This window comes from Ruminococcus sp. 1001713B170207_170306_F1 (assembly GCF_015668065.1).
Lineage (GTDB): Bacteria > Bacillota > Clostridia > Lachnospirales > Lachnospiraceae > Blautia_A > Blautia_A faecis.
The window spans coordinates 1-57,671 of record NZ_JADPEX010000026.1 but is presented as its reverse complement, the minus strand read 5'-3'; the positions used below and the strand labels follow the sequence as shown (position 1 = coordinate 57,671).

General features: G+C 41.5%; 49 protein-coding genes, 1 tRNA gene, 1 rRNA gene, 3 pseudogenes and 1 riboswitch (1 of these 55 running past the window's edge). Of the genes and pseudogenes, 31 read left to right on the top strand and 23 right to left on the bottom strand.

Annotated features, from left to right (window positions below):
- From I4V84_RS15035 to I4V84_RS15025, 3 genes and pseudogenes are all read right to left on the bottom strand, one after another.
- Positions 1–474: the 5' portion of an amino acid ABC transporter permease gene (locus I4V84_RS15035; RefSeq protein ID WP_148463066.1), read on the bottom strand. 180 nt of this gene lie to the left of the window's left edge; the window shows 474 of its 654 coding nt (coding positions 1–474); it begins with the start codon at positions 472–474; the stop codon falls past the left edge of the window.
- 326 nt (positions 475–800) lie between these two features.
- Entirely contained in the window at positions 801–1,568 is a 768-nt protein-coding gene (locus tag I4V84_RS15030) for a transporter substrate-binding domain-containing protein (protein WP_148463065.1), read from the bottom strand.
- Positions 1,565–1,846, bottom strand: a pseudogene (locus tag I4V84_RS15025) (DUF6783 domain-containing protein); the annotation flags it as partial. The pseudogene I4V84_RS15025 and the gene I4V84_RS15030, both read right to left, overlap by 4 nt.
- Here I4V84_RS15025 and I4V84_RS20830 point away from each other — a divergent pair.
- Positions 1,784–1,921 carry a DUF6783 domain-containing protein gene (locus tag I4V84_RS20830; RefSeq protein WP_334286127.1) on the top strand — a complete coding sequence of 46 codons (138 nt, stop codon included), beginning with the start codon at positions 1,784–1,786 and terminating at the stop codon, positions 1,919–1,921. The pseudogene I4V84_RS15025 and the gene I4V84_RS20830 sit on opposite strands and share 63 nt — an antisense overlap.
- A 14-nt stretch (positions 1,922–1,935) precedes the next feature.
- Here the strand turns inward: I4V84_RS20830 and I4V84_RS15020 are convergent, their stop codons facing one another.
- The 5 genes from I4V84_RS15020 to I4V84_RS15000 all read right to left on the bottom strand — a co-directional run bounded on the left by I4V84_RS15020 (position 1,936) and on the right by I4V84_RS15000 (position 6,837).
- Positions 1,936–2,808 carry a DUF3881 family protein gene (locus I4V84_RS15020; RefSeq protein ID WP_195380101.1) on the bottom strand — a complete coding sequence of 291 codons (873 nt, stop codon included), beginning with the start codon at positions 2,806–2,808 and terminating at the stop codon, positions 1,936–1,938.
- Between the two features lie 190 nt (positions 2,809–2,998).
- Positions 2,999–4,291 carry a serine--tRNA ligase gene (gene serS / locus I4V84_RS15015; RefSeq protein ID WP_148463062.1) on the bottom strand — a complete coding sequence of 431 codons (1,293 nt, stop codon included), beginning with the start codon at positions 4,289–4,291 and terminating at the stop codon, positions 2,999–3,001.
- Positions 4,292–4,534: 243 nt separating this feature from the next.
- Positions 4,535–5,059 carry a DUF4446 family protein gene (locus I4V84_RS15010; RefSeq protein ID WP_118580781.1) on the bottom strand — a complete coding sequence of 175 codons (525 nt, stop codon included), beginning with the start codon at positions 5,057–5,059 and terminating at the stop codon, positions 4,535–4,537.
- Positions 5,060–5,068: 9 nt separating this feature from the next.
- Positions 5,069–6,070: a ParB/RepB/Spo0J family partition protein gene (locus tag I4V84_RS15005; RefSeq protein ID WP_173718484.1), complete on the bottom strand. Its 1,002-nt coding sequence runs from the start codon at positions 6,068–6,070 to the stop codon at positions 5,069–5,071.
- Positions 6,070–6,837, bottom strand: coding sequence for an AAA family ATPase (locus tag I4V84_RS15000; protein WP_148463060.1), 768 nt, complete (start codon positions 6,835–6,837; stop codon positions 6,070–6,072). Before I4V84_RS15000 ends, I4V84_RS15005 begins: the two co-directional genes overlap by 1 nt.
- A gap of 1,523 nt (positions 6,838–8,360) precedes the next feature.
- Between I4V84_RS15000 and I4V84_RS14995 the strand changes: the two genes are divergently transcribed.
- Positions 8,361–9,314 (top strand): alpha/beta fold hydrolase, encoded by a 954-nt coding sequence (locus I4V84_RS14995; RefSeq protein WP_173718485.1) that lies wholly within the window; start codon positions 8,361–8,363, stop codon positions 9,312–9,314.
- A 921-nt stretch (positions 9,315–10,235) separates the two neighbouring features.
- Here I4V84_RS14995 and I4V84_RS20825 read toward each other — a convergent pair.
- A pseudogene (locus I4V84_RS20825) lies at positions 10,236–10,355 on the bottom strand (DUF6783 domain-containing protein); the annotation flags it as partial.
- Here I4V84_RS20825 and I4V84_RS20820 point away from each other — a divergent pair.
- The gene (locus tag I4V84_RS20820; protein ID WP_319017299.1) at positions 10,302–10,448 is read left to right on the top strand and encodes a DUF6783 domain-containing protein; all 147 of its coding nucleotides are present in this window, start codon (positions 10,302–10,304) and stop codon (positions 10,446–10,448) included. The pseudogene I4V84_RS20825 and the gene I4V84_RS20820 overlap by 54 nt on opposite strands.
- A gap of 312 nt (positions 10,449–10,760) precedes the next feature.
- Here the strand turns inward: I4V84_RS20820 and I4V84_RS14990 are convergent, their stop codons facing one another.
- The 6 genes from I4V84_RS14990 to I4V84_RS20815 all read right to left on the bottom strand — a co-directional run bounded on the left by I4V84_RS14990 (position 10,761) and on the right by I4V84_RS20815 (position 18,036).
- Complete coding sequence (locus I4V84_RS14990) at positions 10,761–12,884, bottom strand: DUF4340 domain-containing protein (RefSeq protein WP_195992777.1); 2,124 nt, start codon at positions 12,882–12,884, stop codon at positions 10,761–10,763.
- Positions 12,884–14,422 carry a GldG family protein gene (locus tag I4V84_RS14985; RefSeq protein ID WP_195992775.1) on the bottom strand — a complete coding sequence of 513 codons (1,539 nt, stop codon included), beginning with the start codon at positions 14,420–14,422 and terminating at the stop codon, positions 12,884–12,886. The genes I4V84_RS14990 and I4V84_RS14985 overlap by 1 nt, the downstream gene beginning before the upstream one ends.
- Before the next feature lie 13 nt (positions 14,423–14,435).
- On the bottom strand, positions 14,436–15,299 hold the full coding sequence (locus I4V84_RS14980) for an ABC transporter permease (protein WP_173736363.1): 864 nt from the start codon (positions 15,297–15,299) through the stop codon (positions 14,436–14,438).
- A gap of 3 nt (positions 15,300–15,302) precedes the next feature.
- The gene (locus I4V84_RS14975) at positions 15,303–16,469 is read right to left on the bottom strand and encodes an ABC transporter ATP-binding protein (protein ID WP_173716649.1); all 1,167 of its coding nucleotides are present in this window, start codon (positions 16,467–16,469) and stop codon (positions 15,303–15,305) included.
- Positions 16,470–16,975: 506 nt separating this feature from the next.
- On the bottom strand, positions 16,976–17,710 hold the full coding sequence (rsmG, locus tag I4V84_RS14970) for a 16S rRNA (guanine(527)-N(7))-methyltransferase RsmG (protein ID WP_195992773.1): 735 nt from the start codon (positions 17,708–17,710) through the stop codon (positions 16,976–16,978).
- A gap of 182 nt (positions 17,711–17,892) precedes the next feature.
- On the bottom strand, positions 17,893–18,036 hold the full coding sequence (locus I4V84_RS20815) for a DUF6783 domain-containing protein (RefSeq protein ID WP_306797078.1): 144 nt from the start codon (positions 18,034–18,036) through the stop codon (positions 17,893–17,895).
- Here I4V84_RS20815 and I4V84_RS20810 point away from each other — a divergent pair.
- Positions 17,974–18,177, top strand: a pseudogene (locus I4V84_RS20810) (DUF6783 domain-containing protein); the annotation flags it as partial. The gene I4V84_RS20815 and the pseudogene I4V84_RS20810 sit on opposite strands and share 63 nt — an antisense overlap.
- Here the strand turns inward: I4V84_RS20810 and mnmG are convergent.
- The 8 genes from mnmG to I4V84_RS20185 form a co-directional block, all read right to left on the bottom strand.
- On the bottom strand, positions 18,115–20,001 hold the full coding sequence (gene mnmG / locus I4V84_RS14965; RefSeq protein ID WP_195992770.1) for a tRNA uridine-5-carboxymethylaminomethyl(34) synthesis enzyme MnmG: 1,887 nt from the start codon (positions 19,999–20,001) through the stop codon (positions 18,115–18,117). The pseudogene I4V84_RS20810 and the gene mnmG sit on opposite strands and share 63 nt — an antisense overlap.
- A 52-nt stretch (positions 20,002–20,053) precedes the next feature.
- Entirely contained in the window at positions 20,054–21,427 is a 1,374-nt protein-coding gene (gene mnmE / locus I4V84_RS14960; protein WP_173716652.1) for a tRNA uridine-5-carboxymethylaminomethyl(34) synthesis GTPase MnmE, read from the bottom strand.
- A 400-nt stretch (positions 21,428–21,827) separates the two neighbouring features.
- A complete protein-coding gene (gene jag, locus I4V84_RS14955) occupies positions 21,828–22,805 on the bottom strand; it encodes an RNA-binding cell elongation regulator Jag/EloR (protein WP_118580817.1) in 978 nt (325 codons plus the stop codon).
- A gap of 28 nt (positions 22,806–22,833) precedes the next feature.
- Positions 22,834–24,120, bottom strand: coding sequence for a membrane protein insertase YidC (gene yidC, locus I4V84_RS14950; RefSeq protein ID WP_195700067.1), 1,287 nt, complete (start codon positions 24,118–24,120; stop codon positions 22,834–22,836).
- A gap of 121 nt (positions 24,121–24,241) precedes the next feature.
- Positions 24,242–24,466 (bottom strand): membrane protein insertion efficiency factor YidD, encoded by a 225-nt coding sequence (gene yidD, locus I4V84_RS14945; RefSeq protein ID WP_118580820.1) that lies wholly within the window; start codon positions 24,464–24,466, stop codon positions 24,242–24,244.
- A 73-nt stretch (positions 24,467–24,539) separates the two neighbouring features.
- A complete protein-coding gene (gene rnpA, locus I4V84_RS14940) occupies positions 24,540–24,905 on the bottom strand; it encodes a ribonuclease P protein component (protein ID WP_148463049.1) in 366 nt (121 codons plus the stop codon).
- A 79-nt stretch (positions 24,906–24,984) separates the two neighbouring features.
- Positions 24,985–25,119, bottom strand: a complete 135-nt coding sequence (rpmH, locus tag I4V84_RS14935; RefSeq protein ID WP_005423866.1) for a 50S ribosomal protein L34 — start codon at positions 25,117–25,119, stop codon at positions 24,985–24,987.
- A gap of 432 nt (positions 25,120–25,551) precedes the next feature.
- The gene (locus tag I4V84_RS20185) at positions 25,552–25,680 is read right to left on the bottom strand and encodes a hypothetical protein (RefSeq protein WP_264294274.1); all 129 of its coding nucleotides are present in this window, start codon (positions 25,678–25,680) and stop codon (positions 25,552–25,554) included.
- Between the two features lie 315 nt (positions 25,681–25,995).
- Between I4V84_RS20185 and dnaA the strand changes: the two genes are divergently transcribed.
- From dnaA to I4V84_RS14795, 27 genes are all read left to right on the top strand, one after another.
- Positions 25,996–27,360, top strand: a complete 1,365-nt coding sequence (gene dnaA / locus I4V84_RS14930) for a chromosomal replication initiator protein DnaA (protein ID WP_173716653.1) — start codon at positions 25,996–25,998, stop codon at positions 27,358–27,360.
- Positions 27,361–27,638: 278 nt separating this feature from the next.
- Positions 27,639–28,754: a DNA polymerase III subunit beta gene (dnaN, locus tag I4V84_RS14925; protein WP_173771302.1), complete on the top strand. Its 1,116-nt coding sequence runs from the start codon at positions 27,639–27,641 to the stop codon at positions 28,752–28,754.
- Positions 28,755–28,887: 133 nt separating this feature from the next.
- Positions 28,888–29,103 (top strand): RNA-binding S4 domain-containing protein, encoded by a 216-nt coding sequence (locus tag I4V84_RS14920; protein WP_021924414.1) that lies wholly within the window; start codon positions 28,888–28,890, stop codon positions 29,101–29,103.
- 1 nt (position 29,104) lies between these two features.
- Positions 29,105–30,211 (top strand): DNA replication/repair protein RecF, encoded by a 1,107-nt coding sequence (gene recF / locus I4V84_RS14915; protein WP_195992769.1) that lies wholly within the window; start codon positions 29,105–29,107, stop codon positions 30,209–30,211.
- 52 nt (positions 30,212–30,263) lie between these two features.
- On the top strand, positions 30,264–32,924 hold the full coding sequence (locus I4V84_RS14910; RefSeq protein ID WP_272113494.1) for a hypothetical protein: 2,661 nt from the start codon (positions 30,264–30,266) through the stop codon (positions 32,922–32,924).
- Between the two features lie 84 nt (positions 32,925–33,008).
- Positions 33,009–33,884, top strand: coding sequence for a 16S rRNA (adenine(1518)-N(6)/adenine(1519)-N(6))-dimethyltransferase RsmA (rsmA, locus tag I4V84_RS14905; protein ID WP_195992765.1), 876 nt, complete (start codon positions 33,009–33,011; stop codon positions 33,882–33,884).
- Positions 33,885–34,570: 686 nt separating this feature from the next.
- Positions 34,571–35,020: a DUF1002 domain-containing protein gene (locus tag I4V84_RS14900; RefSeq protein WP_148463042.1), complete on the top strand. Its 450-nt coding sequence runs from the start codon at positions 34,571–34,573 to the stop codon at positions 35,018–35,020.
- Between the two features lie 527 nt (positions 35,021–35,547).
- A complete protein-coding gene (locus I4V84_RS14895) occupies positions 35,548–36,453 on the top strand; it encodes a S1 RNA-binding domain-containing protein (RefSeq protein ID WP_173771296.1) in 906 nt (301 codons plus the stop codon).
- Positions 36,454–36,602: 149 nt separating this feature from the next.
- Positions 36,603–38,270, top strand: a complete 1,668-nt coding sequence (locus I4V84_RS14890) for a putative manganese-dependent inorganic diphosphatase (RefSeq protein WP_148463040.1) — start codon at positions 36,603–36,605, stop codon at positions 38,268–38,270.
- 111 nt (positions 38,271–38,381) lie between these two features.
- Positions 38,382–38,996, top strand: a complete 615-nt coding sequence (locus I4V84_RS14885) for a flavin reductase family protein (RefSeq protein ID WP_195992763.1) — start codon at positions 38,382–38,384, stop codon at positions 38,994–38,996.
- A 60-nt stretch (positions 38,997–39,056) separates the two neighbouring features.
- Positions 39,057–39,572, top strand: coding sequence for a shikimate kinase (locus tag I4V84_RS14880; protein ID WP_330659856.1), 516 nt, complete (start codon positions 39,057–39,059; stop codon positions 39,570–39,572).
- Between the two features lie 143 nt (positions 39,573–39,715).
- Positions 39,716–41,008: a UDP-N-acetylglucosamine 1-carboxyvinyltransferase gene (locus tag I4V84_RS14875; protein ID WP_118580853.1), complete on the top strand. Its 1,293-nt coding sequence runs from the start codon at positions 39,716–39,718 to the stop codon at positions 41,006–41,008.
- 152 nt (positions 41,009–41,160) lie between these two features.
- Positions 41,161–41,262: riboswitch (SAM riboswitch) on the top strand.
- Between the two features lie 141 nt (positions 41,263–41,403).
- Positions 41,404–42,603 (top strand): methionine adenosyltransferase, encoded by a 1,200-nt coding sequence (gene metK / locus I4V84_RS14870; RefSeq protein WP_118580856.1) that lies wholly within the window; start codon positions 41,404–41,406, stop codon positions 42,601–42,603.
- A gap of 272 nt (positions 42,604–42,875) precedes the next feature.
- Positions 42,876–44,024: a HAMP domain-containing sensor histidine kinase gene (locus I4V84_RS14865; protein ID WP_173770013.1), complete on the top strand. Its 1,149-nt coding sequence runs from the start codon at positions 42,876–42,878 to the stop codon at positions 44,022–44,024.
- The gene (locus I4V84_RS14860) at positions 44,021–44,710 is read left to right on the top strand and encodes a response regulator transcription factor (protein WP_118580859.1); all 690 of its coding nucleotides are present in this window, start codon (positions 44,021–44,023) and stop codon (positions 44,708–44,710) included. Before I4V84_RS14865 ends, I4V84_RS14860 begins: the two co-directional genes overlap by 4 nt.
- A 27-nt stretch (positions 44,711–44,737) precedes the next feature.
- Positions 44,738–46,336 (top strand): aminotransferase class I/II-fold pyridoxal phosphate-dependent enzyme, encoded by a 1,599-nt coding sequence (locus I4V84_RS14855; RefSeq protein ID WP_226837755.1) that lies wholly within the window; start codon positions 44,738–44,740, stop codon positions 46,334–46,336.
- Between the two features lie 38 nt (positions 46,337–46,374).
- Positions 46,375–46,938, top strand: a complete 564-nt coding sequence (locus I4V84_RS14845) for a hypothetical protein (protein WP_330386369.1) — start codon at positions 46,375–46,377, stop codon at positions 46,936–46,938.
- Between the two features lie 217 nt (positions 46,939–47,155).
- Complete coding sequence (gene holB / locus I4V84_RS14840) at positions 47,156–48,145, top strand: DNA polymerase III subunit delta' (protein ID WP_118580865.1); 990 nt, start codon at positions 47,156–47,158, stop codon at positions 48,143–48,145.
- A gap of 1 nt (position 48,146) precedes the next feature.
- Positions 48,147–49,046, top strand: coding sequence for a stage 0 sporulation family protein (locus I4V84_RS14835; protein WP_118580868.1), 900 nt, complete (start codon positions 48,147–48,149; stop codon positions 49,044–49,046).
- Positions 49,039–49,779: a tRNA1(Val) (adenine(37)-N6)-methyltransferase gene (locus I4V84_RS14830; protein WP_195392124.1), complete on the top strand. Its 741-nt coding sequence runs from the start codon at positions 49,039–49,041 to the stop codon at positions 49,777–49,779. The genes I4V84_RS14835 and I4V84_RS14830 overlap by 8 nt, the downstream gene beginning before the upstream one ends.
- A 52-nt stretch (positions 49,780–49,831) precedes the next feature.
- Entirely contained in the window at positions 49,832–50,677 is an 846-nt protein-coding gene (gene rsmI, locus I4V84_RS14825) for a 16S rRNA (cytidine(1402)-2'-O)-methyltransferase (protein ID WP_195992761.1), read from the top strand.
- 255 nt (positions 50,678–50,932) lie between these two features.
- Complete coding sequence (gene gyrB / locus I4V84_RS14820) at positions 50,933–52,855, top strand: DNA topoisomerase (ATP-hydrolyzing) subunit B (protein ID WP_148463034.1); 1,923 nt, start codon at positions 50,933–50,935, stop codon at positions 52,853–52,855.
- Between the two features lie 15 nt (positions 52,856–52,870).
- The gene (gene gyrA / locus I4V84_RS14815) at positions 52,871–55,423 is read left to right on the top strand and encodes a DNA gyrase subunit A (protein ID WP_195992759.1); all 2,553 of its coding nucleotides are present in this window, start codon (positions 52,871–52,873) and stop codon (positions 55,421–55,423) included.
- A 15-nt stretch (positions 55,424–55,438) separates the two neighbouring features.
- The gene (locus tag I4V84_RS14810; RefSeq protein ID WP_173716664.1) at positions 55,439–55,996 is read left to right on the top strand and encodes a hypothetical protein; all 558 of its coding nucleotides are present in this window, start codon (positions 55,439–55,441) and stop codon (positions 55,994–55,996) included.
- Positions 55,997–56,120: 124 nt separating this feature from the next.
- The gene (locus I4V84_RS14805) at positions 56,121–56,837 is read left to right on the top strand and encodes a lysophospholipid acyltransferase family protein (RefSeq protein ID WP_195992757.1); all 717 of its coding nucleotides are present in this window, start codon (positions 56,121–56,123) and stop codon (positions 56,835–56,837) included.
- A gap of 111 nt (positions 56,838–56,948) precedes the next feature.
- Positions 56,949–57,036: transfer RNA gene (locus I4V84_RS14800), tRNA-Ser, on the top strand.
- Positions 57,037–57,379: 343 nt separating this feature from the next.
- A 16S ribosomal RNA gene (locus I4V84_RS14795) occupies positions 57,380–57,671 on the top strand; the annotation flags it as partial.

Sequence of the window (57,671 nt, the reverse complement as noted above, 5' to 3'; positions counted from 1 at the left end):
AGTATCTTTCAGGCTGCTGATAAACTGGTTCATAAGAGACGGGATCATAATTTTTACCGCCTGTGGAAGAACAATTTTTCTCATAGTCTGAAAATAGCTTAAACCAAGACTTCTCGCTGCTTCCATCTGACCATAATCAATGGCCTGAATACCTGCCCGGAAAATTTCTGCCATATATGCAGAAGCATTAATTCCCAAAATAATAATTGCAGCCAGCACCAGGGTCAGGGAGTTTTTAATTACGCCAAAATACAAAAAAAGCGCCAGAATCATAAGCGGAATACCTCTTATAATTGTGATATACACACTGGCAATCTTCTGTAAGATACGACTATTGCTGATAGAAAAAATACAAAGTATAATACCAAGCGCCACCGCCAGGAGAATACCAAAAATCGCTATTATAATTGTCAGTTTCAGACCTTCCATCAGCCGTGGAAAGTATTCAACAAAATTAGAAAAATAATCTGCCATATTGTACCTCTTTATTATCGGATTTCTTTTTGTTTCCCTTTAAAAAGTTCCTTTTATTGCTGTTTGCTCCATTCAGCCCAAATATTTTCCGCAACATTACCTGCAAACAGCATCCATTTTTCAATAAGTTTGTTTTCCTGTAAAAAGTGCAAGGGAGAACGCTTTTTATATGCGTTCTCCCTTGAATGCCTTTTTACGATTCAGTTTTACTTTTCAATGATTATTTCTTCTGCTCATAACATTTCAACACCTTACAGTTATGAGTAAAAATATATTTTCCGTTGACTTTAATATTGCTTTATTATGCAGCTTTCTGTCTGTCTTTTTTATTCATATTCAGCAATAATCTCATCATATTTGCCGTTATCTCTGATTTTCTGAAGTCCTTCGTTAAACATTTTAAGAAGATCAGCATTCTCGCCTTTCTTTACAGCAAATCCATTCTGAGGTGCTTCCTCGATTGCGTCAATGGCAACTTTCAGATCTTCCTGCTCACCAATCTTGATCTGATAGCTGATTACCGGATAATCCTCGATAAGGAAATCAGCCTGTTTGTTTGCAACTGCCATCATCATACTTACAGAATCCGGATAAACAGTTGTCTCAAATCCGTATTCATCAGCATGATCTTCACACCACAGCTGACCGGTAGTTCCTTCCTTGCATGCTGCAACTTTTCCCTTAAGATCATCAAAATCAGAAATGGAATCATCATCCTTATTTACAACCAGTGCAGAACCAGATTCATAATATCCATCAGAGAAATCAACGCTCTCTTTTCTCTCATCTGTGATATTCATTCCTGCAATAGAACCATCAATTGTTCCTGAAACCAGTGCCGGGATGATACCTGAGAAATCCATAGGAGTCAACTCATATTCGAATCCCTCTTCCTCTGCAATTGCAGCCAGAAGTTCTACATCAATTCCTTTATAACTTCCATCATCCTGCTGAATGGAAAATGGAGCATATGCCTGGTCACATGCGATCTTGTAAACTTTCTCATCATCTGCAAATACCTGAGTTGCACCAAGGCCAGTCATCAGTCCCATTGTAAGTACCAGTCCCATTGAAATTGTTTTGAATTTTTTCATAGTTGATTTCCTCCTCGTAAAAAGATTGTTTTTAAGCCTGGAAACAAAAAAGGCGCAGACACATTGAAGTGTTCTACGCCTTTGTAGTTTCGTTTGCTTTTTGATAGTTCTGCATTATAGGAGCTTTTTTCGAAGTTGTCAAGAGCTTTTTTATTAACTTTGAGATTGTTTTTATAACTTAAATTAGAGCGTGTTTGAAAAAGGCTTTCTACAAAATGTGCGTCACAATTTGTGAGAGATTTCGCTCGGATGAGGGCGTCGTAGCGGGCTGCGGCAACCGAATTCGGGTGAAATATACCGCAAAGTGGGGCATGCAGATTGCGGGAATGATTTTTCAAACACGCTCTAGATGAATCTAAAGATTCGTCTAAAAATGCAGCTGCCCCTGCAGCCAAATCAGCCCCTTAAATCTGCGTCCCACAGCCGGTTCTCCTAGCAGATCCGCACAGTTTATACACACATCGAACTGGATATCATTGCACTCGATGGTCATCTGGCACAATTTCTCACCAGTGAGAATGTTCTTAAAATTCACAAAATCCACGATCTCGCCCATCACACTATACTGGTCACATTCAATTCCATGAGGCATAAAACAGGTATCCACAATTGTCAGCACATCATCTGTAACAATACGCTCAGAAATCATGGAATACATATCCATATCTTCCATTGTAAGGTCTTCCATGGCTTCTTCATCACCATTTCTGGCAGCCGCGATCAGATTATTGCGGTTTTTTGTCAGCTCCCGCTCTACTTTTACAGCTTCTTTATCTTTCTGGACCGGAAAAAGGATCTTCCCTTCTCTTGCCAGTCCTGTAATCGTCAGTGGCTGTCCTTCACGCACATTCCCCTTATACTTCTCCAGCATATATTCTGCAGGATTCTGAAGATAAAAGATCAAAGTCACGCCAAGGCGCATGTCATCACACGCCCCTGCGTAAGACTCTTTTTCTGCGTGTCTCTCCACGACTACACTCTCCTGAGAGGTGATTCCTGTGCCGCGAAAAAATGGAAATGAATATTCTACGTGAAACTCATTGTCTTCATCATACTGTCCACAGACTGTTATTCCACAGTCACAGCCATAATTCTTGGAATATTGTACAAAAACTCCATCCGGATGATTCTCCACTGCAATTTTCTCATCGTAAGTATTTATCACATCCTGAATGATTTCCTGCATTTCTTTACGTGACTTTACCTTTGAAAAGCCAACAGTTCTTAAATAACTATGCACATTATCACCTCCCTGTTAAGCAGTCTTATTGCAAATCAAACAATTTTTCAGATATTCAGATATTCTCCGGATCATCTGATACCTTACTTTTGACTATTACTATTTTCAGATCATTTACTTTTAATCTATTACTGTTTCAGATCAAAGTCCCATTTTCGGTATTTTTATACTATTTTGTTTTTAAGTCCAATTATTTGGACTTTTTCTCAATTTTTGTCATTCCACCCATGTATGGCTGAAGGGCAACTGGAATATTTACGCTTCCATCTGCATTCAGGTTGTTCTCAAGGAACGCGATCAGCATTCTTGGCGGAGCAACAACTGTGTTATTAAGAGTATGAGCAAGATATTTCTTGCCATCTTTTCCGTTTACACGGATTTTCAGACGACGTGCCTGTGCATCACCAAGGTTGGAGCAGCTTCCTACCTCAAAGTATTTCTTCTGTCTTGGAGACCATGCTTCAACATCCAGGGATTTCACTTTCAGGTCTGCCAGGTCACCAGAGCAGCATTCCAGTGTACGAACCGGAATATCCAGGGAACGAAACAGATCAACAGTGTTCTGCCACAGTTTGTCAAACCACATCTTGCTGTCCTCTGGATTGCAAACTACGATCATCTCCTGCTTCTCAAACTGGTGGATACGGTAAACGCCTCTCTCTTCAAGTCCATGAGCACCTTTCTCTTTACGGAAGCATGGAGAATAACTTGTAAGAGTTTTTGGAAGCTCTTCTTCCGGAATGATCTGGTCAATAAATTTACCAATCATAGAATGCTCACTGGTTCCGATCAGGTACAGATCCTCACCTTCGATCTTGTACATCATGGCATCCATCTCAGCGAAGCTCATAACACCTGTAACAACGTTACTTCTGATCATGAACGGCGGTACACAGTATGTGAATCCTCTGTTAATCATGAAATCACGTGCATATGCAATAACTGCAGAATGAAGTCTTGCGATATCCCCCATCAGATAATAGAAACCATTACCAGCAACACGTCTTGCGCTATCAAGGTCGATTCCGTCAAAAGCTTCCATGATTTCTGTATGATACGGAACTTCGAAATCCGGAACAACAGGCTCACCAAATTTCTCAATCTCAACGTTCTCGCTGTCATCTTTACCAATCGGTACAGATGGGTCAATGATATTCGGGATTACCATCATATCCTTCAGAAGCTCTTCCTCAACTTCTTTCTCTCTCTTGGAAAGTTCCTCAATACGCTCACCGGAAGCTGCAACCTGTTTCTTAACTTCCTCTGCTTCATCCTTCTTTCCCTGGCCCATAAGAGCACCAATCTGTTTGGAAATTTTATTTCTCTCTGCACGAAGAGCTTCTACTTCCTGTTTGATCTCGCGGTTTTCCTTATCCAACTCCAGAACCTTGTCAACCAGCTCCAGTTTGCTGTCCTGGAATTTATTGCGGATGTTCTGCTTTACGATTTCCGGGTTCTCTCTCACAAATTTAATGTCTAACATGTCTTCCTCCTGTACTGATACTTTTTTTTTCATAGCAAATATCTGTTTTATTTTTCCATATCTCTTTTTGCAGCAAGTATCTGTTTTATTTTTTCATATCTCTTTTTATGGCAAGTATCTGTTTTGTTTTTCGTTTTATAACAATATTGTCATTATTATTTATTTTTTATAACAATTTTGTCATTTTTCGCTGTTTTTTTATGACTTATATTCATTTTTTACCAACTGTTCGCAGCAACCAATTTACTCATCTTTTTCAATATTTTCCAAGCCAAAATTTACAGCTTTTCTAAGGGCTTCAAGTTCTTCCTGGCTCAACATTACATAGGACTCTCCCTTTACAATTTCTTTCAGATAAAGGAAGCAATTGTCTCTGCTGTGTACTGCATTCAAAATTACTCCGGAATTATCCTGATCCAACAAAGCCAGTGCAAAACTGAGTTTTCCGCCTACATCATCGAACGCATCATACTTTTCAACTCCATATTTGCTGAACATAGATTCCAAATGATGTTTGATAAAGCTGATGTCGTGCTCATGATCCTCTTTTGCTTCATAAAGGCGGTCAATCTGGGCGAATTTTCGTACAAAAACTTTCTCAAGAGATTGTGCGTCACTGCCTTTCATGAACATTTTGTATTTACGTTCCAAACGGCTAAGCCTCATTTTGCTGCTGAATACATTCACCGCCAGAACGATGGTCAGAATCAGCAGTAAAATAATAATGATACCCGGGTCAATTCCCAGGCTGTCAAAAATACTGCTCATGCACTCTCCTTATCTTATTGATTCAAACAACTCAATGATTCTTTCCAGTTCATCTCTGGAATAATATTCAATTTCAATTTTACCTTTATTATTTTTCTTTCTGTGGATAAAAACCCGGGTTCCCATAATGCCCTTCATTTTCTCCTCGAGACTCTCGTAAATCGCATCTTCAGCTGTATTTACCGTCTTCTGAGTTTTCTTCGGTGGCTCCACAATATGTTTTACCAGTTTTTCAGTCTCTCGAACGCTTAATTTCTCATCAAAAACCTTCATTGCCACACTTGTCTGCTTATCCTTGTCTGTAATTGCAAGAATTGCACGAGCATGCCCAGCTGAAATCATCTCATCAATCAGCATCTGCTGAACTCTTTCATCCAATTTCAAAAGGCGAAGGGAATTAGTCACTGCAGTTCTGCTCTTAGAAACGCGTTCTGCAATATTATCCTGTTTCAGCTTAAATTCATCGATCAGGCGCTTATAGGCCATCGCTTCCTCTATTGGATTTAAGTCTTCCCGCTGAATATTTTCAATCAGGGAAATCTCAACTACCTGCTGATCATTAAATTCCTTAATGATTACCGGAACTTCTTTCAATCCGGCAAGTTTGGCTGCCCTCCATCTTCTCTCGCCCGCAATAATTTCATAGTAATCGCCTTTATTCGAAACCAGAAGTGGCTGTAAGATGCCAAACTGCTTAATTGATTCAGATAATTCCAATAAAGCATCCTCATCAAACTGCTTGCGTGGCTGAGTTCTGTTTGGCTCTACCTTTGAAATCTTCACAAGCATTTCAGATTTCTTCGGTTCTTCAACTACTGCAGCTTGTGCTGTATCTTTTGTTTCTGCAGCACTCTTCACTGCTGAAGCATTCAAAGAACCTTCTTCCTGCTGATGTAAGCTTTCATTTGTGGCAACTGGCTTTTGCTCCTGTTTTTTTTCAGCTGGCTTCACTGACTTCTCCGGGAAAAGAGCATCCAGACCTCTTCCAAGACCTTTCTTTTTAACTGCCATTACTCAACCTCCCTGTTTATCACTTCTTCCGCAAGAAGGCGATAAGCTTCTGCTCCTGTGGATCTCGGATCATAAAGAGTAATCGGCTGTCCGTAACTTGGAGCTTCTGCCAGTCTGACATTTCTCGGAATAATAGTCTTGTAAATATTCTGCTGAAGATTTTCCTTAACATTCTCTACTACCTGTAGCGATAAATTTGTACGGGCATCATACATAGTAAACACAACGCCCTCAATCTCAAGATCATTATTCAGCCTATCCTTTACCAGATCAATAGTATGTATCAGCTGTGATAGTCCTTCCAATGCATAGTACTCACACTGAATCGGAACCAAAACAGATGTCGCAGCAGTAAGTGCATTAATAGTAAGCATATTCAGAGATGGTGGACAATCAATAATGATATAATCATAATTATTCTTTATTTTGTCAGTAATCTCTTTCAATATGTATTCTTTATTATCAATACCAACAAGCTCAATCTCTGCGCCAGACAGATTTACATTTGATGGTATCAAATCTACATTTTCTACTACATCTTTGACAATCGTCTTCTCAACATCGGACTGTCCTACCAGAAGTTCATACAAGGTATCTTCTACTTCATTTTTATCAACACCTAATCCACTGGTAGTGTTTCCCTGAGGATCCATGTCAATTGTCAGAACCTTTTTTCCCTGTTCTGCCAGGCATGCAGAAAGATTAATGGCTGTGGTAGATTTGCCAACGCCGCCTTTCTGATTAGCAACCGCAATCGTTCTGCCCAATATCAACCCTCCCTTTCATATTATTTAGGTTACTGTTCACACAACATTTTTATAAAAAGCAACATGTTTAATTGTAAAAAAGAAGCCTGCTTGCAGGATTCTCCACCTACGGCGGGGCACCTCGAGCGCCATCTAACTTTCTGCCACAGTGTAATCCTACCTGGTAGGGCTTTTTATGCAATAGAAAATTTTAACAGAATTTCTTATTACATAAAAATGTTTCACGTGAAACATTTTGCAAATTTTAATTGCACACAATAACCAAAGTTTATAGATTACACCACCATCCTACAGGTTCTGCAATCTTATCATATAACTATTGCTATTATAACACTTTTAAATTTATCTCGCCACATAATGTTTCACGTGAAACATAGAAAATGGCATTTCTTTTCATAAAAATATTGTCTATTTTTATCTTCTTATTAATTATAACCCTAACTGTGGGATTTTAAACATTTTTTGGAATGTATTTGTTGGAAGTCAACATATAAAAAATTATTATTATTTTCTATTGCTATTTAGTTGATTAAAAGTTCTTCAATGCGGACGCATTTGGACAATGTGTATTACTCACTCGCCGGCGCAACGCTCCAGCAAACTAATCGCTAACTGCGACTAATGCGTTCGGGAGAGCCCTCACGCATAAGTCTACGTAAGCGCTGAATTTCGCTTACGCTAAGAGCGCGCCTGAAATGGCTCGCTGGAGTAATACACATTGCCCAAATGCTGTGTACTGGCTGAGACTTGCTGGTTGATAAGAACTTTTAATGAAGAGGGGAGGGGGAGTGATTGTTTTCCCTACACTTTCTTGGCAACGATAGATTTGCAAAAAACAATAAAGTTGCGGGATACCAATTACTTCCCCCACTCCCGTTGTTATCGTTACTGTTTCTTTCTTCCCTTTCCAGCATCAAGCAATTTTGCAATGTATATTCGCAAGCCGCGCATTTCAGGAGCGGTTTTAGTGGAGGTGAGATCCATGACTTACGGAGACTTAGGCGCGAAGGCTCTCCTGAGCGTCTTAGTCGCAGTTAGTCATTAGCTTGCCGGAACGTTGCGACGCGCGGCGGTGAATATACATTGTGAAATCGCGTCCGGGATAACGACCAACATATTAAATAAGTTATAGGTTTGGTAAAGCCAATAAAACCGCGAAATATCAACCATATCTAAACAGGTTATCAAAAGCAAATAATATGTCTTTTTTCGTGAAGCATGTTACTGGTCACGAAATGAGTAGCAATCAGTATTGTTGCTGTTCACCAGTGATGCTCCGCGAGGTGTTTTTTGTGAAAAAAATTCACAGAACCCCCGAGAATTAAGTTTGCGCAGCAAACGCTACTTCTTGTGCTTGTCACAAGAAGGTTCGTCTTCCTGTTCATCGCAAAGCGTGTTACTGTGAACGGAGTGAACAGCAGCCCAGTATTCTGTCAATTCCCATTTATATGCCAAAAAACATTGTAAAATCAGCCTCTTTGGCGTATAATATACATACAAACCCAAAGGAGGTCCTCTATAAAATGAAAGACACTAAACATAAAATTCTGACTCTGGCCGCGTTGACTACGATTGCCGCTGGTGTCATCCATCTCACCAATAGAGTGATTGTTGCCTCTTCCCAGTTAAAAGAAATGCTTGATTTTTCCAATCACAACTATTATAATTGGCGTTTCGGAAAAATTTATTATACCAAGAAGGGAAAAGGCTCTCCTCTTCTTCTTATTCATGATACAATGCCTGGAGCCAGTGGATACGAATGGTCTCGTGTTGAGGATCAACTTGCTCAAGAGCACACCGTATATACCCTTGATCTATTAGGTTGCGGACGTTCGGAAAAAGCTGGAATTACATATACAAATTTTCTTTTCGTACAAATCATCTGCGATTTTATAAAAAATGTAATTAAAGAGAAAACCGACATCATTGCAAGTGGTTTCTCATGTTCATTTGTTACTACTGCCGCTGCTTACGATAAAGAAAGCATTAATAAAATCATGTTTATTAATCCGGTAAGCATGATTTCTCTTGCCCAAACTACCACAAAAAAGGATAAATTATTCAAATTCTTTATCGAACTGCCTATATTTGGAACCTTTATCTACCATATAATTGTTTCACGTGAAACAATTAATGATTTCTTCCTTGATAAGCTTTATTATAATCCATTCCATGTAGACAAAGATGTCCTGGATGCATATTATGAAGCTGCGCACAAAGGTGGTTATTATGCAAAATGCCTATACTCCAGCCAAAGTGCTAAATATATGAATATCAACATTCGCCATGCTGTAGAATCAATTGATAACAGCATTTATATCGTAGAAGGTGAAGATGAGCCAAATGGTGCTGCAATTGTAGAAGCTTATCAGAAAGTAAATCCAGCAATTGAGTCAGCAACCATTCCATGTTCCAAGCATTTTCCACATATTGAGAATGTAGAAGCATTTCTTGAGCAAGTTGGTGCATTCTTTTAATTAAAATAAAGATATAGATATGCCTTCAAAGCAGAATAAAAAGCTTCGAGATTGTATAATATAATCCCGAAGTTTTTTTGTTTTTGTAATAATAATTTATTATGCTTTATGCTTTTCCTGTTCTTTCTATATTTCCAGAGCATATTAAAAAAGCTTTCTACAAGATGTACGTCACAATTTGTGGGACTTTGACCAGGATGAGGATGAGGTTGCCGTAGCGAATATGGCAGCCAAATTCAGGAATATATACCACAAAGTAAGGTGTGCGGATTGCGAAAATGTTTTTTGATACATCCCAGAGAGTGTTTGAAAAAGGCTTTCTGCAAGGTGCGCGCCACAATTTGCGGGAGATTTGGCCAGAATGAAGGTGCTGCAACGTGCTACGACACACCCAACTACGGGTAAAATATACTGCAAAGTGGGGGGGGGTGGATTGAGAAATGATTTTCAAATACATCTCAGAGCTCTTTTCGTATTGTTTTGTTGTTATTTTGTTATTTTTTCAATTATGCGCTGTTCCATTTTATCTTTATACAATCTTTTTGTTTTAATTAGAATTGTTTAAAAGTATATTTTTACATAACAATATATTTTTCAGAGGATTTTTACGATTCATTTGCCTGTTTTGTTGTTCAAAGTACATTAAATAGGTCTTTATTGTATCATCGTGTCGTTAAGTGTTATTTATTGGACTTTATTGTATGTTTTAGTAGGTTTTTATTTTATAAAAGTTATTATTACATTTTATATTTACCGTAATATTTCAGAAAGCAAAAGCAAAGTTTCTGTTTTCGGACTTTTTATATAGTCGGCTAATGTAAAACCATATGAGTAAAATTCAAAGATTTTTAAAATTTTATTTTCAAAAACAATGCATATAGAAATTCAAACAGACAAAATAGCCAACGTTAATTACATATTTCATACCATTTGAAATGTCAGCGGACCAGAGCGTGTTTGGAAAAGGCTTTCTGCAAGATGTGCGTCATAATTTGTAGGAGATTTTGCCCGGATGAGGGCGTCGTAACGAGCTGCGACAACCGAATTCGGACAAAATATACCACAAAATTTGGCACGCAGATTGCAGGAATGATTTTTAAATGCATGCCACAATTCACAGGAGCTTTAACTTAAATTCAGTTGCTGTAGTGAACCACAGCGACCGAATCCGAATAAGATATATAACAAAGCAAGGCGTGCAGATTGCAGGAATGATTTTTCAGACACGCTCGGGCGTAGCCCGCCACACATTTTTTCCATCCGCACCTTCAACTTCACGCATCCAGCTTGATTGATATCGTTATTTGCAAAACGATGTACGCGCATATTCATATCCAGTAGAATTCTTATGCAACAGGCAATTCAACAGTTTTTCCAAACAGCCAAAAAGATCCTTGTCCTGTTTTTTTCACAGGCAAGGATCTTTTTTAATCATTTTTTCAGCTACTACTCTTCAGCATCCTCTGAAGCCTCTGTCGTTTCTGTTTCAGCATTATCTGTAGAAGCATTTGTTTCAGGATCTGTTGTCTCAGCGTTTTCGTTTTCCTCTTTCTCACCAGTTACAGATTCAAATGCCTGAAACAGTTCTTTTACTGTCATTTTATTTACCAGATATACTTTTTTGTTTATAACAGCGGCATAGTAATTTGTATCATAGGAATAATACTCCACTTCCATTTCATTTCCATCTATATCTGTAAATTTCACAGTCATTTCCGGATCTGTATTGGACTTAAATTCATCAGTCAGACGTTTCTGCGCTGTCATGTTGATCAGCTTATTGTAGAACGTTGTAAATGTTGTGCTGTCCAGATCTTTTCCATTTAGTGTATAAGATAAGGTTACACTAGTTGAACTTGTGGTGCTTGCAGTAGAAGAACTGTCATCTGTATTTTCAGTATCTTCGCCGGTCAAATCACCTGATGAAGTGTTATCATCAGCAGCATTTCCCTCTACTTCGTTGCCGTCGGCAACATCACTGCTGGTACTATCTGTTGTATCTTCATCTTCCGTCTCATTATCCGATGTTTCTACGTTTTCATCCTCAGATGTTTCACGTGAAACATTTACGATATAATCTTCTCCTCCGTAGTTCACATCCAGAGTATCCAGATTATTTGCAGACAAATAGCTTACTGTCAAATCCCAGAAATCAGCATTTGTTTTTCCAAGGAAAGTATCAAGAGAATCCTCGGATATTGTATAAATTTCGTTGCTATCATTTACCCGAACATATCTTCCACCATCTGAAGATTGATCTCCAACCTGAATTACAAGTTCTCTGTCAACCATTTCAGTTTCCGGTTCTGAATCTTCTTCTGCATCTTCAGAACTTTCTGCGGATTCAGTATCTGCTGTTTCCACCCCAGCCTCGTCATCTGATTCAGTTACATCTGTATCTTCTGCTTCGACGTTGTCATCTGCTGTTTCATCTGTATTCTCATTTTCTACAGCTTCTGAATCTTCTGTGTCTGCCACATCCACATCTTCATCTAAGCTTTCGTTTCCATCTGTCTCAGAATCCGCATCTTCATCTGAGCTTTCGTTTCCATCTGTCTCAGAATCCGCATCTTCATCCAAGCTTTCGCTTCCATCTGTTTCAGAATCCGCATTTTCATCCAAGCTTTCGCTTCCATCTGTTTCAGAATCCGCATTTTCATCCGCCTGGTTCTCATCCCCAGATGTCTCTGAGACCTCCTCATCGCCATTTTCAGCCTCGTTTTCATCATCAGTGGACTCTTTCTCAACTTCTTCCTGATAATCCACTGCAATCTCTGCATACGGCTTATCTAATCCGTACTGAGAGAGCTCATCTTCTGCGCAGTTATAATTTACATAACTTGCATAAGCCACACTGGATAATGTACTGGCTAAGGAAGTTGCCTTCGCGGAATCTGCTTTCTCAGTCTCTCCATCACCAGTAATATTCCAGAAATTATTTTCATCTTTCTCTACAACATAGGAAGAATCTTTTCCATCTACAGAAATTTTGCTGACCGTAGAGGAATCCACAGTTGGGAAAACGCCGCTTTTTGCAAAGTCGTACAAAGTTCCCTCAAAAGAAGAAAACGTGGAATTGCTTACTACATAAACTGTAGAAGAATCCTTGTTCAAGTCAATGTATTCCTGACTTGTGGAATCATTCTCCATTCCAAGCTGGATTACTGTCGTTCCCCCATCTTCTGTGGTAACCGTGATCGTGTTATCCGGCTGATCCAGTTCATATTCTGATGCATCCTCCACATTTTCCAGTGTTCTTTCCGCTTTTATAGAATTCAGGGAGCTGACTAGTGTATCGATTTTATCCTGATCTACCGGGAAACCAGTTTCATCACTTTTCACCCAGGAATCTCCATCTTTTTCAAAGGTAACTTCTTTTTTATCAATTACAAATTTTATTGATTTCACATCAGCAGACGCTATGGAAATAATTTCCGGATTTTCTTCCTCCGCACTTTCAGTATCCGCGGCCTCCTGCTTGGCTACGTAGGTTTTTACGCCTACGTATGCGCCGCTGAGGACAACTAAAACGCCCACTGCTGTAATAAGATTTACTGATTTTTTCTTCATCAGGCTTTTCTCCTCTTTAACCAAATCATAAATCCAATCAACAGGAATGCTCCAGGAATCAGACCAATGGTACAGATTTTCCAGAAGCTTGCATCATATGCTGTCAAAGTCAGATAAGATACTTCCAGACTCTTTGATGGGATAGAAACTGTTGTACTGTCTTCTGTGTCTACCAGAGAACTTAAAGAAGCCATCACAAGTTTCTCATTTCCACCGGAAACCATCTGATTGATCTGGCTCTGCAGCAGGTTTGATGTGGAATAATAAATAATTTGAGTCTCTTTATCATCATCTACAGTCTCTGTAATGCTGACACCCAGGTCAAATGGGCCATCCACATCACCGTCTTCCTTTTCAAGAGAACCGCTGTTCAAATCTGTCTTTGAATATGCGCTGTCGGAAGTTGTAAGAAGGCTTTCAATATTCACAGTGTCTCTCACATCATCAGATTTCTGGATTCCCTGCGCATACGGCATCAGAATGTAATATCCGGAAGAAGCCACATCAGATGTAATATCTGTGCTGTTTACAGTTGGAACCAGGTAGTACGGCATCTGAGCGGCATAATGCTGTGCATTTCCTTCAAATACCAGGCCATCTACTCTGCTTACGCCGTAGTTTTCCAGCACTGCATCAAAGTTTTCCATTTTTTCTCCTGTGTAATCGGAGAAAATCATTGCTTTTCCACCATTTTCCAGATAATCGATCAATGCAGTCTTCTCATCCTCTGAGATATCTGTTGTAGGAGAATCAATCAGCAGACAGCTGGCATCCTCTGGAACGCTTCCCTCTGTAAGCAGATTCAGGGATTTGATTTCCATGTTTGCTTTCTCAATATCTTCCTTGATCGTAGAATCAAGCTCCTGCTCTCCATGTCCCTCTAATGTATACAATACCGGCAGGTTTTCACTGGTTACATATGCGATGGCACTTGTGATCTGACCTTCGCCGTCGAAGCCTGTTGTCTGATAACTGTATGTGTTGTAATCCATTGTAGATTCGTAAATATTGTTATAATTTACAACCTTATTTCTGTCTCCGCATACAACAATTAAGCTATTAGAGGAAAGGTTGTCACTGGTGTATTCACTGACAAATTTAGGATTGACCACTGGATCTTTCTGTTCCACCTTAATATGATCAGATTCATCTGCATATCTTTGAAGCAGATTACTGATAGTCTCATCCTCACTTCCGCTCTGGGCGATCTGATATATGGTTACATCCTTGTCCAGATCTTTCAGCATCGCTTTTGTCTCATCACCGATGGTGTAAAGTTTCTCGGAGCTGATATCCAGCTGCGTATACTTTGAAGGAAGATTTCCTACAATCATATTTATAACAATAATGATAGCAACGAAAACAACAATCATAACAGAACTGTAGCTTCCATTTTTCAAGTACTTTTTATTAATACTGTCTTTAAATTTTCGTTTTTCTTTTTTGTTATTATTGTTATTATTTTCGACGCTTTCGATATTAATTACGTTTTTATCGTTATTGTCAATATTGTTATCATTTTTCTTCTTAAAAAACATTTCCCCCACCTCCTTAATTCCAACGTCTCTTCAAAATTGTCTGCATGGTAAGGAATATACAAATGGCAATGACAGACAGGAAATAAAGAACTCCAGTCACATCAAAAATACTGTTTGTAAAGTTTTCAAAGTGTGAACTTAAGTTAAACACTTCAAGAACCTTCTGGATTCCTCCTTCAAACACGCTGGATTTTACAACGTAAACGATTACCAGTGCCACTTCTCCAATCACGCAGACAGCACCTGAGATCACTGCATTTTTAATCATACTGTAGATCATAAGGCTAAGCGCTATGATCAAAATGCCAAATGTCACACATGTAGACATTGCCGTCTCTGAGAAAAAGGAAGAAATTCCATTCATCATATAAAAAGCAAATAAAAATACAAAGGTAAGAACTGCTGCAATTACCTGGCTCTCAGTGATTGCTGAGAAAAATACGCCGATCGCAATGTTTGCACTTCCCAGAAGGAAAAATCCAAGGAGTGCTGTGTACGCAGAGCCAAATGCAACGGTTCCGAACTTTGACATGATCAGCGGATAGGTTGCCAGAACTGCAATAGGGATTGCATAAATAGTCACAAGTGCAAGATATTTTCCCATTACGATGCCGGATACAGATACTGGAGAAGTAAGCAGAAGCTGGTCTGTTTTCTGCTTTCTTTCCTCAGCAAGTACACGCATGGTCAGGATCGGCACTGCAATCAGAAACACAAAGGTCATGGCATTTAAAGTATATTCAAATTTCGGATAAGCAGCTGAAAGCTGGTACGCTGAAAAGTAAATACCTGCGATCAGCAACACAAAAAACATAAACAGGTAGCCGACCATGGAGGTCAGGTAGCTTTTCAGCTCTCTTTTATAAATAGCAAGCATGGTTTACTCTTCCCCCTTTTCTTCCTCAGATGCGGCAAAACTATCCTGTTTATCACCAGACAGTCCATTATCTGACACATCATTGGATACTTCGCCCGATTCATCAAACTCTTTTTCTTCAAGTCCATTATCAGGGACAGTATCTTCGTTTTTCTCATTCAAATACTTCTTAGCATCTGCTGCCGTCTTAAAGAAAGATTTTCCGGATTTTTTTCCTGACGCATCTTTATCTTTTTTCTCGCTCTCTGTAAGTTCAAGGAAGATCTCCTCCAGAGAAACTTTCTTAGACTGCATTTCAAGGATCGGACAGCTGGCATTTACCATACTGTAGAACACTTTTTCACGCACATCCATATTCTCTTCTGTTCCCACTGTAATGGCGTATACGCCTTCCTCCGGGCTTTTCTTTACCGTAACCTCTTTTACCCCTTCTACGGCCTCCAGAGCGGCTCTGATAGTGTCTTTCTGACCTTTTACAAGCAGATTCAGGTTGTTTGAGCCTGCTGCCAGTTTTCCCAGATTCTCAGGGGTATCGCTGGCTACCAGTTTTCCATGGGAAATGATCAGCACGTAGTCGCAAACGGCGCTGACTTCGGACAAAATATGGGAGCTAAGGATAACGGTGTGTTTCTGTTTCAGGCCTTTGATCAGATCGCGGATTTCGTTGATCTGTTTTGGGTCAAGACCGACAGTCGGCTCATCCAGAATAATAACCTCCGGGTAACCAAGCACAGCCTGCGCAATACCAACCCTCTGTCTGTAACCTTTAGAAAGGTTCTTGATCAGACGATTTTTCATGTCAGTAATCTTTACCATGTCCATGATTTCTTCGATCATAGTGGCTTTTTTATCTTTAGGAATTTTCTTCAGATCTGCTACGAATTTCAGATATTCCAGAACGGTCATATCAAAATAAAGGGGCGGCATTTCGGGTAGATATCCGATGCATTTTTTTGCCTCCTCAGGTTCTTCCAGAATATCATGACCGTCTATGACTACTGTTCCCTCGGTAGATGCAATATAGCCGGTTATCATATTCATGGTTGTGGATTTTCCGGCGCCGTTGGGGCCCAGGAAACCATAAATCTTGCCTTTCTCTATTTCAAAAGAAAGGTGGTCTACAGCGGTGTGATCGCCGTAGCGTTTTACCAGATTTTTTACTTCAATCAAGTTTCTTACCTCCTTCAAGTTGCAGATGCATGGCTTATCCCATGCATCTATCTATGATTATTTTATGTGCAACCTGTGAGGAAATTTAGATAATTATGTGAGAAATATGTGATTATTTTGTGTTAGAAATGTGTCCCAAAATAAAATACATTCCGCAAAGTGGGGCGTGCAGATTGCGGGAATGATTTTTCAAACACGCTCTAAGGCACGGGGATGTGGAATAGAAAAAATCAAAGACAGTTGCGAGGAAGCTGGAAATCCTATGCCAGAATATACGATTAAGTGTGAGGATATTATGGTTATGTTTAAGAGCTTGGTTAGTAGCTTGGTTAATCACACTAACCAAGCTACTAACCAAACTATTCCCAATGAAGACAATTCCTTTGAAAGTGATTGAGACAGAACCTATGTTATCTCAGAAAAAATCGCCGATATTATCGGAGAGAAATATAGTACGGATTTCTTCCTCTTTCAGGACTAAAGTTATCTTAATATTAACACATATTCTACGCCAGCGGCTCCTTCGCCGGCAAGCCAGCCTTCCTGGGGTACTTCTTGGCGGTCGGTTTCATCTTCTTGATCACCACAAAAGAACGATCCATATCCGTGTCCATAAGTGGAAATTTCACTACATCCTGAACTTTTCCACCAAGGATTTTCACAGCATTTTCTGCCTGCGCAAGCTCTTCATCAATCTTGCCGGATTTATAAGAAATAAAGCTGCCTCCTTCTTTTACGAAGGGGATACAATACTCGGAAAGGGTGCTTAGATTGGCTACTGCGCGGGAGACACAGAAGTCGTATTTTTCTCTGTGTTCCTTCTGTTTCGCATAGTCTTCAGCTCTTCCGTGGATGGCTGTTACGTCTTTTAATCCAAGCATTTCGATTACTTCATTAAGGAAATTCACCCTTTTATTCAAAGAATCCAGAAGGGTAATTTTAAGCTCTGGAAAAGCTATTTTCAGCGGAATTCCAGGGAAACCAGCGCCGGTTCCGATGTCGATCACGGACTTTCCCGTCAGCTTTTTCTGGTCAAAACTGCCAACTTTTACGATAGATAAACTGTCAAGAAAATGCTTTAAAATTACCTCTTTGTACTCGGTAATTGCAGTTAAATTCATTACCTTATTTTTCTCTACAAGGTACTCATAATAAGTGATAAACTGCTTCTTCTGCTCCTGGGGCAGAGCAATTCCAAGCTCTTCAAGTCCTTTCTCAAAGAGGGTTAAATCATATTCCATAAACTTCTCCTTATACCTCAAACTACTTATTTTTTTACTTTCCAGTTGCTAATACACAGCGTTTTTGCAAGTAATATTCTTTAGCAGGTCATTTCAGGTGCGTTTTTAACGAAGGTGAAATCCACTGGTCAGATCGACTTAGACGAGAGGTCTCTCCCAAGCGTCTTAGTCGTAGTTACCAGTTATTTCACCGTAGAGCGTGTTTGAAAAATCATTTCCGCAATCTGCACGCCCCACTTTGCGGGAGATTTTGCCCGAATTCGGTTGCCGTAGCCCGCTACGGCGCCCTTATCCGAACAAAATCTCCCACAAATTGTGACACACATCTTGCAGAAAGCCTTTTTCAAACACGCTCTAGTGCCCAACCGACCTGCGTGGAATATTACTTGCAGAAACGCGTCCGTTTAGTGACGCTCCTTCCCATACTGCTCCATATAAACCAGCAGCACCGAAATATCCGCCGGTGAAACACCGGAAATTCGGGATGCCTGTCCAATGGAAACAGGTCTGTAAAGTTCCAGTTTCTGCCGTGCCTCAATACGCAGGCTCTTTACTTTCTCATAGTCCAGATCCTCTGGAATTTTCTTGGCTTCCAGCTTCTTAAACTGCTCTACCTGCTTCATCTGGCGGCGGATATAGCCGTCGTATTTAATATTAATGTTTACCTGCTCCTGCACATCCCAGGCAAGTTCAGGGCGGTTCTTATCAATAGGAGCCACCTCTGCATAGGAAAGCTCCGGTCTGCGGATCAGCTCTGCAAGACTGATTCCTGACTTAAGTGGTGTGCTTCCTTTGCTTTCCAGAAGGCTCTGAACTGCCTCTGTCATACCCACATTTGTATCCTCCACACGCTGGATTTCTTCCGCTATCAAGCGTTCTTTTTCCACTACTTTTGCATAGGTTTCGTCATCTACAAGACCTACCTCCCAGCCCTTTTTACGAAGTCTCAGATCCGCATTATCCTGACGGAGAAGTAGACGGTACTCGGCACGGCTGGTCATCATACGGTATGGCTCATGGTTCTCTTTTGTAACCAGATCATCAATGAGAACACCGATATAAGCCTCAGAACGATCCAGGATCAGCTGCTCTTTTCCCAGCACTTCCATGGCTGCATTGATACCAGCGATCAGTCCCTGGGCTGCTGCCTCCTCGTAACCTGAACTTCCATTAAACTGTCCGCCACTGAAAAGACCTTTAATTTTCTTAAACTCCAGCGTTGGATAAAGCTGTCTTGGGTTAATGCAATCGTACTCAATAGCATAAGCATTCTTCACAATTTTTGCATGCTCAAGGCCTGGTACGCTGTGGTACATTTCCTCCTGCACATCTTCCGGCAAAGAGCTGGACATACCGCCAATGTACATCTCATTTGTGTACATTCCCTCTGGCTCAATAAACACCTGATGTCTTTTTTTATCTGCAAAACGAACTACTTTATCCTCAATAGACGGGCAATAACGTGGACCAGTTCCCTCGATCATACCAGAATACAACGGGGAACGATCCAGATTGGCACGGATAATATCATGGGTAGTCTCATTGGTATAAGTCAGCCAGCAGGATTTCTGCTCGATCTGCACATCCTCCGGATCTGTGGAAAAAGAAAATGGCACTACTCTCTCATCCCCAAACTGCTCTTCCATCTTGCTGTAGTCGATGGTATTTCCTGCAATTCGGGCAGGTGTTCCAGTCTTGAAACGGAACATTTCAATTCCCAATTCTTTCAGAGAATCAGTCAGATAATTGGCTGCCTGCAGTCCATTTGGACCTGTATAATTGCTTACATCACCGTAAATACAGCGTGCTTTCAGATAAGTTCCAGTACACAAAACTACCGCCTTACAATGGTAGACAGCGCCGGAATACGTCTTCACACCTGTGATCTTGCCATCCTCTACCAGAAGCTTGGTAACCTCTCCCTGGCGGATGGTCAGGTTCTCCTGATTCTCCAACGTCTTTCTCATTTCATTACTGTAAGCCTGCTTATCAGCCTGAGCACGAAGGGAATGCACTGCCGGACCCTTGGAACAGTTCAGCATCTTAGACTGAATAAAAGTCTTGTCAATATTTTTTCCCATCTCTCCACCAAGAGCATCCAACTCACGGACCAGATGTCCCTTTGAACTACCGCCTACATTTGGGTTACAAGGCATCAGCGCAATACTCTCTGCGCTTACCGTAAACATGATCGTATTCAATCCCAGTCTCGCCCCAGCCAGCGCAGCCTCACAGCCAGCATGTCCAGCACCGACCACTACTATGTCATAATTCTCCTCTAAATGTTTCATTTTTATCTCCTCTATAACACACTCATTCATATATTATCGCGTCCCTCTGCCACTACTTACCCATACAAAACTTACTAAATATCTCATTCACCAGATCTTCCCCAACTTCTTCCCCGGTAATTTTCCCCAAGCTTCCATAAGCAGCCATCAGATCAATGGAAAAGAAGTCTTCCGGCATGCCATCCTCAATACTCTGTTTTACCATTGCAAGACTCTCTTCTGCCTCTTCCAGTGCCTCTTTGTGACGGGCATTTGTAATATAAACCTCATCGTTAAAAGAAATTTTCCCACTGAAAAACATACTCTTAATGGTATCCGCCAGCTGGGCAATTCCAGTCTCCTCTTTCGCAGAAATCGGAATGAGAGGATGGTTGATTTTCTCCTTTAATGCCTCCATGCTCACAGCCGAAGCAAGATCTGTTTTATTGTACAGTACAATTGCTTTTCTGTCTTTCAGCATTTCAATGATTTCTTCATCATTTTCATCAAGCGGTGTAGAGCTGTCTACTACGTATAACACCAGATCTGCACCTTTTGCAACCTCCCGGGCTCTGGAAACACCGATTTTCTCCACCACATCCTCTGTCTCGCGGATGCCTGCCGTATCCACAATTTTCAGCGTAATTCCATGAAGAGTAATATACTCCTCCAGAATATCTCTTGTAGTACCCTCAATATCCGTTACAATGGCCTTATTTTCCCCTACAAGAAGGTTTAACAGGGAGGACTTACCTGCATTTGGCTTACCCACGATAACCGTCTCAATTCCTTCCCGGATGATCTTGCCATCTGTGGAGGTTTTCAACAACTCTTCAATGGATTTCTGCTCTTTTCCCACAATTCCATGTAATTTCTGTGGATATCCCTCCAGACTGATGTGCTCCGGATCATCCAGAGCAGACTCGATAAAAGCAATCTCGTAGATCAGGTCGCTTCGAATCTCCTTGATGGTCTTCTGTACAGAACCTTTCAGCTGACTCATGGAGCTTTTCAGCGCATATTCATTCTTCGCCTGAATCACATCCATAACTGCCTCTGCCTGGGAAAGATCCAGCCTGCCATTTAAGAAGGCTCTCTTGGTAAACTCCCCGGGACCAGCAATCTTGGCACCGTTTTTCAAAACCGTTTCCAGAACCCGGTTCATGGCATAGACACCGCCGTGACAATCAATCTCCACGGTATCTTCTCCTGTGAATGTTTTGGGTGCGCGCATGACCATGACCAGAACTTCATCCACAATTTCTTCCCCGTCATAGATATAACCATAATGAATGGTGTGGGTGGGCACTTCTTTAATTTTCTTTTTCCCGCCCTTGGAACGGTAAATGCGGGATATAACGTCCATGGCTTCCGGGCCGCTGATTCGGATGATTCCGATTCCCGAAGCACTCACAGCAGTAGATATCGCTGCAATCGTTGTATTCATGTGATTTCCTCCATGTAAATTACAATCCAAATTATAAACTTAACACATCTTATAATACCAGTGTCAAAAGGTCAAAAAGTCGTTCATGCTTGCACGAGGCGTTTGAACCTGGGACACGCCAAATATGAGAAAGCAGCGATTTACGTAATAAATCAGCGGATTTCGAATATTTGGAGGATTGTGGGAACAGCGTAGCTGGATCGCAATCCTGGGTATCAAATGAGTGGCAAAAGACTTTTTGACACTCCTATCATCTTATTTTATTATACAAAAAAAGTTACCCCAGGGAAAGATATTAAAACAAAAGCATAACGCTTCAGTTCTTCCATCTTTCACCTGGAATAACCTCTTATTCATTCTGCAAATCTTTTATAACACATTCAGATGTTTTATGCAAGATTTACCATCTTTTTAATTTTACAACCACATGACGATACGGCTCTTCGCCCTCGCTGACAGTCTCTACATACTTATTGCCCTGAAGTGCTGAGTGAATGATTCTTCTCTCATATGGGTTCATCGGCTCAAGTACAACTGGCTTTCTGGTCTTCTTAACCTTGTAGGCAATTCCTCTTGCAAGATTCTCCAGAGTCTCTTTACGACGTCTGCGGTAATCTTCTGTATCAAGCTTTACTCTGATATAGTTTGCTTTGCCCTTATTTACAACAAGGCTTGTAAGATACTGGAGGGAGTCAAGGGTCTGTCCTCTCTTACCGATGAGAATTCCCATATCCTCTCCTTCAAAAGCAACTTCCAGACAACCGTCATTTGTGTTGTATTTGGAAGTGATCTCCACTTCACCAAGATTCATAGATGCAAATACGTCGCGAAGGAAAACAATTGCTCTCTCTTCCACTTCTTTGATCTCTGCCGGATCTGTGATGATCTCAACAGGTTTGGACTGTTTCGGCTTCTCTTCTCTTGGCTCTTTCGGCATTTTTTCTTTTGCCGGTTTTTCTTTTACAGGACGCTCCTTAAAAGGTTTCTCCTTCGGCTGGCGCGGCTGTTTTTCTTTTGGCTCTTTAAAAGGCTTTGGCTCTTTCGCCTCTTTTACAGGTGCTTTTTCTTTCACCGGCTCACTCTTTGGTGCCGGTTTCTCAGCTTTTACAAAAGGTTTGGCAGGCTTTCTATTCTGCTCTTCCTTAATCGCATCCACTTTAACAGTATCAACGATTTCCTGTATCTCATCCTCTTCAGAAACTGTATTGATCTTGCGTGCTTTAATGATTGCCGGTTTGCTTCCGATGCCAAAAAATCCGGAACTACCTTCAGAAACCACTTCAATTTCCAGCTGATCACTGGAAACACCTAATTCGATGCACGCCTTGGTGATTGCTTCATTTTTCGTTTTTGCTGAAAACTGGATAAACTCCTCCATCTATGAAACCCTCCGTTCCCGACAACAATTACTTCTTCTTGTTTCTCTCGTCAAAATCCCTGACCATATTTGCTTTTGCTGTAATACTTCCAGGTTTTGCATTTCTTGCATTCTGGTAGGATTCCTCTACTTTTCTGGCTCTCTCTTCTGCGTTTGTGTTACTGGAACCTTTATCAATCTTGGTATTGATATTCTTAGTAGACTGGTTTGCCTGATTGGTGATCTTCTGCGGCGGAAGTCCTTCTTTCGTACGCTGTTTCTCCATCTTCTTCATGTTCTCGTTTACCAGATCATTGATATCCATCTTATCAAGATGACGATTGATAAACCACTGCTGAGCACTTCTTACAACCGCACTTGCGATCCAGTAAATACCAAGACCTACCGGGAATGTGAAACAGAATACTGCTGACATAAGCGGCATAACCGTATTCATAGTCTTCATGGAAGCCTGCATTGTATCAACAGCACCTTCAGCAGATGAAGTAGCCTGTGGCATAAGCTTATAGTTCAGTACCTGAGTCGCCCATGCAAGAATAGGAATCAGAAGTGCAGCGATTGCCAGTGCAATAGATGCTCCCTCAAAAGCAGCCTTAATGTAATTCAAAGGCTGATCTGCAATGTTTAATCCACAGAAATTCTGCATTTTGGAAATTTCTGCAGACGTGGTGTTAATGGTATCTGCAAATCCCTTAAACTGATCCATTGATGCAAGATCTTTCCACTGAGATGGAGATAATGCATAAAGGAAATCGATGACAGAATTACTGGTCGCTTTTCCGTTATCCAGCGCCAGCTGTACACGAGTCATCTTATTGTCTGTGATAAAGCTCTGGATCAGGTCTGTGTAGCCACTTACGCTTGTGATCTGATCAACAAGGCCTGTGAAAACATTCTTTACACTGCCAACATAACCAGGAATTTTGTAAATAACCTGCCATAATGCCATCAGGACAGGAAACTGGATCAACAGCTGCACACAGCTGCCGGTAGGTGAAACACCGTATTTCTGATATACAAGCTGAGTTTCTTCCTGCATTTTCTGCACGGACGCCTGGTCTTTTTTATCTTTGTATTTCTTCTGTATCTTCTGAAGCTCAGGCTGCATAACAGAGCTTAATTTAGAAAACTTCTGCTGTTTAACCTGCAATGGTGTCATCAGTGCATAAATAATAATACTGAAGATAATGATACAAAGACCCAGGTTCTGAATACCAACCAGATCAAGAACTCTGTAAATCCCGTCCATGATCCAGCCCATAATAGAAGCAACCTGTCCAATAATCGGGACACTGCTCTTCGTTAATAAAATCATATCCAAGTTTGTTTCCTCCTAGGCTTTTTCGGTGTAACTATTCAATTGTCAAAGTTTGAGTTTTTGTGCTGAAAATCAGTTTAAAGTGTCATTTATTGTACACTATCTGTTTCAGTACAGTTTATGGCACAGGATCGTATCCTCCATGTGAAAAAGGATTGCAGCGCAAAATTCTCCACACTGCAAGAAGCCCGCCCTTTAACGCACCATATTTTTGAATTGCTTCTAAACCATATTGAGAACATGTGGGAATATAAGGACATTTTGTTCTCTTCATCGGCGATATATATTTCTGATAGAGACGAATCATATGAATCATGATATTCCTTGGACTAAATCTGCTCATGATAATTTCTCCTGCAAATCTGTTTCAATATTGCCGCTCCTTTACCGAACCAACAATACTGCCCAAATACCGTTTAATCTTCCACATGAAGCTCAGCCTCACGGCGGATCTTCATTCTGCCTGCAAGATGCATAAGCGCACTCTCAATCTCCTGATAGGACTTGTCCTTTGCATTTGGTCTTGCGACCACTACAATGTCCAGTCCCTGACGGAAGGATCTTTCATTCAGGCGGTAGCTCTCTCGTATCAGTCTGGTGACTCTGTGGCGTACCACACTATTCCCAACTTTTTTACTTACAGATATTCCCAGACGATTCTCCATGTGCCTGTCATGGTTCTCAAGCACATACATCACCAGATACCGATTTGCCTGTGATGTTCCTTTTCGGTATACCCTTTGGAATTCGTTATTTTTCTTTAAGGAGTCTGAGTATTCCATCTGATTCTCCTTTATATGATATTGAAATAATTATTTCTGTATAGAAGAAAAGACCACAGTAACTGCGGTCTTAACGGTCTTAAGCAGATAACTGCTTTCTTCCTTTTAATCTTCTGGCAGCTAATACTTTACGTCCGCCTTTTGTGCTCATACGAGCTCTGAAGCCATGGACTTTCGCTCTAGATCTTTTTTTCGGCTGAAATGTCATTTTCATAGGTAAAGCACCTCCTTTATCTATATGGAATTTAAAATTATTAACCTAATCAGAACATCATTTCAATTATATTCATAAATGGCATTCTCGTCAAGTAAAAATTCTTGCTTTCCTAGAATTTTTTATATCCACAAAGTTTTCCACACTGTGCATAACCTGTCATTTTGAAAAGGTTTACGTAACATTATCCACATTTTGTGGATAACTTGTGGATAACCTGGGGATTATCAGCAAAAATATCCACTTTTGACTGTTGATTTTAACGCATATGTCACAAAAAACAGTATATTTCGAGGGGATTCGACAGTGGATAGAGTTATACACATAATTTTTCATTATTGAAACCCGTAAAACCATGTTATGGTAACCAGAATGGTTATCAACCTATTTATCCACATTTATCCACACACAAAATGTTGATAACTTTCCAGTTTATTCACAAGATATCCCCCATTTTTTTCCTTGAATTTTTTTATTATCCACTGCAATTTTTTTAATTGTGGATGTTTTGTGGACAATTCTATACTTTTCCCCATTTATTTTTCCTATTTTTAGCTTCAAAACAACATTTTCCTCCTCGTCCCCTCATTCTTTTAGGTAATCCACAGCAATCTTAATTCTTTCTCCGAATGTGCATAATTTTCCACATAAATTTCCTATATAAATAAGATTTTGTCGTTGCGAAAAGACAGGATTTATTATAATATATATAAGGATATTTATGTCCGTTTATCAAAATACCAGTAAAATTCCAGTATATTTAGCCTGGCACACCCTAATTTCCTGTTTCCAGCTGGTATTTTGATAAACGGACATGTCGCCGACGGACGGCATCATTTAATATAAGAAACAATCAGATGTGTACGGGAGGAAAAAATGAGCACAGTAATAGAAAAATGGGATGAAATCCTGGGAATTGTGAAAAAGGAGCACGATCTTTCCGATGTTCGATTCGACACATGGCTGAAACCCCTGAAGGTTTATGATGTCAGTGGAAATGTAGTTACCATCGTCGCTTCCGACCAGGTGCGATTAAGCTACATTAATAAGAATTACAAACTGCCTCTGCAGGTTACCATAAGCGAAGTTACCGGAATGACCGACTGCGAAGTGAAATTTATCCTTCCAGAAGACGTCCCGGCGAAGAAATCCATTTCCGACGCTGCACCTGATCAGGACAACCGTTTTAAGGCCAGATGTGAAGAAGCAAATCTGAACCCCAAATATACATTCAATACTTTTATCGTGGGCAGCAACAACAAACTGGCTCAGGCTGCAGCCCTGGCAGTAGCGGAATCTCCGGGAAATACGTACAATCCGCTGTTTATCTATGGTGGTGCAGGACTTGGCAAGACCCATCTTATGCATTCCATCGCCCACTTTATTATTGAAAATGATGATAACAGTAAGGTTCTCTATGTTACAAGTGAAGAATTTACCAATGAGCTGATCGAGACCATCCGTAATGGAAATAACACCGCCATGAGTAAATTCCGCGAGAAATACCGTAACATTGATGTCCTTCTCATTGATGATATTCAGTTTATTATAGGAAAGGAATCCACGCAGGAGGAATTTTTCCACACCTTCAACAGCCTTTACAGTGCAAACAAACAGATTATCATATCTTCCGATAAACCGCCGAAGGATATGGAAATTCTGGATGAGCGTTTCCGTTCCAGATTCGAATGGGGACTGATCGTGGATATTACTCTGCCGGATTACGAGACCAGGATGGCCATTCTTCATAAAAAAGAAGACATGGACGGCTACAATGTAAGCGAAGATGTTATCAAATATATTGCAAATAATATCAAATCCAACATCCGTGAGCTGGAAGGTGCCTTCAATAAGGTAGTTGCTTATGCAAAACTGGAGAAAAAAGAGGTTACCCTTGAACTTGCCGAGCAGGCTCTGAAGGATATCGTCGCACCGAATGAAAATAAACAGATTACTGCAGACTACATTATTTCTATGGTAGCAGAGCATTTTAATGTAAGTACTGCCGATCTTTGTGGAAATAAAAGAAGTTCCAAGATCGTGATGCCAAGACAGGTGGCAATGTATCTTTGCCGTGAAATTCTGGCGATCCCGCTGAAAAATGTAGGACAGTATCTTGGAAATCGCGACCACACTACCGTTATGCACGGAGTAGAAAAGATCGAAAAGGAGCTCCAGAACAACGAACAGCTCCAGAACACCATTGATACATTAAAGAAAAAAATTAATCCACAAACTTAACACATTTTTTCCACATTTCATGTGTATAAGATGTTGACATTATGTGTATTAATGTGAATAACTTTTGGCGACAAAATCGCTTATGTGGTTTTACACAGGTTATTCACACTCTAAACCAATGCTTTTACACGAAGTTATCCATACCCGAAACCCTTTTATTCACTGGGCGGAAGTGAGTTTTTCACATATTCACACCCCCTACGGCGGATACGGCGGATATCTTCTTAAATATATTTAATGAAAAACCCATTTTCTCCAGAAAGGAAGTTATACACATTATGAAAATCATTTGCTCCAAAAGTAACTTGTTGAAGAGCGTCAGCATTTCCTTAAAAGCTGTACCATCCAAAACAACTATGCCAATTCTGGAATGTATTCTGATTGATGCAACAACAAATCAGATCAAATTTACTACTAATGACATGGAACTTGGAATCGAAACCATTGTCGAAGGTACTATAGAAGAAAAAGGAATGGTTGCCCTGAATGCGAAAATCTTTTACGAGATCATCAGAAGACTTCCAGACAACGATGTTACCATTAAAACTGATGAAAAATTCGCTGCAACTATCACCTGTGAGAAAGCAAAATTTAATATTCCTGGAAAATCAGGAGAAGATTTCGCATATCTTCCTATGATTGAAAGAGATGAACCATTAACTATCTCTCAATATACATTAAAGAATATGATTTATCAGACAATATTCTCAATTGCAGTCAACGATAACAACAAATTAATGACTGGTGAGCTGTTTGAAATTAAGGATAATTGTCTGAAAATTGTCTCTCTGGATGGACACCGTATTGCGATCCGCAAAATGCCTCTGAAGAAAGACTATTCAGACCGCAAGGTTGTAGTTCCAGGCAAGACTCTGAATGAGATCAGTAAGATCTTATCCGGAGAAATGGATGATGTAGTCAGCATTTTCTTCACAAACAATCATATTTTATTTGAATTTGACCAGACTATGGTAGTTTCACGTCTGATCGAGGGGGAATATTTCCGTATTGACCAGATGCTTTCCAGCGATTATGAGACCAAACTTTCCATTAACAAAAAAGAATTCCTGGATTGTATCGACCGTGCCACACTCCTTGTAAGAGAAGGAGATAAGAAACCGATCATTATCCACATTACAGATGGCAGCATGGAGCTGAAGATTGATTCTGCAATGGGTTCCATGAACGAGGATATTGATATTGAGAAAGAGGGTAAAGATATTCTGATCGGATTTAATCCCAAGTTTCTGATCGATGCACTGAAGGTTATTGATGATGAGACCATCGACATTTACCTAGTGAATCCGAAAGCACCTTGCTTTATCAGAGATGAGGAAGAAACTTACACGTATCTGATTCTTCCGGTTAACATAAATCAGAACCAGGCAAGATAATGACACTTGTCACAGAGAGAAACGTAACAGACAATTGGAAGAGGAATGGAAGTGAACACGGGCTGCAAATAATGGCTGGAGACAGTCCGAAAACGAATTGCAGTCGTGATGCCAGAAGAGTGGAGGCAGAAAATTGGAAATCAGAATCAGAGATGAATTTATCAAACTTGGCCAGGCACTGAAACTTGCTGACCTTGTATCAGACGGCGTTGAGGCAAAATATGTGATCAACGACGGACTTGTAAAAGTAAATGGCGAAGTAGATACCAGAAGAGGCCGCAAGGTTTATGGCGGTGACGTTATTTCCTATAATGGCCAGGATGTGAAGGTTCTGTCCGGAAACGAGTAAAATGGCTTATATTGAATCCATAAAATTAAGCAATTTCAGAAATTACGAATCGCTGGAACTTTCTTTTGACAAAGGAACCAATATTTTTTATGGGGATAATGCCCAGGGAAAAACAAATATCCTGGAGTCTGTGTATCTGTGCGGAACCAGCAAATCCCATAAAGGAAGCAAAGACCGGGAGATTATCCGCTTTGAACAGGATGAAGCCCATATCCGCATGATGGTGGGAAAAGATTCCATGTCTTATAAGATTGACATGCACCTTCGGAAAAATAAGGCCAAGGGCGTGGCAATCAACGGGCTTCCCATAAAGAAGGCGAGAGAGCTTCTCGGTGTGGTGAATCTGGTTTTCTTTTCCCCGGAGGATCTGAATATTATCAAAAACGGTCCGGGAGAGCGACGAAGATTCATGGACGCGGAGCTTTGTCAGCTGGATAAACTATACCTCACAGATCTTGCCGGATACAATCATGTTCTGAATCAGAGAAATAAGCTGCTGAAGGATATGTATAAGCGACCGGATCTTGGAGCGACTCTGGATGTATGGGATATGCAGCTGGTAAATTATGGCCGTAAGATCATTGGCAAAAGAAGAGAATTTGTGGAGTCCCTTAATGAGATCATTAAGGAAATTCACAGAAATCTTACCGGCGGTATTGAGAATATAGAAGTGATATATGAACCAAGCGTGGAGAGTGAGGCTTTGGAAGAGAGCCTTTTCCGCAACAGAGACCGGGATCTTCGGATGAAAATGACTTCGTCCGGACCTCACAGGGATGACCTAATGGTGGCTGTGAACGGAATTGATATCCGCAAATATGGTTCGCAGGGGCAGCAGAGAACAGCAGCCCTTTCCCTGAAACTTTCGGAGATTTATCTGGTGGAGAAGATCATTCATGATAAACCAGTTCTGCTTCTGGACGATGTCCTTTCGGAGCTGGACAGCAGCCGTCAGAATTATCTTCTTGAGAGTATTCATGATATTCAGACCATGATCACCTGTACTGGTCTGGATGATTTTGTCAGTCATCAGTTTACGATCAATAAAGTGTTTCACGTTGTGGCAGGGCATGTGTATCAGCCGATGGGGGGTCCTGCAGATAAATAAGCTTGCGAAGTAGTATGCGATATGCTAAACTGGCATTAACTATGGAAAGTTGGTGAAAAATTTGGACAAAGAGGAATTTCGGGTTAAACTTGAAGAGATTAACCATTTAGTAGAACAGAAAGACTATAAGGGAGCCATGAATGTTGTAGACAGCATTGACTGGCGCCGTGTGAAAAATGTTCGTACCCTTTGTGTGGTTGGTGAAATCTATGCTGCCAATAAACGCTATGAGGACAGCAAGGAAATTTTCCTGCTGGCTTATCACAGAGCCTCCATTGGTAAGAACATTCTTTATCGTCTTGTAGAAGTTTCCCTGAAGCTGGGACAGGTTTCCGAGGCAGTGGAATTTTATCAGGAGTACAGGGAAGTTGCGCCAAATGATAATACGCAGTACATCCTGAAATACAAGATCCTGAAAGAAAAAAAGGCTCCTCTTGCAGAGCAGATCAAGGTTCTGGAGGATTATAAGGAGAAAGAATTTACCGAAAAATGGTCTTACGAGCTTGCCAAACTGTACTATCAGGATGGTGACAAAGAGAAATGTCTGGAGCTTTGCAACGAGATCATTCTCTGGTTCAACGAGGGTAACTACGTGATGAAGGCTATGGACCTGAAACAGCGTATGGGTGCTCTTACTGGCGCGGAGAAAGAGCGGTATGAACAGCAGTTTGTACCGAAGCTTCTGAAACCTGAGGAAGCAGATACCATCAAGGAAGAAGAGAAAGCACCGAAAGCTGAGAACCAGGGAAGCGAATCTATTGAAAGTATTCAGATCAAGAGCGAGGATCTGGATGGCGTAGAGAGTCTTCAGGATAAAATTTCCAAAGGACTTCGTGACATCTTTGGAAGCCGTAAGATGGATGAAATGGAAGACAGCATTGTTTCCACTGAGCAGACGAAAGAGGTTCAGGAAGAAATGCTTCGTGATCCGGCTTCTGAGAAAGAATATGAAAGTGTACCGGAGCTGGAGCCTGAAACTGGCAAGGTGAAAGTGGAGAATACCAAGGAGAATGTTGCTGAAGAATCTGTGAGTACAGCAGATGAGACTGCGGAGGAATCAGCAGAAGCAGTTTCCGAAGAGAATACAGAAGGTTTAGAGAATGCAGATCGTTCAGAGTCTGCAGAAGAGAAGAACGCATTTTCCACAGAAACAGAAACACCTGTTGAGAACCTGAAAATGCCTACACTGAATATTCCGGATTCTATGAAGAATATGGTACCGGAAGAGATTGAGGTTCCCAAGGCACCTGTACAGAATAACCTTTTCAGTGATGAGGCTGATGCTGCGGAGAAAATGAAAGACGAGAAACCTGCATTTGATTTTTCAAATTTCAATCTGGAGGATACGATTCTTGCTGCTGCTTCTGCACAGGGAATTGAAATTCCGGATGAGAAGGTAGATGAAGAGAAAGTTCAGGAAGAAAATAAAGAAATTGTAGAAGCTGCCCAAGAAATATCTACGAAACCTCAGAATGCTGTAAAAGAAGAAAAGGCAGAGGATATTTCAGAAGAAGAGGAAGTTATCACTGAGGACGAGGAAGAAATCGAGCCAGAACCAGAGCAGAAAAAGCCGGTTGTAGAGCTTGAGGAAGAGGAATTCCTTTCCGAAGAGGATCTTCAGGCTGCTGAGGATGAGTTTATGAATGGCCCGGCAGGTCATAAGGAGAAAGAAGAGCCTTCTGATGATTCCATGTCTGAGGATGAATTTATTGCCAAACTTCTCAGAGAGAGCATTGGCGAAGAAGAGGATGAGGATATGCCTCCAGCTGCAGATGATGTGGTTGAAACGGAAGATGCAGAGGAAGAACCGGAAGATTCTGAGGACGAAAACTTTGATTTTGATGAGGATGAAGAGGAAGAAGAGTCTTCTGAATCTCTTTCCGAGGAAGAGGAACTGGAACAGTTTATCGATTCTATTCAGCCAAAGGATAAGAGAAATCCATCTGACATTGTGCCAAGAGAGAAATCACTCACCGATGATGAGAAGAAGCTGTTTACATATTTTGTAAAGGTTCCGGGAATGCGGGAACAGCTGATCAGTGCACTTTGCGATGTGCAGATGGCGGCTGCTGATAAGACCTCCAAGACTGGAAACGTGATCGTCATGGGTGGGAAAGAAACTGGTAAGACAAGACTGATCGCAAGCTTGATTCCGGCAATCTGTAAAGAGCTGAATCTGCCGGCTTCCAAGGTGGCTTATGTATTTGCCGACCAGCTGAACGAGATGGATATTACGAAAGTGATCGGCAAGCTTAGCGGTGGTTTCCTTGTCATTGAGAATGCTAACCAGCTGACACAGGAAACAGTAGATATTCTGGATAAGGCTATGGAGTTCCGCACAGACGGACTTACTGTGATCATTGAGGATGAGAAGATCGGAATGCGTAAGCTGATTGCAAGATTCCCGAAATTCGCCAAGAAGTTTACATCCATGATCAACATTCCGGTATTTACCAATGATGAACTTGTAAACTTTGCAAGAGTTTACACCAAGGAAAATGGTTACAAGATCGACCAGATGGGAATGCTTGCATTGTATAATCTGATCGGTGTGAACCAGAAAGAAGACCAGCCTATGAACATTGGCGCAGTTAAGGAAATGCTTGACGCAGCAATGGCGAAATCCCAGGGCGGACTTCTGAAGTTTAATAAGAAAAAGAGAGTAGACCGTGATGGATTTACGGTTCTTTATGAGAAAGATTTTGCAAAATAAGTAATAGGGGAATTGCAGACAGCTGCCCAGATTGTGTGATTTGCAGATAATGATTAAATAATTTAAAAGAAAGAGGAAATTAATATGATCAGACCTTATTTAGGAAATCCGAAATATACCATTGAAGTTCTTCAAAAGTATAATTTTGCTTTCCAGAAAAGGTTTGGTCAGAATTTTCTTATCGATACCCATGTTCTGGAAAAAATAATCGAGGCTTCCAAGATCACCAAGGATGATTTTGTTCTGGAAATCGGACCGGGTATTGGAACCATGACCCAGTATCTGGCTGAGGCAGCCAGAGAAGTGGTGGCTGTAGAGATTGATAAGACATTGATCCCGATTCTGGAAAATGATACTTTGAAAGACTGGGATAATGTGACTGTGATCAACGAGGATATCCTGAAAGTTGATATTGCGGCGCTGGCACAGGAGAAAAATGGGGGCAAGCCTATCAAGGTGGTTGCCAATCTGCCTTATTATATTACCACACCAATCATCATGGGACTTTTTGAAAACCATGTTCCCATTTCTTCCATCACCATTATGGTACAGAAGGAAGTGGCAGACAGAATGCAGGTTGGTCCTGGAACAAAGGATTACGGTGCTTTGTCTCTGGCTGTTCAGTATTATGCCAGACCGCAGATCATTGCGAATGTTCCGCCGAACTGTTTTATGCCAAGACCGAAGGTGGGAAGTGCTGTTATCCAGCTTGTGAGATATGAAGAGCCGCCAGTGCAGGTGGACAATGAGAAGCTGATGTTCAGGCTGATCCGGGCATCTTTTAATCAGAGAAGAAAAACATTGGTAAATGGACTGAAGAACTCCCAGGAGCTTGATTTTTCAAAAGAGGAAATTGAGAAAGCTATGGCAGAGACCGGAATTCCGGTAAATGTGAGAGGCGAAGCGCTTACTTTAGCAGAATTTGCTGATCTTGCAAACGCATTTAATAAATTGAGATAGATATCAAGAACGGGGCGTAAGCCCCGTTCTTGATATCTTCGGATTGCTTCGCAGCGTTGCGGCTCCCGTGATCCTTCACATGTTCGGAAATGATTTACTGCATAAATCTTATACAAATAAAAATCACCCGGTGGCTAGACGGGTGATTTTTATTTTGTCTCAAATATATTTTTTAAAAGGAAGGAGAGTCAATCACTTTTGGGTGACTGACATATGAAAAAGAAATTTTATAAAAATAATGTTGGCTGTTATTATTTTTATGATGTTAGTATATCGGGAAAGTTTGAAAGAATCGTGTTTATCTTATGAAAAATTAGTGAACGAATTTGAAAAGATTTGTAACTTCCTGGAAAAATGGGCTGTTTTTGGAGATTAGTTATAAAAAGATTATAAAGTTTTTAGATACATTTTACAAATAAAAGGAAAAGGTGTAGTATAATGGGCTGGAATCTGGAGGAAGATTTATTTCCGGTATTGATTAAATTTCAGAAGAAAATTACTTGATATGAGGAAATCAGATCATAAATATGACCAGATTCCAGCAGTTTGTGAACAGAATATTAACTATTGCTGGTCAGACCATGAACAGCAGCTATTTAATTGTTACTGGAGAGATTTGAACAGATGACATTTAATCGTTACTGGGCAAGTCTTGAACAGCAACATTCAATCAGGAGGTAATTATCATGATAAAAATGAAAAAATCAGCAGCACTTATCCTTGCAGGAGTTCTTGCATGTTCCATGCCGATGCCGGTTATGGCATCCAGTGATACAGAAGTAGTAGAAAGTCTTCTGGACAGTGGAATTGATTTTCTTGCTTCTGACCCTGGAAAAGCAGTAGACATTATTATGTATGCCAAGGATCTTGTAGACCAGCAGAATATCACAGATGACCAGGTACGAAGTGCTGTAACTCAGGCAGCAGACCATTTTGGTGTATCTCTGTCTGATTCAGATGTAGATTCCCTTGTTTCTGTAGTACGCAAGGTTCTGGATGCAAAAATTGACGAAGATGCTCTTAGAAGCGATGTAAATTCTGTATACAGTAAGCTGCAGGATATGGGTGTTACAAAGGATGATGCCAAAGGTCTTGTGTCGAAGTTAATCGAATTTGTAAAAGGATTATTCGAATGAGAAATGTAAAATGTGCAAAATGTATAACTTTATCAAATTAAAGTAAAGATGCAAATGTGGTAAATTTATAAAAAAAGAGGAAAATGAAAGAAGAAATTGTGCAAATAAAACAAATGTTCATTATTCGTTAACAATTTGCATGTATTTTGTTCATAAGTATCTGATACTATATAATCAGTTCGAAAGAACATACACAGAAGACGTTGTAATGACACCATTACACATAAAATTTTTTCATAATAATCGCCCCGGCAGCTACTGCCGGGGCACTCCTCGTTTTAGAGCGTATTTGAAAAAGTATTCCTGCAATCTGCACGCTCTGGAGCGTGTTTGAAAAAGGTTTTCTGCAAGATGTGCGTCACAATTTTTTGGAAAATTTGTCTGAATATGCCGCTCTTTAAACGCCAGATATTACACTCTGACGCTTAAAGAGCGGTGTTTTTTCGAATGTACATTCCAAAATTTATTTGCAACGAATAAGCGGTGTGCTATAATGAAGCAAAAACAGGGGCAAAGGAGTCTAGGTCATGGCAGAGACAATGAAGGATTACGAAGCAGAACTTGAAGCTTCTTTTAAGAAAATTGAAGAAGGCGACATTCTCACAGGAACAGTTGTGAGTGTAGATGATAAAGAAATTATTGTAGATTTAAAATATTATGCAGAAGGTATTATCCCGGTAGAAGATTACAGCAGAGAGCCGGGCTTTAACGTTAAAGAAGAAGTACACCCTGGAGATGAAGTTTCCGCCACAGTCGTAAGAAAAGACGATGGAAATGGTAACATCCTTTTATCCAAAGTTGAGGCTACTGACGTCCTGGCTTGGGACAAATTAAAAGAGCTGAAAGCCTCCGGAGAGGTTCTTGATGTAGTGGTAAAAGGTGTAGTAAACGGCGGTGCAGTTGCTTATGTAGAAGGTGTGCGCGGCTTTATCCCGGCCTCCAAGCTGGCCTTGAATTACGTAGAAGACACCAACGAATATCTGAACAGACACATCCAGGTTCAGGTAATCGATGTCAATAAAGAGGACAAAAAACTGATTCTTTCTGCGAAAGAAATTTTAAGGGAAAAAGCAGAAGAGGAAAGAAAGAATAAAATTTCCAATATCCAGCCAGGCTTTGTAACAGAAGGAACTGTAGAGAGCCTTCAGCCATACGGCGCATTTGTAGATCTTGGAAACGGCGTATCCGGACTGGTACATATTTCCCAGATTTGCGAAAAGAGAATCCGTAAACCATCAGAAGTTCTTGCAGTTGGAGATAAGGTGAAAGTAAAAGTAACTGCAGTGAAAGATGGAAAACTGAGCCTGAGTATCAAAGAAGCAACTGATATGATGGCAAAAGAAGTGGAAGAAGAGAAAATTGAAATCCCACAGTCCGGAGAAGAGGCAACCACATCTCTGGGAGCTTTATTTGCAAATATTAAACTGAATTAATATAAAGTGCAGATTTGGACGATTAAGACAATCGCCCAAAATGAAAATCTTCTGTAGAGCGTGTTTGAAAAGTAGACCCGAAATAAAAAACTCTATTTACAGATGAAAAGTGTGCAGAGGTCAGCTGAATTTTGGAAGGAAGAATGTGAATGAAGAATCAGAAAGTATTTGTAATGGGACATAAGAATCCGGATACGGATTCTATTTGTTCGGCAATTGCTTACGCAGATATCAAAAACAGAACCACCCAGACCAAGCGTTATATTCCAAGACGTGCCGGTCAGATCAATGAAGAGACCCAGTATGTACTGAATCGTTTTGGCGTACAGCCACCGGCTTATCTGGGAAATATCGGAACGCAGGTAAAAGATATGGATATCCGTCCAAAACCGGATGCAGACCGTACCATGTCCCTGAAAAATGCCTGGGATATGATGCAGAATAAAGGCATTGTGACCCTTCCCATCTGTAACAGCGAGGATGAGCTGGAGGGAATTGTAACAATCGGCGATATTGCTGATGTTTACATGGATACCAAGGACAGCTATCTTCTTTCAAATGCCAGAACTCAGTATAACAAGATCAGGGATACTCTTGACGGTGAAATCGTAGAAGGAAATGGTCACGGCTATTTTACCAAAGGGAAAATCCTTATTGGAACTGCTGATCCGGAGGTGATGAAGAACTATATCGAAGAAAATGATATGGTTATTCTTGGAAACCGTGAGGAAGATCAGTTAAAGGCAATAGAACTGAATGTAAGCTGCATTATTGTAGGAATGAGTATTCAGGTAAGTGAGAAGGTAATAAAGAAAGCTCAGGAGAGACAGATCATCATTATCTCTTCTCCATATGATACCTACACAATTGCCCGCATGATCAACCAGAGTATTCCGGTAAATTATGTGATGAAAAAAGATAATCTGGTAACTTTTAATACTGAAGATTTCACAGATGATATCCAGGATGTTATGATCAAGCACCGCCATCGTGCATTCCCTGTTATCAATAAGCGGGGAAAATGTGTGGGAACCATTTCCAGACGAAATTTCCTTGACATGCACAAGAAACAGGTAATTCTGGTAGATCATAATGAAAAAGACCAGGCTGTTGATAATATTGAGAAAGCAGAGATTCTGGAGATCATTGACCATCATAAGCTTGGTTCTCTGGAAACTATGAAGCCGATTAATTTCCGAAATGAGCCAGTTGGATGTACTGCGACAATCCTTTACCGGATTTATGACGAGCAGCGACTGGAGATTCCGCCTAAGATCGCAGGACTTCTCTGTGCAGCCATTATTTCCGATACCTTAATGTTCCGTTCCCCAACCTGCACCCAGCAGGACAAGATCGCAGCAAGTGCGCTTGCACTGATCGCGGACATTAAGATTGAAGATTTCGCAAGAGAAATGTTCAAGGCTGGAAGCAATCTGAAGGATAAAGCACCTGAAGAAATTTTCTATCAGGATTACAAGAAATTTATTGCAGAAGGAAATGTGGCTTTTGGTGTTGGACAGATCAGTTCCATGGACGAGGAAGAACTTCAGGAGATCAAAGTTCGCCTGAAACCATTTATGGTAAGCGAGTGCGGACGCCATGGAATTACCCGTGTTTACTTTATGTTAACCAATATTATGGACGAGTCCTCAGATGTAATTTATTACGGCGAGGGCAGCGAGGAAATGGGAAAAATCGCATTTCAGCAGGAACCGGAAGATAAGTGCTTCCACCTGAAAGGCGTGGTTTCCCGTAAGAAACAGATGATCCCGGCTATGATGGAAGCCGCACAGATCATGGCAAATGACTTTAACTGATGATAAAGATTTTCCCGGCAAAGAGGCTGTTAAAAGCTACTGCTCACAAAGTGAAAAGTAACGCAGAAGGTTCTTTGCACGGGAAATTTTCACATAAAAGAGGAGCAAAATATGGCAAAACAGACCTGGAAACCAGGCAATATGCTTTACCCGCTTCCTGCTGTGATGGTCAGCGTTACAGATGGCGAGGGTAATGATAATATAATAACAGTAGCGTGGGCTGGCACCGTGTGTACCAACCCGCCAATGGTAAGCATCTCCGTTCGTCCCACCAGATTTTCTTACGATATGATCTGCAAGACAAAGGAATTTGTTCTGAACCTTACCACAGAAGAGCTTGTATACGCCACCGATTATTGTGGCGTGCGGTCCGGCAGAGAGGTTGATAAATTTCAGGAGCTTCATCTTACCAAAGAAAAGGCGGATCAAGTGAAGGCACCAATGATCGGTGAAGCTCCTGTAAATATTGAATGTAAAGTTAAGAAAATTGAGAAGCTTGGTTCTCATCACATGTTCCTTGCGGAAGTAGTTGCAGTGCATGCGGACGAAGCCTATATGGATAAAAATAATAAATTTCAGCTGAATCAGTCAAAACTGATGGTGTATTCCCATGGAGAATATCTGGGACTTGGAAAGAAACTGGGCACCTTTGGATATAGCGTAAAAAAAGGAAAAAAGCATAATCAGAAACTTAAAAATCATCCATTAAAAAACCGAACCCAGTAACAATTTTTTAATATGATTGCAATAATGGCTCTTATGTGTTATTATTTAAAGGAGTATCGAATGAAAATGAATAATATAACATTAATTGGAATGCCCGGTGCAGGTAAAAGCACACTGGGCGTTGTTCTTGCGAAAATACTTGGATACGAATTTTTAGATTCAGACCTTTTAATACAAAAAGAAGAAAAAAGACGTCTTTATCAGATCATTGATGAAGAAGGAGAAGAAGGTTTCAAGGCTATTGAGAATCGCGTAAATGCGTCGATTGATACAGAGAATACTGTAATTGCTACTGGGGGAAGTGTGGTATATTGCAGTGAAGCCATGGAACACTTGAAATCAATTGGGAAGGTAGTTTACCTCAGCCTTTCTCTGGAGTCTCTTGAGAAACGGCTTGGAAATCTTAAGAAGCGGGGAGTTCTTCTGAAAGAAGGACAGACCTTGAAGAGTTTATATGAGGAGCGAGTTCCCTTATACGAGAAATATGCAGACATTGTGGTAGATGAAGAAGGGAAAGATTTGGAAGCAAGTCTGCAGGCACTTTTGGAAACACTACAGACAGGGGTTATTAAGTAACTGTAGATCGTTACTATTCGCGGAATGTGTTACGATGAACGAAGTGAACAGTAACTGTGAATCAGAGGAGGGCTGTCAGGTTATTGGAGAGAAATTGACAATAGCCTTTTTGGCTCGCGGAGTAAGAATAATAGAGGTGTATTATGGAACAGTATGTGATTAAAGGTGGAAATCCGCTTGTTGGTGAAGTAGAGATAGCAGGTGCAAAGAATGCAGCGCTGGCTATTTTATCAGCAGCCATTATGACGGATGAGACAATTCTCATCGAGAATCTGCCTGACGTCAGAGACATCAACGTTTTACTGGAGGCAATAGCTGGCATCGGAGCACAGGTTGACAGAATCAATAAGTCAACTGTTAAGATCAATGGTTCTACCATTGGTGATGTAAGTGTAGATTATGAGTATATTAAGAAGATCCGTGCATCTTACTATCTTCTTGGCGCATTACTTGGCAAATATAAAAGAGCAGAAGTTCCTCTTCCAGGTGGCTGCAATATCGGAAGCCGTCCGATTGACCAGCATCTGAAAGGTTTCAGAGCCCTTGGTGCGAAAGTTGATATTCTTCATGGAGCCATTGTTGCCGAGGCATCTAATCTTCATGGAAGCCATATTTTCCTGGATGTAGTTTCTGTAGGAGCAACCATCAATATTATGATGGCAGCATCTCTTGCACCAGGACGTACGATTATTGAGAATGCTGCCAGAGAGCCACATGTAGTAGATGTTGCCAACTTCCTGAACAGCATGGGAGCCAATATCAAAGGCGCTGGTACAGATGTGATCCGTATCAAGGGTGTTGAGAAGCTTCACCGCACAGAGTATTCCATCATTCCGGACCAGATCGAGGCAGGAACCTTTATGTTCGCTGCAGCAGCTACCGGTGGGGATGTCACAGTTAAGAATGTAATTCCAAAGCATCTCGAAGCTACTACAGCCAAGCTTGAGGAAATCGGATGTGAAGTTCAGGAGTTTGATGATGCCGTACGTGTACGTGCAGTGGGCAGACTTCATCGCACTCATGTGAAGACCCTTCCATATCCGGGATATCCGACTGATATGCAGCCGCAGATTGCGGTTACCCTTGCACTTGCAGAGGGAACCAGCATCGTAACTGAGAGTATTTTTGAGAATCGCTTCAAATATGCAGACGAGCTTTCCAGAATGGGAGCTTGTATTAAGGTTGAAGGCAATTCCGCAATTATTGATGGCGTAAATAAGCTTACTGGTGCAAGAGTAAGCGCACCGGACCTTCGTGCAGGGGCAGCTCTTGTTATTGCAGGACTGGCAGCAGAGGGAATCACCATTGTGGACGATATTGTTTACATCCAGCGTGGCTATGAGAACTTCGAAGAGAAGCTTCGCAGCCTTGGCGCAGAGATCGAGAGAGTTTCCAGTGAGAAGGATATTCAGAAATTCCGCCTGCGTGTAGGGTGAATTGTTAATTTCAGATCGCAGCCTGACCGCCGTGATTTGTTAAGTATCAGATTTGATCTGGTGAAAAATAGTCATAAGACGTTAAATGTCTATTGACAATTATAAGCAATCAGTATATTGTATTGCTTGCAACAGGAAAACTGAAGAATAGCCTTTTATTCAGAGTGGTGGAGATACATAGGATCTATGAAGCCACGGCAACCCCTCGAAAGAGAGGAAGGTGCCAACCTGAGCGAGTGATCGAACAATAAGAGGATTGTTTATATAAAAAGTCATTTATAAGACAGTCCGCTTGTCCGGGCTGTTCTTTTTTTCGCGGAAAACATACAATGCAGCGATAGATATTAGCTGTTTTGGAAATTTTCGCTCCATCGAAGAAAGGGAAAAACAAAAGAATGGAAAACAAAGAAAAAATCTTATTTACTTCCGAATCTGTAACTGAAGGTCATCCGGATAAAATCTGTGATGCCATTTCTGATGCCATCCTGGATGCTCTGATCGCACAGGATCCGATGAGCCGTGTAGCTTGCGAGACTGCAACTACAACAGGTCTTGTTCTGGTTATGGGTGAGATCACTTCCAAGGCAAATATCGATATCCAGTCAATCGTAAGAGAGACAATCCGCGAGATTGGTTATACTCGTGGAAAATTCGGATTCGATGCTGATACATGTGCGGTAATCACAGCACTTGATAAACAGTCTGCTGATATTGCAATGGGTGTTGATAAAGCACTTGAGCAGAAAGAGAATCAGATGGATGAGGACGAGCTTGACTCTATTGGAGCTGGTGACCAGGGAATCCAGTTTGGTTATGCTTCCAACGAGACAGAAGAATACATGCCATACGCAATCAACATGGCACACAAACTTTCTCGTCAGCTGACAAAAGTCCGTAAAGATGGCACTCTGAAATATTTAAGACCAGATGGAAAAACTCAGGTAACAGTTGAGTATGATGAGAATGGCAAACCAAGCCGTATTGATGCAGTTGTTTGCTCCACTCAGCATGACCCGGATGTTACACAGGAGCAGATTCATGCAGACATCAAGAAATACGTATTTGATGAGATCATCCCGGCAGACATGGTAGATGAGGATACGAAATACTTTATCAACCCGACCGGACGTTTCGTTATCGGTGGACCAAACGGCGACAGCGGTCTTACAGGACGTAAGATTATTGTTGATACTTATGGCGGAACAGGACGTCACGGCGGCGGTGCTTTCTCCGGAAAAGACTGCACAAAGGTTGACCGTTCTGCAGCTTATGCAGCACGTTATGTTGCAAAGAACATTGTTGCAGCAGGTCTTGCTGACAAGTGCGAGATCCAGCTTTCCTATGCAATTGGTGTTGCACATCCGACTTCTATTCATGTAGAAACATTTGGAACAGGTAAAGTATCTGATGCGAAACTGGTAGAGATCATCCGTGAGAACTTTGACCTTCGTCCGGCTGGAATCATCAAAATGCTTGATCTCCGCCGCCCGATCTACAAACAGACTTCTGCATACGGACATTTCGGCCGTACAGATGTAGATCTTCCGTGGGAGCATCTAGACAAGGTTGATGATCTGAAGAAATATCTTGCGTAAAATTTGGTTAAAAGAAAATGGCTTGTATTGAAGCCTGCTTGAAAATTCCATATTAAAGTTAGAGCCTGGAAGAGACTGGTATATAGCAGAAGAAGTCTTTTCCAGGTTTTTTATGTTGAAAAACTGAATATTATAGAGCTATTTTTTATAGAAAATTAAGAGATGAAATCAGAGCTTTATGCTATAATCTATATAAATCCGGTGAAGCAGCTTCATACGACAGGGAAGCTGTTGAAAATTTCCGTAAAAAGAAGAAAAAGGATAGAACTGTTATGAAGCTAAAAACAAGAATCATTCTGGGATTCACCATGATCATTCTTATGCCTCTGCTTCTGTTTGCCGCCACTTTGTATGGATTCAGCCAGTCACAGGCGCAGAAAGCACAGGCAGTGACTGAGAGCGATGGAACAGTATATGATATTTCCATAACAGACTCAGCCGACAGTCAGGGCAGGGTACATGTAATGGCCAAGGATTTGTTTATCAGTGCGTTTGTAATCCTGATCTCCGTTGCTTTGGTAGTTGGTCTTTGGGTATATCGCAGCATTGCCGTTCCATTGGTTAAATTAAAAAAAGCGACGCAGAATATAAAAGAGGGCAACCTGGATTTCGTTCTGGATGTAGAAGGAAAAGACGAATTTTCTGAGCTCTGTCAGGATTTCGAGGAAATGCGCCGCCGTCTGAAAGAATCTACAGAAGAAAAAAGCCTTATAGAAAAAGAGAACAGAGAGCTGATCAGCAACATTTCCCATGATCTGAAAACTCCGATCACAGCAGTGAAAGGATATGTAGAGGGAATCATGGATGGAGTGGCAGATACCCCTGAGAAAATGGATCGCTATGTCCGCACCATCTACAACAAGACAAATGAGATGGATCATCTGATCAACGAGCTGACTTTTTATTCCAAAATCGATACCAACCGCATTCCTTATACTTTCAACAAACTAAATGTGGAAGATTATTTTGAAGATTGTTCAGAGGAAGTTGGTCTGGAACTTGAGACCAGGGGAATTGAGCTGGTTTATGCCAACTATGTGGAAAAAGATGTTATGGTAATTGCCGATGGGGAGCAGATCCGCCGTGTTATCCATAACATTATCAGCAACGCTATCAAATATATGGACAAGCCTAAAGGAATCATTCAGATCCGAATCAAGGATGTGGGTGATTTTATCCAGATTGAGATTGAGGACAATGGAAAAGGTATTGGCCCGAAGGATCTGCCTTATATTTTCGACCGTTTTTACCGTACAGATGTTTCACGAAATTCTTCCAAAGGCGGAAGCGGAATCGGTCTTTCCATTGTAAAGAAAATTCTGGAGGACCATGGGGGAAAGGTATGGGCCACAAGCCGTCTTGGAATCGGCACGATCATGTATTTTGTACTTAGAAAATACCAGGAGGTACCAATGAAATGAGCAGAATTCTGATCATTGAAGATGAAGAAGCAATTGCAGAGCTTGAGAAAGACTATCTGGAGCTCTCAGGATTTGAAGTTATAATCTGCAACAGAGGCGATCTGGGGCTTAATATGGCACTGAAAGAAGATTTTGACCTGATTATTCTGGATCTGATGCTGCCGGAGATAGACGGGTTTGAAATCTGCCGCCAGGTAAGAGAAGCTAAGAATACTCCGATCATTATGGTTTCCGCGAAGAAAGATGATATTGACAAGATCCGCGGTCTTGGACTTGGGGCTGACGATTACATGACCAAGCCATTTAGCCCAAGCGAGCTTGTTGCCAGAGTAAAGGCACATATGGATCGCTATAATCGTCTGATCGGCTCCACCACGCAAAAGAACGATATTATTGAGATTCGTGGAATCAAGATCGACAAGACTGCCCGCCGCGTCTGGGTAAATGGCGAGGAGAAAACTTTTACCACCAAGGAATTTGATCTGCTCACATTCCTGGCCCAGAATCCAAACAGAGTTTTTACAAAGGAAGAGCTTTTCAGGGAAATCTGGGATATGGAATCGGTAGGCGATATTGCCACAGTTACAGTTCATATCAAGAAAATCCGTGAGAAAATTGAGTATAATAATGCCAAGCCGCAGTATATCGAGACCATCTGGGGCGTGGGATACAGATTTAAAGTGTGATAATTTCTGAGAAAATTGAGAGGTAAAATGAGAAGACTATATAAAGAATTGGAGAACTACGGCAAATCCGACTTTTATCCTTTCCATATGCCTGGTCACAAGCGGAATAAGGCGTGCATAGAGGGGGATTTTCCTATTGAACGTGATATTACAGAAATAGACGGATTCGACGATCTGCATCATTCTGAGGGAATTTTACTTGAAGCGCAGAATGCCTTATCCAGAATGTACGGCACCAGGAAAAGTTTTTTCAGTGTCAACGGAAGTACGGCAGGAATTCTTACTGCCATTTCCGCATCTGTGAAAAAGGGTGGACAGATTCTGGTGGCCAGAAACTGTCACAAGGCTGTTTACCACGCAATTTACCTTCGGGAACTGGTTCCCACATATATTTATCCACAATCTGACAACGATTTGGGGATAAATGGTTCAATTTCCGTATCCCGTGTGGAAAGATATCTTGAGGAAAATCCGAAAATTGAAGCAGTCCTTATTACATCGCCTACTTATGATGGTGTGGTTTCAGATGTGCGCAAGATTGCGGAAACTGCCCACAAACATGGAATTCCGCTGATCGTGGATGAAGCCCACGGCGCTCATTTCAGATTCTCTGACTATTTTCCTGTTTCAGCAGCAGATCTGGGAGCAGATGTGGTGATCCAGAGCTTTCACAAAACATTGCCGGCCATGACCCAGACTGCAGTGCTTCATCTGTGCAGTGAACGTGTAAGTGAGAAGCTGATCCGCAGATTTCTTGGAATTTATGAGACCAGCAGTCCGTCTTATATACTTATGTCCAGTCTGGATGCCTGTGTAGCGAAGCTGGAAAAAGACAGCGGACGATTATTTGATGAATTTACGGAAAATCTGGAAGCCGCCCGCAGACAGCTTGGTCAGCGCAGGTATATACGTCTGTTACAGACACCGGAAGAGACTGGGGAAGAAAAGGACGAACAGGGCACAACAGAAATATTTGATTATGACCGCTCTAAGCTGATTCTGTCCACATTGCACAGCAGTTTAAATGGTCCGGAACTTGCGGGAATCCTTCGAAGAAAATATCATTTGGAAGTTGAGATGACTACAGAGAATTATGTGCTTGCGCTGGCAGCAGTTGGAGACACCAGGGAAGGATTCCGGAGGCTTTGCAAAGCTATAGAAGAAATCGACAGACAGGAAGCTGAACTGGCAGAGAAGAGCAGGAATATAACAGAGAAAATAGCTGTTGGAAATTCAGATTATGTACCGGAAGTGGAAAGGCAGAAGTGTGTTAAATGTAATTCTGAAGATTGTGAAAGATGTGAAAAAAAGGATACCCGCAGCGATGGCTTGCGAAATGAAAAATATGCCTGCAAGTGTGGTCCTATGAAGCAGCTTATGTCCATTTCCAGGGCAATGGATGCCCCATCCCAGCTTTGTCTTCTGGAAGAAAGTGCAGGGAAAATTGCCGCAGAATTTGTATATCTTTATCCGCCGGGGATTCCCATTATTGTTCCAGGCGAACAGATTACTGGACTTTTTACAAGGAATGTGAGAAGATATATGGAACAGGGACTGAATCTTCACGGTCTTTGCGGAGAAAATAACGAAACAATAAGCGTAGTAAAGGAGCAGGCAGAGGTGTAACCCCTGCCTGATACATTATGGGAAAAATATTTTACATTATGGGAAAAAGCGCATCTGGTAAGGATCATATATATGCCAGGCTGGCAGCACATGAGGGATTGGGACTTAAGAAGCTGGTTCTTTATACTACCCGCCCAATCCGTGCAGAGGAAGAGAATGGTAAACAGTACTATTTCGTGGATGATAAAAAGCTGGAAGAATTTCGAAGCAGCGGAAATCTGATCGAGGCCAGAGCTTATCATACAGTACATGGAATCTGGAACTATTTTACAGCAGATGACGGTCAGGTGGATTTGGAAAATGCTGACTATCTGGGAATCGGTACACTTGAATCTTATGTGAAAATGAGAGAATACTATGGAAAAGAGAATGTTTGTCCTGTTTATATCGAAGTGGAGGACGGAGAGCGTCTTGCAAGAGCATTGAAAAGAGAGCGTGGTCAGGAGATACCCCGCTATGAGGAAATGTGCAGAAGATTTCTTGCAGATCAGGAGGATTTTTCCGAAGAAAAAATTGCTGCTGCCGGGATTACGAGAAAATTCCAGAATGTTGATCTGGAGGAATGTGTAGAAGAAATTGCTGAATATATTAGACAGGCATAATGTGCATCGCGAAGCGCGTTACTGGTCACGGAGTGAACAGTAACACATTTTTTGTTGATAAGTGAATAAATTCACAAAAAACTATAGCATGATTTTGTCGTACATGATAGAATTAAAGGGTAAATACATTTAGAGTGTATTTGTACAAAATAAGCTATGCAGGGGTGCTGACCGCAGCCTTTGACAATAGCGAAAATGATAGGGTGAGGTGATTCCGATGTTAGGGTTTAACGACATTATAGGACATGAAGAGATAATCAGACATTTGAAGAATGCCATACAGACAGAGAAAGTGTCCCATTCGTATATTTTTACAGGTGACCCTGGTTCTGGAAAGAAATTGCTGGCAGGAACCTATGCGATGACATTGCAGTGTGAAGAGGGCGGTACGGAGCCTTGCGGACATTGTGATTCCTGCAAGAAGGCAATCGGTAAGAATCACCCGGATATCATTATGGTGACCCATGAGAAGCCAAATGTGATTACAATTGACGAAATCAGGGAACAGATTATCAATGATGTGGATATTAAGCCATACTGCAGCCCATACAAGATTTATATTGTGGCAAATGCAGAGCTGATGAATCCCCAGGCACAGAATGCTCTTCTGAAGACCATTGAAGAGCCGCCGGAATATGCAGTTATCATGCTTCTCACAAGCAATATTGATGCTCTGCTGCCGACCATTCGTTCCAGATGTGTACGTCTGGATCTGAAGGTTGTAGATGACGGTTTGGTAAAGAAGTACCTGATGGAGCATCTCCATATACCGGATTATCAGGCTGAGATCGATGCTTCCTATGCTCATGGCAGTATTGGCAGAGCGAAACAGGTAGCTACTTCCCAGGAGTTTGCAGATATGACCCAGAATGCACTCCGCATCCTGAAGAATGCAGACGGAATGGAAGTATATGAGCTTACAGAAGCAATCAAGGAGCTTTCCAATGACAAGCAGAACATCAGTGACTATCTGGATCTTTTCCAGTTCTGGTTCCGTGATGTACTGATGTTTAAGGCTACACGGGAAGTTGATAATCTTGTATTTAAGCAGGAAATAAATTATATAAGGGAACAGGCAAGCCAGCGTTCCTATGAGAACCTGGAGAAGATTCTGGATGCACTGGAGAAAACAAAAGTACGTCTTCGTGCCAATGTAAATACAGAACTTGCTCTTGAGCTTCTGTTCCTTACAATCAGGGAGAAATAGAATGGCAAAAGTAGTAGGCGTAAGATTTCGGAATGTAGGTAAGATCTATTACTTCAATCCGAAGAACTATAAAGTGAAACCGGGCGATCATGTAATTGTGGAGACTGCCCGCGGTGTTGAGTATGGAAAGGTGGTGCTTGCACCTAAGGATGTGGTGGATGACCAGGTGGTACATCCTTTGAAGGAAGTGCTTCGTGTGGCTACCAAAGACGATGATGAAAGAGAGAAGTATAACAGGGAGCGTGAGAGGGACGCTTTCAAGATCTGCCAGAAGAAGATTCGCGAGCATGGACTTGAGATGAAGCTGATTGACGCAGAGTATACTTTTGATAACAATAAAGTGTTGTTTTACTTTACAGCAGACGGCAGAATTGATTTTCGCCAGCTGGTAAAGGATCTTGCATCTATTTTTAAGACAAGAATTGAACTTCGCCAGATTGGTGTAAGAGATGAAACAAAAATTCTTGGAGGAATCGGTATCTGCGGCAGATGTCTCTGTTGTCATACTTATCTTTCCGAGTTTGCACCTGTATCCATCCGAATGGCCAAGGAACAGAATCTCTCTCTGAACCAGACGAAGATTTCAGGTGTATGCGGAAGACTGATGTGCTGTCTGAAGAATGAGCAGGAGACCTATGAGGAGCTGAATCGCAGACTTCCGGGAATCGGGGATACGGTAACTACTCCAGATGGAATCCAGGGCAATGTACAGAGTGTAAATGTACTTCGCCAGCTTGTAAAGGTAGTAGTAGAAATTGGTGATGAGAAAGAAATTCAGGAATTCCCTGTAGGCGAACTGAAATTCCGTTCCAGAAAAAAGAAAGTAAAAGTCTCTGAACAGGAATTAAAGGAACTGAAGGATCTTGAAGATAAAAAGGGAGATTCCAAATTAGATGATTAATGATCTTGTGAAGGAGAATGAGCGGGTAGATGATCTGCAGAATGGCTATTATATCATTCAGGATCCCCGGAAATTCTGCTTCGGTATGGACGCTGTTCTTTTATCTGGGTTTGCCAGAGTGAAGAAGGGAGAGAAGGTTCTCGATATGGGAACGGGAACTGGTATTATTCCGGTACTCCTTGCTTCCAAGACTGTGGGAGAGCATTTCACAGGTCTGGAAATCCAGGAAGAGTGTGCTGAAATGGCAGCAAGAAGTGTGAAATACAATAACCTGGAGGACAGGGTCAGTATCAGACAAGGTGATATTAAGGAGGCTGTCAGTATTTTCGGGGCAGCTTCTTTTCATGTTGTCACCTGCAATCCGCCCTATATGATCGGGCAGCATGGACTGACCAATCCGCATATGCCAAAGGCAATCGCCCGACATGAGATCCTTTGTACTCTTGAGGATGTGGTAAGCCAGGCTTCGAAGCTTCTTGGAGACAGAGGACGTTTTTACATGGTACACAGACCGTTCAGACTGACAGAAATTATGCAGGTTTTGACGAAATATAAGCTGGAGCCTAAGCGTATGCAGCTTGTTTATCCATACATTGACAGGGAGCCTAATATGGTGCTCATAGAAGCCCTGAAAGGCGGCAATTCCCGGATTACTGTGGAAAGACCGCTGATCGTGTATGAGAAGCCGGGAGTCTATACAAAGGACATTCTGGAAATGTACGATATGATTTAAAAAGATCGCAAATAAAAAATGAAAAACAGATGATTGCAGAAGGGAGAAAAATATGAGTGGTAAATTATATCTATGTGCCACGCCAATCGGAAATCTGGAGGATATTACGCTTCGCGTGCTCCGTGTTCTGAAGGAAGTGGATCTGATCGCTGTGGAAGACACCCGCAACAGTATCAAGCTTCTCAATCATTTTGACATAAAAACTCCAATGACCAGTTACCATGAGTACAACAAAGTGGAGAAAGCCTACACCCTCATTGAGAAAATGCAGGAGGGTCTGAATGTGGCTCTGATCACAGATGCGGGAACACCTGGAATTTCTGACCCAGGGGAAGTATTGGCTGCTATGTGTTACGATGCCGGAATTGAAGTAACTTCGCTTCCAGGCCCGGCAGCATGCATCACGGCTCTTACCCTGTCCGGACTTTCCACCCGCAGATTTGCATTCGAGGCCTTTTTACCTCCGGATAAAAAAGAGAGGAAAGCCATTCTGGAAGAGTTGAAAAACGAAACCCGCACCATCATCCTTTATGAGGCACCCCATCACTTGGTTGGTACCCTGCAGGAATTGTACCATGCTCTTGGAAACCGCAGAATGACTCTTTGCCGTGAGCTTACCAAGAAGTATGAAACGGCATTTCGGACAACAATCGAAGATCTGATTGCTTTTTACAAAGATCAGAAGCCCCTTGGAGAGTGTGTCCTGGTGATCGAGGGCAGAAGCCGAAAGGAAATGGAACAGGAGTCACAGGAATCCTGGAGAGACATCTCCATTGAGGAACATATGGCGATTTATGAGAATCAGGGGATCGCACGCAAAGAGGCAATGAAGATGGTTGCAAAGGATCGAGGTGTGACAAAAAGAGATATTTACCAGGCGCTTTTGCTGCAAAAATAGAGAAGAAACTGTTCTGGCAGGTGTTATTCCTGACAAGCAGACATATAGGGGGAGATAAGGCGTATTTTTGACGGATATCCGTTGAAAATACGCCGTTTTTTTTACATCTTGAAATGGCTTTTAACTGGCAAAAACGGGGTTTTTGTGCTATAATAAATCTGTATTTTTATGCGCAAAAACAGGAATGAGATCTGGCAGCAGAAATGAGCCGTAAATTCCTGTAACTTTTTAATAGATCATAACAGGAGGAATATCATGGGCGAAACAAATACAGAATACGGAGCGGACCAAATCCAGATTCTGGAGGGTCTGGAAGCCGTACGTAAGAGACCTGGTATGTACATTGGAAGTACATCCAGCCGTGGTCTCCATCATCTTGTATACGAAATCGTGGACAATGCCGTAGATGAGGCACTGGCTGGTTACTGTACAGAAATAAATGTAGCGATCAATCCTGATAACTCCATCACAGTTGTAGACAATGGACGAGGCATTCCGGTAGGAATCAATCATAAAGCCGGCATTCCAGCTGTAGAGGTGGTATTTACCATTCTTCATGCCGGCGGTAAGTTTGGCGGTGGAGGATACAAGGTATCAGGAGGTCTTCACGGAGTAGGTGCATCCGTTGTTAATGCACTTTCTGAATGGCTTGAAGTATCAATCTGCAGAGATGGAAAGAGATATGAGCAGCGTTACGAGCGTGGTAAGACAATGTATCCGCTTAAGGAAGTTGGAGAATGTGGTGATTCTACCGGAACTACTGTTACTTTTCTCCCGGACAAGCAGATATTCGAGGAGACTGTATACGATTACGATATCCTGAAACAGCGTCTCCGTGAAATGGCTTTTCTTACCAAAGGTCTGAAGATCATTCTTACTGACAAGCGGGAAGGTATGGAACGGGAGAAAACTTTCCACTATGAAGGTGGTATCCGTGAATTTGTAACTTATCTGAACAGAAGTAAAGAAGCTCTTTATCCGGAGATCATTTACTGCGAGGGTGAGAAGGACGGTGTGGCGGTTGAAGTTGCCATGCAGCACAATGATTCTTATACAGAGAATACTTACGGATTTGTAAACAATATTAATACTCCTGAAGGCGGTACCCATATTACTGGTTTCAGAAATGCCATTACAAACACATTTAACGATTACGCCAGAAAGAATAAGCTTCTCAAGGACAGCGAGCCAAACCTTTCCGGTGATGATATCCGAGAAGGCCTGACAGCCATTGTCAGCGTTAAAATTGGCAATCCGCAGTTTGAAGGCCAGACGAAGCAGAAACTTGGCAACAGTGAGGCCAGAGGAGCTGTAGACAGTGTTGTAAGCAAACAGCTGGAGATTTTTCTGGAACAGAATCCTGCTGTAGCCAAGGCAACCGTAGAGAAGTCTGTACTTGCCCAGAGAGCCAGAGAGGCAGCGCGTAAGGCCCGAGATCTTACCAGAAGGAAGTCTGCCCTTGACAGTATGTCCCTTCCAGGCAAGCTTGCCGATTGCTCGGACAAGAATCCGGAGAATTGCGAAATCTATATCGTAGAGGGTGATTCCGCGGGTGGCTCTGCGAAGACAGCTCGTAACCGTGCTACACAGGCTATCCTTCCTCTTCGTGGAAAAATACTGAACGTAGAGAAAGCCCGTCTGGACAAGATTTATGCAAACAAAGAGATCAAGGCTATGATCACAGCCTTTGGTACCGGTATTCATGATGATTTCGATATTTCCAAACTGAGATATCACAAGATCATCATTATGACTGATGCCGATGTTGACGGTGCCCACATTGCCACACTGCTTCTTACATTCCTGTACAGATTTATGCCGGAACTGATCAAGCAGGGCTATGTATATCTGGCACAGCCGCCGCTGTACAAGATCGAGAAGAACAAGAAGGTATGGTACGCTTATGATGACGATGAGCTGAACGCCATCCTTACAGAGATAGGACGAGACTCCAACAATAAGATCCAGCGTTACAAAGGTCTGGGAGAGATGGATGCAGAGCAGCTTTGGGAGACTACCATGGATCCGGAGAAGCGTATTCTTCTCCGCGTTACAATGGATGAGGCAGCTACCTCCGAAATTGACCTTGTATTTACCACACTTATGGGTGACAAGGTAGAACCAAGACGTGAATTTATCGAAGAGAATGCACGCTTTGTAAAGAATCTGGATATCTAGGGGAGATAGAACAATATGGATGACAAGATTTTTGACCAGGTCCATGATGTGGATCTGGAGAAAACCATGAAAGAATCTTACATCGAATATGCTATGAGCGTTATTGCTTCAAGAGCGCTTCCTGATGTAAGAGATGGTTTGAAACCGGTACAGCGTAGAGTGCTGTATTCTATGATCGAATTGAACAACGGTCCGGATAAGCCACATCGTAAATGTGCCCGTATCGTTGGTGATACCATGGGTAAGTATCATCCTCATGGTGACAGCTCTATTTACGGAGCACTTGTAAATATGGCACAGGACTGGTCTTTCCGCTATACTCTTGTTGACGGACATGGAAACTTCGGTTCTGTGGACGGCGACGGCGCAGCTGCCATGCGATACACTGAGGCCCGCCTGAGCAAAATTTCCATGGAGATGCTTGCTGACATTAATAAAGATACTGTAGACTTCCAGCCAAACTTTGATGAAACTGAGAGAGAGCCAAAGGTGCTTCCTTCCAGGTTCCCGAACCTGCTAGTCAATGGTACTACAGGTATTGCTGTTGGTATGGCTACCAATATTCCGCCTCACAATCTTCGTGAGGTTATTAATGCTGTTGTAAAAATTATTGACAATACCATCGAGGAGCAGAGAGAAACCACAATTGAAGAGCTTCTTGACGTTGTAAAAGGCCCGGATTTCCCTACAGGAGCCACTATTCTCGGAAGAAGGGGAATCGAGGAGGCATACCGCACAGGCCGCGGAAAGATCCGTGTACGTGCAGTATCAAATATTGAGACCTTACCAAATGGAAAATCACGTATTATCGTTACGGAGCTTCCCTATCTGGTAAATAAAGCCCGGCTGATCGAGAAGATCGCAGAGCTTGTCCGTGATAAAAAGATTGATGGAATTACTGACCTGAATGATCATTCCAGCCGTGAGGGAATGCGTATTTGTATTGACCTGCGTAAAGATGCCAATGCAAATGTTGTTCTGAATCAGCTGTACAAGCATACCCAGCTGCAAGATACTTTTGGCGTTATTATGCTTTGCGTGGTACCTCAGGGCGACAGCCTTGTACCAAAGGTACTGAATCTGAAAGAACTTCTGGAGCATTATCTGGCTCATCAGGAGGACGTTGTTACCAGAAGAACCAAATATGATCTGAATAAAGCACAGGAACGTGCTCACATTTTGGAAGGCTTGCTGAAAGCCCTGGATAATATCGACGAAGTTATCAGAATCATTCGTGCTGCCCGCAATGTTCAGATTGCGAAGCAGGAATTGATGGACAGATTTGAACTGACGGATGTGCAGGCTCAGGCTATTGTAGATATGCGTCTGAGAGCTCTCACCGGTTTGGAAAGAGAGAAGCTGGAAGCAGAATATGCAGAATTAGAAGAGAAGATCCGCAAATTCCTGGCAATTCTTGCAGACAGAAATCTCCTTCTTCGTGTTGTAAGGGAAGAAATCCTCGCAATCGCTGATAAATACGGCGATGAGAGAAGAACTGCCATCGGATATGATGTCTATGATCTTTCCACAGAAGATCTGATTCCAAGGGAAAATACGGTCATTACTATGACAAAACTTGGTTATATCAAGAGAATGACTGTAGATAATTTCCGCAGCCAGAACAGAGGTGGACGTGGAATCAAGGGAATGCAGACCATCGATGACGATTACATTGAAGAACTGCTTATGACTACTACTCACCATTATCTGATGTTCTTTACCAATACAGGACGTGTATACAGACTGAAAGCATACGAGATCCCTGAGGCAGGAAGAACTGCAAGAGGTACTGCAATTGTCAATCTTCTGCAGCTTATGCCAGGTGAGCGCATTACATCTGTTATTCCTATGCGTAAATTTGAAGAAGGCAAGTATCTGGTTATGGCAACTAAGGCTGGTCTTGTGAAGAAGACACCTATGGAAGAATATGCAAATGTACGTAAGACAGGTCTTGTGGCAATCACACTTCGTGATGATGATGAGCTTATTGAAGTTAAGGCTACAGACGATACAAAAGATATTATGCTTGTAACGAAAGACGGTATGTGCATCCGTTTCAAGGAGACTGATGTAAGAAGTACCGGAAGAAGCTCCATGGGTGTTCGTGGTATGAATCTTGATCCTGGAGATGAGGTTGTGGCAATGCAGCTGAATTCTCAGGGAGATTACCTGCTTGTAGTATCTGAAAATGGTATGGGCAAACGTACAGCTATGAGTGAATTTACCTCCCAGAACCGTGGAGGTAAGGGTGTGAAGTGTTACAAGATCACCGAGAAAACCGGTAATGTGATTGGTGCTAAAGCTGTCAATGAAGAAAACGAGATTATGATGATCACTACAGAAGGAATCATTATTCGTATTACCTGTGCTGGAATTTCTATTCTTGGAAGAATCACTTCCGGAGTGAAGCTGATCAATCTGGATGAGGGTGTAACAGTGGCAAGTCTTGCCAAGGTTCGCGAGAAAGCAGAGGGAAATACGGAGAACGGCAGCAGTGAGGAGCCGACTGAGGAGACTGAGGAAGTTTTTGAAGAAGAGGATTCACAGGATACAAATGATGCAGAATAAAGGAATCTGTGAAGTATGAAAAAAAGAACCAGAATTTTAATCCTGGGTATTGCCATGATGTTTATCATGGCAATGTCCGGATGCGGCGTAAATCATAAATCGCCGGAGGGAGTAGTGGAAGCCCTCATAAAGAATTATGTAAGCGGAAGTGAGAAGAAGGTGAAGCAGTGTTATTCTCAGGAAAAGGATACCAATGAACTTCTGCAGAATGAGATTGATGCTACTTTGAAATATTTTGCTGCTCATAATCCAACAAAAGTAAAGGTGGAACAGTGCGATATTCTTTCCGAAAACGGTGACTATACTTACGTGTACATTATTTACAATCTGGTATTGGAAAATGACCAGGAGTATCCATGCGTAGGAACCTATATGACGGAGAAAAAAGATGGTAAATACTATGTAATGTCACCTTCCGAGATCACAGATGATCTGCGGAATCAGGCTGCGGATGACTATGCCAAGTTTATGACTGCAGATTCGTATAAGACTTATACGAAAGCATACAATGTATTTATCAAAAAGAACCCGGGGTATGAGGAGAAAATTGCAAATAAGCTGGATGCAGAGTAGAAGGGAGGCTGCTGCAGGATGATTGAATCTTGCAGTGGCCCTTTTTCATATCGTGATTTGATATGGAACCGAAAAATATTTTTATCGCACTGGGGAGTTTTGCATAGAGGAAAGGAGCTTGGAAATGAAAAGAATCATTGTAATGGTACTGAAGAATATTATATTCGTACCATATTATTGGATCATGCTGAACTGGTATGCTGCGCATGTGGATAAATACACAGAGGAACAGCGCTATGCCATGTTGAAAAAAATTGACCATGCAGCTAATCGTGGAGGAAATCTTCATATAGACGGCCATGGAGTAGAAAATATACCTTCGCAAAATGGGTTTATGTTTTATCCGAATCACCAGGGATTGTATGACGTGCTTGCCATAATGGAGGTCTGCCCGGTACCTTTTTCAGTAGTTGCAAAGAAGGAAGTTGGAAATGTACCGTTTTTGAAGCAGGTATTTTCATGTATGAAGGCATTTTTGATTGACAGGGAAGATATTAAACAATCTATGCAGGTGATCATTAATGTAACGAAAGAAGTAAAAGCAGGAAGAAATTATCTCATTTTTGCAGAAGGGACCAGAAGCAAAAATGGAAACCATCCTCAGGAATTTAAAGGCGGAAGTTTTAAGGCTGCCATGAAAGCAAAATGTCCGATTGTACCGGTTGCATTGATTGATTCTTATAAAGCATTTGATACCGGTTCTGCAAAAATGCTGAATGTTCAAGTGCATTTTCTGAAGCCCGTGGAATATGAAGAATATAAAGATATGAAATCAACTGAGATTGCCGCAGAGGTAAAAAGAAGAATTGAAGAGACTATCCGGGCGAATGAAAATAAATAAAAAAACTTAAAAAAGATGTTGACAAGAAGTGATCTTTTAAGTATAATAACAAATGCGCTACGAAAGATGCGCAACTCCACAATTTAACATTGGTTAAGTAGTTCGGAGACTGGAGAAGTACTCAAGAGGCCGAAGAGGTGCCCCTGCTAAGGGTATAGGTCGTTAACGCGGCGCGAGGGTTCAAATCCCTCCTTCTCCGCTTTTGATTTTTTAAAATTTTAAATTTAAAAAAATCAAAAAAGTGGTTGACAAAGCTTTCTACTTGTGGTAAAGTAGACAAGTCGTCAATAAAGACAAAAAAACTTCATCAAAAAAGTTTTGAAAAAAACTTAAAAAAGTTCTTGACAAACAAAAACAGATGAGGTAAAATAAACAAGCTGTCGCAAAGAGATGACAGCGAAACAACCTTGATAACTAAACAGTGAAACACATACGATTCTCGAAAATTCTTAACGAATTATCATTCAAATGAATGAACTTTTTATAACAGTAATGACGAGAGATAACTAAGCTAGTTGGTTGTCTTGAGTACATCAAACACTTTATCAGAGAGTTTGATCCTGGCTCAGGATGAACGCTGGCGGCGTGCTTAACACATGCAAGTCGAACGGGAAATATTTTATTGAAGCTTCGGTTGATTTAATTTATTTCTAGTGGCGGACGGGTGAGTAACGCGTGGGTAACCTGCCTTATACTGGGGGATAACAGCCAGAAATGACTGCTAATACCGCATAAGCGCACAGAACCGCATGGTTCGGTGTGAAAAACTCCGGTGGTATAAGATGGACCCGCGTTGGATTAGCTAGTTGGCAGGGCAGCGGCCTACCAAGGCGA

Coding starts and splice junctions, on each gene's coding strand:
- I4V84_RS14895 (WP_173771296.1), top strand. CDS start 35,548: ATGGCAGAGACAATGAAGGATTACGAAGCAGAACTTGAAGCTTCTTTT.
- gyrB (WP_148463034.1), top strand. CDS start 50,933: ATGGGCGAAACAAATACAGAATACGGAGCGGACCAAATCCAGATTCTG.
- I4V84_RS14985 (WP_195992775.1), bottom strand. CDS start 14,422: ATGTTTTTTAAGAAGAAAAATGATAACAATATTGACAATAACGATAAA.
- I4V84_RS14810 (WP_173716664.1), top strand. CDS start 55,439: ATGAAAAAAAGAACCAGAATTTTAATCCTGGGTATTGCCATGATGTTT.
- mnmG (WP_195992770.1), bottom strand. CDS start 20,001: ATGAAACATTTAGAGGAGAATTATGACATAGTAGTGGTCGGTGCTGGA.
- I4V84_RS14845 (WP_330386369.1), top strand. CDS start 46,375: ATGGGAAAAAGCGCATCTGGTAAGGATCATATATATGCCAGGCTGGCA.
- I4V84_RS14980 (WP_173736363.1), bottom strand. CDS start 15,299: ATGCTTGCTATTTATAAAAGAGAGCTGAAAAGCTACCTGACCTCCATG.
- yidC (WP_195700067.1), bottom strand. CDS start 24,120: ATGATTTTATTAACGAAGAGCAGTGTCCCGATTATTGGACAGGTTGCT.
- yidD (WP_118580820.1), bottom strand. CDS start 24,466: ATGAGCAGATTTAGTCCAAGGAATATCATGATTCATATGATTCGTCTC.
- dnaA (WP_173716653.1), top strand. CDS start 25,996: ATGAGCACAGTAATAGAAAAATGGGATGAAATCCTGGGAATTGTGAAA.
- I4V84_RS20815 (WP_306797078.1), bottom strand. CDS start 18,036: ATGTGTGTCACAATTTGTGGGAGATTTTGTTCGGATAAGGGCGCCGTA.
- rsmG (WP_195992773.1), bottom strand. CDS start 17,710: ATGGAATATGATTTAACCCTCTTTGAGAAAGGACTTGAAGAGCTTGGA.
- I4V84_RS14865 (WP_173770013.1), top strand. CDS start 42,876: ATGAAGCTAAAAACAAGAATCATTCTGGGATTCACCATGATCATTCTT.
- I4V84_RS14855 (WP_226837755.1), top strand. CDS start 44,738: ATGAGAAGACTATATAAAGAATTGGAGAACTACGGCAAATCCGACTTT.
- I4V84_RS14995 (WP_173718485.1), top strand. CDS start 8,361: ATGAAAGACACTAAACATAAAATTCTGACTCTGGCCGCGTTGACTACG.
- I4V84_RS14900 (WP_148463042.1), top strand. CDS start 34,571: ATGATAAAAATGAAAAAATCAGCAGCACTTATCCTTGCAGGAGTTCTT.
- I4V84_RS15010 (WP_118580781.1), bottom strand. CDS start 5,059: ATGAGCAGTATTTTTGACAGCCTGGGAATTGACCCGGGTATCATTATT.
- I4V84_RS14885 (WP_195992763.1), top strand. CDS start 38,382: ATGGCAAAACAGACCTGGAAACCAGGCAATATGCTTTACCCGCTTCCT.
- mnmE (WP_173716652.1), bottom strand. CDS start 21,427: ATGAATACAACGATTGCAGCGATATCTACTGCTGTGAGTGCTTCGGGA.
- gyrA (WP_195992759.1), top strand. CDS start 52,871: ATGGATGACAAGATTTTTGACCAGGTCCATGATGTGGATCTGGAGAAA.
- I4V84_RS14835 (WP_118580868.1), top strand. CDS start 48,147: ATGGCAAAAGTAGTAGGCGTAAGATTTCGGAATGTAGGTAAGATCTAT.
- I4V84_RS14875 (WP_118580853.1), top strand. CDS start 39,716: ATGGAACAGTATGTGATTAAAGGTGGAAATCCGCTTGTTGGTGAAGTA.
- rpmH (WP_005423866.1), bottom strand. CDS start 25,119: ATGAAAATGACATTTCAGCCGAAAAAAAGATCTAGAGCGAAAGTCCAT.
- rsmI (WP_195992761.1), top strand. CDS start 49,832: ATGAGTGGTAAATTATATCTATGTGCCACGCCAATCGGAAATCTGGAG.
- recF (WP_195992769.1), top strand. CDS start 29,105: ATGGCTTATATTGAATCCATAAAATTAAGCAATTTCAGAAATTACGAA.
- I4V84_RS15030 (WP_148463065.1), bottom strand. CDS start 1,568: ATGAAAAAATTCAAAACAATTTCAATGGGACTGGTACTTACAATGGGA.
- I4V84_RS14890 (WP_148463040.1), top strand. CDS start 36,603: ATGAAGAATCAGAAAGTATTTGTAATGGGACATAAGAATCCGGATACG.
- I4V84_RS20830 (WP_334286127.1), top strand. CDS start 1,784: ATGTGCGTCACAATTTGTGAGAGATTTCGCTCGGATGAGGGCGTCGTA.
- I4V84_RS14805 (WP_195992757.1), top strand. CDS start 56,121: ATGAAAAGAATCATTGTAATGGTACTGAAGAATATTATATTCGTACCA.
- dnaN (WP_173771302.1), top strand. CDS start 27,639: ATGAAAATCATTTGCTCCAAAAGTAACTTGTTGAAGAGCGTCAGCATT.
- rnpA (WP_148463049.1), bottom strand. CDS start 24,905: ATGGAATACTCAGACTCCTTAAAGAAAAATAACGAATTCCAAAGGGTA.
- holB (WP_118580865.1), top strand. CDS start 47,156: ATGTTAGGGTTTAACGACATTATAGGACATGAAGAGATAATCAGACAT.
- I4V84_RS14990 (WP_195992777.1), bottom strand. CDS start 12,884: ATGAAGAAAAAATCAGTAAATCTTATTACAGCAGTGGGCGTTTTAGTT.
- serS (WP_148463062.1), bottom strand. CDS start 4,291: ATGTTAGACATTAAATTTGTGAGAGAGAACCCGGAAATCGTAAAGCAG.
- jag (WP_118580817.1), bottom strand. CDS start 22,805: ATGGAGGAGTTTATCCAGTTTTCAGCAAAAACGAAAAATGAAGCAATC.
- I4V84_RS14880 (WP_330659856.1), top strand. CDS start 39,057: ATGAAAATGAATAATATAACATTAATTGGAATGCCCGGTGCAGGTAAA.
- I4V84_RS14830 (WP_195392124.1), top strand. CDS start 49,039: ATGATTAATGATCTTGTGAAGGAGAATGAGCGGGTAGATGATCTGCAG.
- metK (WP_118580856.1), top strand. CDS start 41,404: ATGGAAAACAAAGAAAAAATCTTATTTACTTCCGAATCTGTAACTGAA.
- I4V84_RS14860 (WP_118580859.1), top strand. CDS start 44,021: ATGAGCAGAATTCTGATCATTGAAGATGAAGAAGCAATTGCAGAGCTT.
- rsmA (WP_195992765.1), top strand. CDS start 33,009: ATGATCAGACCTTATTTAGGAAATCCGAAATATACCATTGAAGTTCTT.
- I4V84_RS15005 (WP_173718484.1), bottom strand. CDS start 6,070: ATGGCAGTTAAAAAGAAAGGTCTTGGAAGAGGTCTGGATGCTCTTTTC.